Raw genomic sequence first — 56473 nt, 5'->3', positions numbered from 1 at the left:
GCGCCCCGGCCGGCATGGCCGAACCGCGGCCGGTGATGAACGTGACGCTGCGCCCCGACACGCCGCTGCATCTGAACGTGGCGCGTATCGCGAGGCCGCGGGTGATGACCGGCAAGCCCGATCGCGAAGGCCCCGGGGGGCCGGACAGGGAAACGCGCGCGGCAAACCGGTGAGGCGCGCGTGCCGGCCGCGCGGCGTGGCCGGCTGGCCTGGACGCACGACCGCGCGCGCGACGCCGCGCGCGACCCGCAAGCGACGCAGTGCGGCGCCTCGACGTGTCGCGGCCGCCCGTCGCGCCGCGCGCCGCAGCCCCCATTGAAGCGCCCGCCGCAAACCGCTAAGGTGCGTGGAACGGCCGCGTCGCGCGGCCGGTTCGCCCGAGCGGCCCAGGAGACCTTCGCCATGTACTACCAGTTGACCTACGATCTCGTCGACGACTACCTCGAACGGCGCGGCGCGTATCGCGCCGACCATCTCGCGCTCGCCCAGGCCGCGACGGCGCGCGGCGAACTGCTGCTCGCGGGCGCGCTCGCCGACCCGGCCGACCATGCGGTGCTGGTGTTCCAGGGTGACGCACCGGCCGTCGCGGAAGCCTTCGCGCGCGCCGATCCGTATGTGCTCAACGGGCTGGTGACGCACTGGCGCGTGCGCCAGTGGAACGTGGTGGTCGGCCGCTGCGCGCAGGGCTGAACCGGCGCGCGCCTACAGCCAGCCCGCCTTCCTGAAGCGCCACCACAACACGACATCGGTGACGAGCATCAGTCCGAGGCAGGCATAGAAGCCATATTCCCAGCGCAGCTCGGGCATGTTGTTGAAGTTCATCCCGTAGATCCCGGCGATCATCGTCGGGATCGCGAACAGCGCGGCGAACGAGCCGAGCCGCTTCGTCACCTCGCTCTCCGCGAGCGAGATCATGCCGAGATTCACCTGGATCGCCGTGACCACCATCTCGCGGCGTCCTTCGATCGTCTTCACGATGCGCAGCAGGTGGTCGTACACGTCGCGGAAATAGTGCTCCATGCCGTTGCAGATCTGCGGCGTGCGTCCGCCGAACAGCTTCGACAGCGGCTCGATGAGCGGCGCCGTGTGCTGGTACAGCATCACGAGGCGGCGCTTGAGCAGATAGAGATCCTCGATGGTGGCGCGCGAGGCCGCGAGGTTCGATTTCGCGAAGATGCGGTCTTCGAGTTCCTCCAGCTCGGCGCCCAGCGCCTCGAGCGTCGGGAAGTAGCGATCCACGACCTGATCCATCAACGCGTAGAACACGAACGCCGAGCCCTCCTTCAGCAGATGCGGCTCGCGCTCGCAGCGCGTGCGCACGTCCTGGAAGCCGTGCGGCGTATGGTTGCGGATCGACAGCACGTAGTTCGGGCCGACGAACACATTGAGTTCGCCGATCTGGAATTCATCCTGCTCGTCGATCTCGACCGTGTGCAGCACCGCGAACAGCGAATCGCCGTATTCCTCGATCTTCGGACGCTGGTGGCCCTTGCGGGCGTCCTCGAGCGCCAGCTCGTGCAGGCCGAACTCCTCGCCCATGCGCTCGATGTCCTCGGGCGACGGATCCTTGAGCGCGACCCACACGAAGCATTCGGGGCGCGCGACATAGTCGCTGATATGGTCGATGTCGATGTCGGCGAGCTTGCGGCCATCTTGGTATGCAACGCAGTTGATCAGCATGGTCCTGTGAAAACGAGTCGGATGCCGGCAGTTTACCGGGTCGGACGACAGGCCCCCGGGCGTCGCATGCCACGTCCGGACAAATTTCTTGCATTCCATGCTTGTCCGGGCCGCCATTCTTGGTCATGATCGGGCTGCACGCGCCGCGCCCGACGCTTTCGGGCCCGCGCGCCCGAGGCGACCCCGCCGCGCCCGCGGCGTCATCAACAAGGAGACGGCTATGTGGTATTTCTCGTGGATACTCGGCATTGGCGTGGCGCTCGGGTTCGGCATCATCAACGTCATGTGGCTCGAATCGAACGGCCGGTTCCCGAACGACGGCGAAGCGCCGGCCGACGCCGGAAGCCGCCTGCCGTGACCTCCCTGGTGTTCTTCTGCGGTCATGCCGGCACCGGCAAGACCACGCTCGCGAAGCGGCTGATCGGGCCGCTCGCGCGCACGACGGGCAAGGCCTTCTGCCTGCTCGACAAGGACACGCTGTACGGGCGCTACAGCGCGGCCGCGATGGGCGCGTTGACCCAGGATCCGAACGACCGCGACAGCCCGCTTTACCTGCGCCACCTGCGCGACCCGGAATACCAGGGGTTGCTCGACACCGCCCGCGAGAATCTCGAACTCGGCACCAGCGTCATCGTGGTGGGGCCGCTGTCGCGCGAAGTGCGCGACGGCCGGCTGTTGAACCGCCAGTGGCTCGGCATCGGCCCGGAGGTCGAGTTGCGCGTGGTATGGGTCCATGTGCCCGAGGACGTCGCGCACGCGCGCATCGCCGCGCGCGGCAATCCCAACGACGCCTACAAGCTCGCGCACTGGGAGGAATACCGGCAGCGCCGCTTCGCGCCGACGGGCGACGCGTGCAACGGCCTGCTGCAGTTCGACAACACCGCGCCCGTCGGCGCCGATTACGACGCGCTGCTGCGCGCGCTGGCGCCGCCGTCCGGCGCGATGGTGCCGCCGCTGCCGGCCTGAGGCCGGCCCCGGCGCACGGGCCGCGGCCTGCCGCGGAGTCGCCCGCTGCGGGACCGCCTATCGCGGGGTCACCCGCTGTGGGATCGCCCGCCCCTGCTCCCCGCGCTTATGCGAGCGCGTGCATGCGTTCCAGCGTCCCGCCGTCGTACAGCTTGCCGAAGCGGTTCGCGAGGAACGCCTGCAGCGGCACCTGCTCCTGACGCACGAAGCCGCTCTGCGGCAGCACGCGTTCGCGGAACAGGTCGAGCACCGCGCACATCGCGCCCGCGGTCGTGATCTGGATCGCGCTCATCGGCATCCCGCACACTTCCTTCGCGAAGATCTTGCGGGTGAACACGTCCTGCACCAGCTGGCCGTCCTTCATGCCGGTCACGGTGACGAACACGAGCACCACGTCCTGCTTCGTCGACGGCACCGAGCGGCGCATGATCGTCTTGAGCGTGTCGCGGTCGCTCGCGAGCCGCAGATCCTCGAGCAGGAACTGGATCAGATCGCGATGGCCCGGATAGCGCACCGACTTGTAGTCGAGCGACTCGACCTTGCCCGACAGCGTCTCGCACAGCGTGCCGAGGCCGCCCGAGGTGTTGAACGCCTCGTATTCGATGCCGTCGAGCGAGAAATGCTCGAGCCCTTCGAGCGGCTGCACCCACTGCTGGCGACCATCGCGGATCGCTTCGCACGGCTGGCAGTACTCGTTGATGAGCCCGTCGACGCTCCAGGTCAGGTTGTATTTGAGCGCGTTGGTCGGGTACTCGGGCAGCGCGCCGACCCGCATCTTGACGTCGCGCACTTCGGTGAAGCCCTTGACCAGCTCGTGCGCGGCGATGCCGATGAAGCCCGGCGCGAGGCCGCACTGCGGCATGAATGCATGGCCCGTGCCTTCGGCGAGGCTGCGGATCGCATGCGTCGCGCGCACGTCCTCGGTCAGGTCGAAGTAATGCACGCCGGCGGCTTTCGCCGCGGCCGCGACGTTGACCGCGAGGTAGTACGGCAGCGCGTTGACGAGTGCGTCGAAGCCCTTGAGCGCGTCGCGGATCGCGTTCGCATCCGCGGAATCGACGCGTCGCGTGTCGATGCCCTGCGCCGACAGCTTGGCGAGCGCATCGGCATCGCGGTCGAACGCGACGACCTCGTAATCGCCCGTCTCGCGCAGCAGATGGGCAATGGTGTGGCCGATGAGGCCCGCGCCGACGATCGCGACTTTCATGGTGTGCTCTCCTGACAGGTGGATTTGTTGTGTAGGTGTACAGCCCTGTCCGAGAGTGTAAGGATGAGCAAAATCAGTTCCTAGACGCAAAGTGATGCGGAATGACAGCCCATTTCGTCAAAATGACGTATAGATTTGACGGTTTGTCGTAAACGGCGGGTAAACGCGATAGCGCCCGCGCGACGTGCGGGCCGTCGATACCGTCAATCGTGTGTTGCAAGGAGAAGGACGCGCGCGGCGATCGGCGCGCGCATGGCAGCGCCCGGCCGGATCAGACAGCCGCAGGCATCATGCGACGATGGGAGAGCGAGCGGGCGAAGTGCCGCCGGCGAGACACATCAACCGCCGAACGATCCGCGATCGATCTTGCGCGACAGGATGATCGACGTGGTGGTGCGTTCGACGCCGTCGAGCGCGCCGATCTGGTCGAGCAGATCGTTCAGGCGCTCGGGTGAATCGGCGCGCAACCATGCGACGTAGTCGTACTCGCCGCTGACCGCGCACAGCAGTTGCACTTCCGGCATGCGGTCGAGCCGCTTGAGCACGTCCTTGCCGAACTTCGGCGCGAGGATGATGCCGACATACGCATAGATGCTCGCATCGAGCACGTCCTGGCCGAGCCGCACGCTGTAGCCCGCGATGACCTGGCTGCGTTCGAGCCGGGCGATCCGGGCAAGCACGGTGGTGCGCGCGACGTCGAGCTGGCGCGCGAGGTCGGCGACGCTTGCGCGCGCATCGGCCTGCAGCAGCGCAACGAGGCTGCGGTCGAGTTCGTCGAGCTGGTCGAGACGGGGTGGACGCATGACGTGGAGGGAAATGACGGTGCCGCGATGATAGCGCCGAACCGCTAGGCGCCCAACCGCCCGACCACGAACTCGACGAAGCTCGTGAGCTTGGGCGTCGCGTGGCGATCGCGCGGATACAGCAGATGCACGCGCGACGGCGCCGGCATGTAGGCGTCGAGCACGGGCACCAGCGCGCCGCTCGCCAGTTCCCTCGCGAACAGCGCTTCCGGTTGCATCGCGATGCCGAAGCCCTGCAGCGCGGCCTCGCGCAGCGCCTGCGCGCTGGTCGCGCGGAACCGGCCGCGCGGCGCGACCGGCAGCTCCGCGCCCGCGAAGCGCCAGCCGCCCTCCTTGCCCGAATGCAGCAGACCGAGGCATTCGTGCCGTTCGAGATCGGCCGGCGTGCGCGGCACGCCGGCGCGCGCGAGATAGGCCGGCGCGGCGACCGCGCGCACCCGGTACGGCGCGAGCGGCCGGCCGACCAGCCCGGAATCGGCGAGCGGCCCGATCCGGATCGCCGCATCGAAGCCCTCGTCGACGAGATCGATGATCCGGTTCGACAGGTCCAGTTCCACCGACACCTCCGGACACGCATCGAGATACGCGGTGATCGCGGGCGCGAACACCTCGACCCCATAGGTCAGCGGCGCGGTCACCTTGAGCACGCCGCGCGGCGCGGTCGTCATCGCTTCCGCAACCGCATCGGCATCCTTCACGTCGGCGAGGATCTGCCGGCACCGCTCGTAATATTCGCGGCCGATCTCGGTCAGGCTCTGGGTGCGGGTGGTGCGGGTCAGCAGCCGGGTGCCGAGCTGGATCTCGAGCGCCTTGACGTGCTTGCCGGCCATCGCGGCCGAGATGCCGGCCCGTTCGGCCGCGGCCGTCAGGCTGCCGGCCTCCACCACGCCGACGAAGATTTCCATGCTGGCGAGTTTATCCACCGTCGATTTCCATTCGTTTCGGTTGTAAGCAAGTGTCGCGACCGCGCCGTCGCGCGCGATACCGTGATACTAATAGCGTGCGGCCCCAATGCGTGCCGCGCGCGGCCATCGAGGCCGCCTTCGACGACCCAACAGGAGTTCCAATGAAACAACGCTCGCTGATCCTAGCCGCCGCGCTCGCGCTGTCGAGCGCCTTCGCCCACGCGCAGACCCCGGCCGCCGCGCCCGCCGCCGACACCGCCTCGTCCGCGCAGCGCACGGCGCGCCATGAGGCGCGCGTCGAGGAGCGCATCAGCTATCTGCACGACCAGCTGAAGATCACGTCGGCGCAGGAAGCGCAATGGAAGGCCTTCGCGGATACGATGCGCGACAACGGCGACACGATGGGCCGCCTGTATCGCGAGCGGCTCGCGAACAAGAGCGTCTCGGCGCTCGACGACATGAAGCAGTACGCGGACCTCGCCCAGGCGAACGCCGACGGCGCGAAGAAGCTCGCGGAGACGTTCGCGCCGCTGTACGACGCGTTCCCGGCCGACCAGAAGGCGCTGGCCGACACGACCTTCCGCAAGTGGCTGCAGGGCCCCGCCAACGGGCACCGCAAGCCGGCCAAGCACGGCAAGGCCGACGCCAAGGCGGCGCCCGCCGAGCAGGCCAGCGCGCCCGCCGCGCAGTAGGCGGCGCGCACACGGCGGAGCGGCCCCGCTCCGCCGTTTTTCTTCTCCTGCGTCAGGCCTTCAAGTCAAGGCGCGGACACGAGCCGCGCGATCATCGCGTGCACCGCCTGCATCTGCACGCCCGATTTCCACGCATAGTTCTGCCCCGTATACGCGAACCAGTCCCAACAGCCGTTCGGATTGTAAGGCACCGTCGTCGCCGCCACTTGCGGGTACAGCACGATGATGCCGTTCGCGTCGGCCCAGCTGTCGTAGGTGGTGTCGTCGCGCACGATGGCCGCCGTCTGCAGGCAGCCGTGGAACACCACGTGCACCTTGCATGCGGTGCCCGCGCCGCACGCCTGCGGCACATAGGCGTAGGCATCGTCCGTCATGCCGCTCGACGCCGGCGCGAACTCGCGCTGGTTGAAGGTGACGACGCGCCCGGTCGGCTGCGCGGCGGGCGGCACGAGCGTGCCGTAGATCGTCGTCAGGATCACGCCCGCCTGGTCGTAAGGCATCTGTCCGACGGTGCAATGGTTCACGTAAGGTGAGCCATTCACGTTGCACGCATTGCCCATCGACGGCGTGATGAACGCATGGCCGGCCGGCACGTCGCTCACATAGGCGAGATTGGCGGACGGCACGCCCGCGAGCCGGAAGAACGTCGCGGTCGCATCCACCGCCGGCTGCCGGACAACGGTGTCTTGCGTACCACTGAACAAATAGAGCCGCACCCGCTGCAGGTTCGAAAGCGCGTCGATCTTTCCGCTCGCCGCGAAGCCTTGCGCCGCGCCCAGCATCAGCGAAGGATTGGGCGGCACGCCGGGTACGCCCCCCATGCAGATGCTCGTATTTACCAGATTGCCCGCCGCGCAGTAGTACGGACCACCCGCGATGATGCCCGCCCCCTTGACCGACGCCGAATAGGCCACCTGATACTGCACCGCCATGTAGCCGCCCGACGACAGTCCGGATACCGATACCTGCGCCGGATCGGCGCCCAGAGCAGGCAGCGGCGACGCGCCCAGGGCGCGTTGCGCGGGCAGCGCCGCGGATCCGGCGAGCGTGATCAGCATGGCAAGCGTGCGAAATGATGTTTTCATCTATTTCTCCTTTTTTATCCGATGAGGTATGCGACGCCGGCCATGCGCCGCGCCCCATCTTCGCCCCCTGTGTGCGATGCAACAAGGTACGTGTTGCCAGGTGCGCCAGGCTCCATTTCGAGATAAAGTGCCGGGTTTTCTTCCTGCAGATCCGATCATGATCGAACTGAACAATCTCGACCTGCGCGCCGATCCGGCCGCGCGGCGTGTCGTCAAGAACGAAACGGTTCAGGTCGAGTTCGCCGCCGCCGCGGGCGAACTGATGAGCCTCGAAGGGCTCAACCGCTATGTCGCGGGCGACGCGCTCGTCACCGGCTCGACGGGCGACCGCTGGGTGGTGTCGCGCGCGCGCTTCGACGCGAAATACCTGCCCGTCGACGCGGCGCTCGCGCACGGCGCGGCGGGCGCCTATCGGAACCGCCCGGCCGTGGTGCTCGCGAAGCGCATGGACGCGCCCTTCTCGATCGCGCGCTCGGCCGACGGCGACGTGCTGCGCGGCGTCGCGGGCGACTGGGTCATGCAGTACGCGCCGGGCGACTACGGCGTGGTGCAGGCGCCGCGCTTCGCGCAGGTGTATCGCGACGCCGACTGAGCCCGCTTCCGCCCGATGCGACAAGGCCCGCCATCGTGACGATGGCGGGCCTTGTCCTTTATCGGCGCGGCAACGGCCGCTTACGCGAACGGCGCGTCGATCAGCAACGCCGATTCGCGCGGCACGGCCACGCCTTCCGCATGCATTTCCTCGAACGAGCCGAGCTGCGCCTCGATGAACGCGCGCAGCACCGCATGGCTGCGCGCGCGCTGCTGCGGCGCGAGCGCGAGATAGCGGGCCAGCGCGGCGGGCGCGATCCGCACGTCGAGCGTCATGCGGCGCGGCGTCGCGCCGAAGCGCATGCCGAGCCACTGCACCGACAGGAAACGGCCGGCCTCGTCGCTGCGTTCGGCGAAACGGGTCTGCTCGGGAAACAGATCGCAGACCACGTGCGCGAGCACGTCGAACTCGGCGCTCGCGCATTCGTAAATGTAGTCTTCCATCGCCGCCTCCTAGGCCGCCGCGGCCGCCGGGCGGCATTGGCGCACGAGCCAGAGCGCGGGCAGCGCCGCGATCAGCACGTAGCCGGCGATCATCCAGCCGAACGGCACGGCGCCGAGATTGTAGAGGATCGACGGCAGGTCGCCGAGCGGATGCACGATGATCAGGAGCGGCAGGATCCAGTGCTTGCCGGCGCGCACGCCGCGCCACATCAGCACCGACAGCAGCACCTGGAACGCGAGCGCGGCGACGCGCTCGAGCACCATCACCGCGATCGACTGGACCGACAGCGTCGCGAGCATCACCTGGATGCGCAGCGCGAGATTGGCCGGCATGGTCGCGAGCTGCTCGTTCAGTTGGCCGCGATTCGCGAGCCAGGCGAGGTACACCCACTGGCCGAGCACCAGCACGCCGACGAACCACGCCTGCGCGCCGCCGTAGCCGATGCCGTGGCCCAGGCCGCGGCTGTCGCCGGCCGAGCCGCCATAGCGCCGCGCGAGCACGCGCATGCCGAGATAACGGCCGACTTCCTCGAACAGCGCGGCCGTCGCCATGCTGAACGCGAGGAAGGCCGCCGGCTTCGCGAACCACTGCATCGCGGCCGGCTGCGACAGGACCAGCCCGTAGAAGGCCCGTTCGAGCAGGGTCGCGAACAGCGTGAACACGATCACGCCGATGATCGCATCGCGCTTGTCGAGCGCCATCGGACGGCGCAGGAAACGGTACAGCGCAAGCGGCAGCAGCGCCACGAACAACGTGGCGATGATCAGCGCCGCCAGCGTGACGGGAGCAACAGTCATGGACAACATCCTTGGTCGAAATCGCGTGCACCGGCCGGTGCACGCCCCGCATGATACTCAGCTTGCGGTCGACGCGCGCACGATCAGCTCGCCCGGCAGCAGCGTTTCGCGCACCGCGCCCGTCGCGCCGTCGATGCGCTCATGGACGAATTCCACCGCGCGATAGCCGATTTCGTAGGTGGGCTGGCGGATCGTGGTGATGCCGATCAGCTCCGCCCATTCGGGATCGTCGATCGACAGGAGCGCGACATGGCGCTGCCAATCGGCGCCGTGCCGGCCGCGCAGGTGCCGCGCGATCGCGAGCGCGACGGGCGCGTTGGCCGCGAACAGCGCGAGACGGCCGCCCGTGCGCGCGGCCGTCCCGACCAGCGCATCGAGCGCGGCGAGCGCCTGCTGCGCGGCCTCCGGATCCTTGAGGTCCAGCACGATCGGCGCCGGCGCGGACCGGCCCGCGCGTGCGAACGCCGCGCGGAAGGCCGCCTCGCGCAACCGCCGCGAACTGACCTGCGTGAACGGCTGCACGACGAAATGCACCGCCTGGTAGCCCTGCTCGGTCAGGTGCCGCAGGCCCAGCTCGATCGCCGCCGCGTTGTCGAGGCCGATCAGGTCCGCCTCGAAGCCCTCCACCGTGCGGTCGACCAGCACCGTCGGGATGCCGCCGCCGCGCAGCGGCTTGAGCACCGCCTCTTCCGCGCCGAGCGCGTTGACGATCATGCCCTCCACCCGGTAGGTCGTGAGCAGCTGCAGATAGCGGCGCTCCATCTCGACTTCGTTCGCCGCGTGGCAGATGAGCGGCATGTAGCCGAGCGCGTGGCAGGCCGCCTCGACGCCTTGCAGCACCTCGACGGTGTAAGGATTCGTCAGGTCGGCGGCCAGGAGGCCGAGCAGCCGGTTGCGGCCGCGCTTGAGCCCGCGCGCCATCTGGTTCGGCCGGTAGTTGAGCCGTTCGATCGCGACTTCGATCCGCTTGCGCAGATCGGCGGACAACACGTTGGTCTCGCCGTTCAGGTAGCGCGACACGCTGGTCTTGCCGGTGCCGGCCTCACGCGCCACGTCGCTGATGGTCGCGGGACGCTGCGCTGTACTCTGGGATTCAGTCACTATGGTGCCTCGTGACACGTGGCCCGCGCCGCCTCGTGAACGGACGGGCAATTGTTGTTGGAATGGGGCCGCGCGCGGTCTTCGCCGCCCGTCGGCCCCGGCCCGGCGCACACGTCGCCGTGCTGCGCGCCACACGGTACTGCCTCGATCAGCGGGCGATCATAACGCAGCGGGACGGCCCCGACCCTGACGAGCGCTTCTAACCCGCGGCGGCCGGGGCCGATCACAAGGCGCCCCAACCATCCGGAATCCGCACGACCGCGCCGGCCGGCGCGGTCGCTGGTGTTGCCGTTCATCGGCTGCTCCGCTTCGAAGCGGCGCGCCTGCCGCGCCGCGAGATTTTCAGCGGATTCTACCGGCCGGTTCGGGAAAAGCGAGCGAATTCCGAGTATTCGTGCTTGTCAGGCGACGATCGCCGCCAACCGGCCACATCCGCCCGAAACGATCACGCGTCGCGTTGCTCCGGTCGCAACGCCTCGCGGTTGACGATATTACTCCGCAGCGTGCCGGCGAGCGCCGCCACGAGGTTTTCCGCCGCGCAGCGCGCCATCGCATGACGGGTCTCGCGGGTCGCGGAGCCGATGTGCGGCAGCGCGACCACCTGCGGCATCGACAGCAGCGGCGAATCGACGGCGAGCGGCTCGCGCTCGAACACGTCGAGCCCGGCGCCGCGGATCGCGCCCGCGCGCAGCGCGTCGATCAGCGCGGCCTCGTCGACCACCGGGCCGCGCGATGCGTTGATCAGGATCGCGCCGGCTTTCATTCGTGCAAGCTGGGGCGTGCCGATCAGGTGGCGCGTCTCCTCCGACAGCGGCACCTGCACGCAGACGAAATCGGCCTGTTCGAGCAGCGTGTCGAGCGGCACGCGACGCGCGCCGTAGTCGGCCTCGGCCTGTGGATTCGGGCTGCGGTTCGTGTACAGCACCGGCATCCGGAAGCCGAGCGCCCCGCGCCGCGCGACCGCGGCGCCGATCCGGCCGAGCCCGATGATGCCGAGCGTCTTGCCCTGCACGTCGGTGCCGTAGTACTGCTCGTCGATGCTGTGCCGCCACTGCCCCGCCTTCACGAAGTTCGCGAGTTCCACGACCCGCCGCGCGCTCGCGAGGATCAGCGCGAACACGGTGTCGGCGGTCGATTCGGTCAGCACGTCCGGCGTGTGCGCGAGCACGATGCCGCGCCGCGTGAGGTCCGCGACGTCGAAGTTGTCGTAGCCGACCGAGATGGTCGACCACGCCTTCAGGCGCGGCGCGCGATCGAGCAGCGCCGGCGTGATCCGGAGGCTCGCGCCGAGCGCGCCGTCGGCGTCGGGCAGCGCGGCGGCGAGCGCGTCGACGTCGTCCACGCAGGTCACGTCGGCGTGTTCGCGCAGATACGCGAGGACGTCGTCGGGCAACGGCTTGTAGGCGACGATACGGGGTTTCATCGAATCATTTTCCTTGCAACGGATGGGCGAGCGGCGCGGTCGCATCCGGCTGCGGCTTGACGGCGAGCGTCAGCACGACGGCCGCGATCAGCGCGGCGCTCATGAACGCATAGGAGGCCACGGGCGAGCCGGTCGCGCCGTTCAGGTAGCCGACGAAGTACGAGCCGAAGAACGAACCGAGCGCGCCCATGCTGTTGATGAGGGCCATCGCGCCGCCCGCGACATTGCGCGGCAGCAGCTCCGGCACGATCGCGAAGAACGGGCCGTACGGCGCGTACATCGCGGCGCCCGCGACCACCAGCAGCGCATACGAGATCCAGAAATGCGTCGAGCCGAGCGCGAACGACGCCGCGAACGCGGCCGCGCCGATCAGCAGGAACGGCCACACGAAGGCCTTGCGCGAGCCGACCTTGTCGGAGGCCCAGGACGCGAACAGCATCGCGATCGTGGCGGCCAGATAGGGCAGCGCGGACAGCCAGCCGGTCTCGACCATGCCGAGCGACGAACCGTTCTTCACGATCGACGGCAGCCACAGCACGAAGCCGTACACGCCGATGCTCCAGAAGAAATATTGCGCGCACAACTTGATCACGGCGGGCGAGCGGAACGCCTCGCCATAGTTGCGCATCGGCTTGATCGCGGCCTGCTCCGCGGCGAGCGCGGCGGCGAGATCGCGCTTTTCCTGGTCGGTGAGCCAGCGCGCCTGCGCGGGCTTGTCCTGCACCAGCAGCCACCAGCACACGGCCCACAGGATCGCCGGCACGCCCTCCGCGATGAACATGTGGCGCCAGCCGAACTCATGCACGAGGTAGCCCGACACGACCGACATCCACAGCACCGTGACCGGATTGCCGAGGATCAGGAAGGTGTTCGCGCGCGAGCGCTCGCCTTTCGTGAACCAGTTGCTGATGAAGATCAGCATCGCGGGCATCACGGCGGCCTCGACGACGCCGAGCAGGAAGCGGATCGCCATCAGCGACGGGATGTCGCTGACGATGCCGGTGAGCGCGGCGCACGCGCCCCACAGGATCAGGCTCCAGAACACCAGCTTCTTCACGCTGCGCCGCTCGGCGTAGATCGCGCCGGGAATCTGGAAGAAGAAATAACCCAGGAAGAACAGCGCGCCGATCAGCGACGACAGGCCCTTGCTGATGCCGAGGTCCTGGTTGATCCCGGCCGCCGCCGCGAATCCGTAGTTGGCGCGGTCGAGGTAGGCGAGACTGTAGGTGATGAAGACGATCGGCATGATCGTCCACCAACGGCGAAGCGCAAGCGTTGCGGGCATGATGGGTTGTCTCCTGGTGCGAATGGCGCTGGATGCGCGCCGCGATTGTGCCTTTCCCGCGGCGCGCGCCTGCGTCTTATCGGGTGAGCGAATCCTCTAGCCGATGCGGCCGATTGCTGCGTTTTTCGAGGCGATCGAGTTCGATGCGGGTCGGCAGGCCTTCGGAATCGCCGATCACCTGGATCGCCAGCGCGCCGATCCCGTTGCCGCGCGCCACCGCGTCGGCCACGCCCTTCCCTTCGAGCAGCGCGCTCACGACGCCCACCGCGAAACCGTCGCCCGCGCCGACCGTGTCGACCACATTCTCGACGCGTTCCGCCGCCACGGCGCCGCTTTCGCCCGTCGCGGTCTGATAGTACGCGCCCGCCGGCCCGAGCTTGATCACGACGCCGCGCGCGCCCTGGTCGAGATAGAAGCGCGCGATCTCGGCCGGCGTGTCGCGGCCGGTCAGCTGGCGGCCTTCGGCGAGACCCGGCAACACCCAATCGGCCAGCGCCGCGAGCGCGTTGAGCGTGCGCGTCATCACGTCGGTCGAGGGCCACAGCGAGGGCCGCAGGTTCGGGTCGAACGAGATCGAGCGGCCCGCCGCGTGCATCTCGCGCGCCAGTTGGAACGCCAGTTCGCACGACGAGGCCGAGATCGCGGGCGCGACGCCCGTCAAGTGCAGGTGGCGCGCGCCGAGCACGTAGTCCGGCACGTAGTCGGCCAGCGACAGGTGGCTCGCGGCCGAGCCCGCGCGGAAATATTCGACGACCGGATCGCTGCCGTCGTCGCAGCGCGACTTCAGCTGGAAACCGGTCGGATAGCGCGCATCGAGCGTCACGCACGAGGCGTCGATGCCCTCGCGCGCGAGCGTGTCGAGCACGAAGCGGCCGAACGAGTCGCGGCCCACGCGGCTCATCCAGCCGACCTTGAAGCCGAGGCGCGCGAGACCGATCGCGACGTTCAGGTCCGCGCCGGCCGCGCGCTTCGTAAACCGGCCGACCTCGGCGAGCGGGCCGGTCTCGGCGGCGACGAACATCGCCATGGCTTCGCCGTAGGTGACGACGTCGAGTTGCTTGCTGTTCATGCTTGGGGTTCCTTCATCCTGCCGGCGCGCCTCGCGCCCGGCGTGGCGAGATGCGTCAGGCGGCCTCGAGCCACGCGACCCGGCGGCGCGCATCGGCGGCGAGGTCCGCCGCGTCGAGCGGGAATTCGATGCCGCGCGGCACATCGGCCGGCAGGCGCGCGAGCACCGGCCCGAACAGCGGATCGTCGGCGGCGGGCGCCACGGCGAAGCGGCGCGCGCCCTCGCCCGTCACGGCCTTGCAATGAATGTACTCGACGTGCGCGGCGAGCGTGTCCGCCGCCGCGAGCGGCGCTTCGCCGGGCCACTGCCAGTTGCCGATGTCGAACGTCATGCCGAGCAGGTCGGGCGCGCCCGCCGCGCGCAAGGCGGCGAACAGCGTCGCGAACTGCGCGAGCGCGCCGCCTTGCGGCAGCTGGCCGTTCTCGACCAGGATCCGCGCGCGCGCCGGCGCGGCCAGCGCCGCGATCTCGCGCGCGGACGGGTCGCTCGCGTAGCCGCCCAGCTGGAATTTCACGTAGCGCGCGCCGAGCGCGTCCGCTTCGGCGAGCGCCGTCACGAAGCCCTCGCGGTTCAGCGCGCCGGCGTCGGTGTACAGCGTGTCGGGGGTCGAGTACACCGACCACAGCCCGGCCGCGGCAATCGCCGCGCCCAGTTCGGCCAGCGCGCGCGCCAGCGTGTCCTGCCCGGACGCGAACAGTTCGCGCCGCACCTCGAAACCCGCCGCGCCTGCCCGCGCCGCCTCGGCCACGAATGCATGGTGCCCGTCCCGGCGAACGGCCTCGGGACCAAATGCACTCGCGACGATGACGATCTCTGCCTTGTTCATGTTTCTGCCTCGGTTCGAATGGAACCGGTTCCATTAATTTGAACGGAATGGTGCGCCCGTCGCCGGACCCGGGCCATAGAGGAAATCCCTAGGGTTTTCGGTGTATGGAACGCGCAGGCGAACGCCCGGAATCGCGCGCCTCCCCGGGAGACTTCCTGCGGAGCGTGGGCAAGGCGCGGGCCGCGCCGAACGCCCCGGCGGAAATCCCCTCGGGAAAGCGCCGCCATCGGCGGCGATTTCAGGCCTCCCCTCGGAATCGATTTTCGATCGGGATGCCGCGAAAACGGCCTCTAGGCTGTGGGCGAATCGGGAACGGACGCTTCGGGGGGCATCGCGATGTCGAGCGCCGTTGCATCGCCGGGCGTCGCCGCGCCGTGCAGGCACAGATCGAGGAAACGCGCCGCCGCGCGCGACGGCACGGTGTCGTGCGGCACAAGGATCGAGAAGCGGCGAACCAGCGGCTCGGGATCGAACGACAGCGCGACGAGCGCCGCGTCGTCATGCGTGAGCGACATCGCCGACACGAAGCCGATTCCCATGCCCGCGCGCACCGCTTCCTTGACCGCCTCGACGCCCGCGATCTCGAGCGCGACGCGCATCGGCGCGGCCGCGCGCGCGAATGCGCGCTCGACCAGCTGCCGCACGCCCGACCCCGCCTCGCGCAGCACCAGCGGCTGCGCGCCCAGCTCCGCAAGCGTGGCGCGGGCGCGCCCGCCCGCGCCACGCTGCGCGAGCGGATGCCGTGCCGGCGCGATCGCGACGATCTCGTCCTCGCGCCACGCATGCGTCCCGGTGCCCGGCGGCAGCGCGGCGCCCGGCGGCCCCTCGATCAGCGCGATGTCGAGCGACGCCAGCGCGCTCACCACCTCCGCCGTGTTGCCGCTCATCGTGCGGATCGCGACGCCCGGCGCAAGCGGCTGGAACGCCGCGATCAGGTAAGGCAGCACATAGCTCGCGGGCGTCGTGCTCGCGCCGATCCGCAGCGTGCCGTGCTCCAGGCCGCGCACCGCGTCGCGATAGGTGCGCGCCTGCGCGAAGGTGTCGCGCAGCTGCGACGCGTAGCAGGCAAGCTGCTCGCCGACCGGCGTGAGCCGCACGCCGCGCCCGTCGCGCTGGTACAGCGGCTCGCCGAATTCGTCCTGGAGCTGGCGCAACTGCCCCGACACCGCGGGCTGCGACAAATGCAGCGCCTGGGCGGCGCGGCTGATGTTGCGATGGTCGGCCACGGCGGCGAACGTTATCAGTTGATCGGGGGTCATGATTCGAAAATATCAGATTTCCCGATAGTTTATGTCGCAAATCACAATTTTTCATATCGATATATCTAAACTAGCATTAGCGCTATCGTTCGCCCCGACCCCAAGCCATGTCCACCGCGCCCACCCCGCACCTGAGCACCGCCTCCCCCGCCATCACGATGCGCGGTCAATTGAACGGCGTGCTGTTCGTCGCGCTGTTCGCGGCCGCCGTGACGCGCGTCGCCGAGCTGCCCGCGATCGCCGGCCTCGGGCTGAGCCCGCTGATCGTCGGCATCGTCGCGGGCGCGCTGTACGGCAACGCGCTGCGCGACGGGCTGCCCGCCAGCTGGGCGGCGGGCGTCAATTTTTCCGCGCGCAAGCTGCTGCGCATCGCGGTCGCGTTCTTCGGGCTGCGCGTGAGCCTGCAGGAAATCGCGCAGGTCGGCCTGCCGGGCCTCACGGTCTCGGTGCTGGTCGTGACCAGCACGCTCGCGCTCGGCACCTGGGCCGGCGTCAAGCTCATGAAGCTCGATCGCGACACCGCCCTCCTCACCGCCGCCGGCAGCGCGATCTGCGGCGCGGCGGCCGTGCTCGCATTCGAGTCGACGCTGCAGTCCAAGCCGCACCAGAGCGCGATGGCCGTGGGCAGCGTCGTGCTGTTCGGCACGCTGTCGATGTTCCTGTACCCGCTCGCCTACCACGCCGGCCTGCTCGGCGGGCTCGACGCGACCGGCCTCGGTCTGTTCTTCGGCGGCACGATCCACGAGGTCGCCCAGGTGGTCGGCGCGGCGAGCGACATCAGCCCGCAGGTCACGCATGTCGCGACCATCGTGAAGATGACGCGCGTGATGCTGCTGGTGCCGGTGCTGCTGATCCTCGGCGCCTGGCTCGCGCGCTCCGCGCGCCCCGGCCACGGCAAGCGCAAGGTCGCGGTGCCCTGGTTCGCGCTCGGCTTCCTCGCGCTGGTCGTCGTCAATTCGCTGAACGTGCTGCCGCAGTCGACGGTCCACACGCTGAACGCGCTCGACACCTTCGCGCTGACCATGGCCATGACCGCGCTCGGCATCGACACCCGCATGGCGCAGATCCGCGCGGCCGGCCCGCGCGCGCTCACCACCGGCCTGATCCTGTATGCCTGGCTGATCGCGGGCGGTTACGCGATCACCTGGGCGGTCCAGCGCTGGCTTGGCTGAACGTCCGTCCACCGCGCATCGCGCCGCGCCCGCCAGGTCTCTCCGGCGCGCGCGGCGCGATGCTATTCTTCCGCTCGATCTCATTCGCCTGCCCTGCTCCGCCGTGCTGTCATTCCTGCTGAAGCTGCGCACCCGCGCGCACACCCTGTTCCGCCTGTCCGACGCCCACACGATGCTGGTCTGGTCGGTGATCGTCGGGATCGGCGGCGCCTTCGCGACGATCGCGTTCCGCCAGGGCATCGAGCTGATCCAGTACGCGCTGTCCGGGTCGAGCGGCAGCTTCGTCGCGATGGCGAAGCGCCTGCCGTGGCACATCCGCTTCTGGCTGCCCGCCGCCGGCGGCTTCCTGGCCGGCTGCGTACTGCTGATCGCGAAACGCGGCGCCCAGAAGAACGGCAACACCGACTACATGGAGGCGGTCGCGCTCGGCGACGGCGTCGTGCCGGTCCGGCAGAGCCTGTGGCGCAGCCTGTCCTCGCTGCTGACGATCGGCAGCGGCGGCTCGATCGGCCGCGAAGGGCCGATGGTGCAGCTCGCCGCGCTGGCCGCATCGCTCGTCGGGCGCTTCGCCCACTTCGATCCGCCGCGCCTGCGCCTGCTCGTCGCGTGCGGCGCCGCGGCCGGCATCACCTCCGCGTACAATGCGCCGATCGCCGGCGCGTTCTTCGTCTGCGAAATCGTGCTCGGCTCGATCGCGATGCAGAGTTTCGGGCCGGTGGTGGTGGCGTCGGTGGTCGCCAACATCACGATGCGCGAGTTCTCCGGCTACAAGCCGCCGTACGAGATGCCGGTGTTCCCGGCCGTGACCGGGCCGGAAGTGCTGCTGTTCGTCGCGCTCGGCCTGCTGTGCGGCGCGGCCGCGCCGCAGTTCCTGCGCCTGCTCGACGGCTCGAAGGCCGCGTTCGCGCGGCTGCCCGTGCCGCTGCCGGTGCGGCTCGCGCTCGGCGGCCTCGTGGTCGGGGTGATCTCGATCTGGGTGCCCGCCGTATGGGGCAACGGCTACAGCGTCGTCAACGCGATCCTGCACGCGCCGTGGACCTGGCAGGCGCTCGTCGCGGTGCTGCTGTTCAAGCTGATCGCGACCGCCGCGACCGCCGGCTCCGGCGCGGTGGGCGGGATCTTCACGCCGACCCTGTTCGTCGGCGCGGTGTTCGGCTCGCTGTTCGGGATCGCGATGCACGCGCTGCTGCCCGGCCATACGTCGGCCGCCTACGCGTACGCGATGGTGGGCATGGGCGCATTCCTGGCCGGCGCGACCCAGGCGCCGCTGATGGCGATCCTGATGATCTTCGAGATGACGCTCAGCTATCAGGTGATGCTGCCGTTGATGGTGTCGTGCGTGGTCGCCCATTTCGCTGCGCGCGCGCTCGGCCGTGCGTCGATGTACGAGCTGACGCTGCGCCGCCACGACGACGAGCAGCAGCGCGCGCGCCTGAAGACCACCCAGATGCGCGAGCTGATCCAGCCGGCGGCGACCGTCGTGCCGCTCACCGCGAGCGTCGCCGACATGACGCGGATCTTCCTCGAATACCCGGTCAAGTATCTGTACGTGACCGACGAGGCCGGCCGCTTCCGCGGCGCGGTCGCGCTCAAGGACATCACCTCGGACCTGCTCGACAAGCGCGACACGACCGACAAGACCGCGGCGCACTACGCGCACACGCCGTTCCCGCTGCTCACACCCGACATGCCGCTCGGCGTCGCGCTCGAGCATTTCATGGCGTTCCAGGGCGAACGCCTGCCCGTGGTCGAGAGCGCCGCGGCGCCGACGCTCGCGGGCGTCGTCTACAAGACCTCGCTGCTCGACGCCTATCGGCGCATCAACGGCGAGCAATGACGCGCCCGCCTGCGGGCGTCGAGCACCGCGTCATCGCGCACCGCGTCGATGGAATGCGGCTGCGTCGGCGGGCTCAACGGGGCGGGCGCGCGCCCGCGCACCGGGCGACGCTCGACGCCGGGCATCCCGTCGCTGCGCGGGACGAGATGCCTTGGCAAATGTGAACTATTCGAAATCATCAACACCAATGGCGCGTTCACCGCTATGATCGCGTCACTCGTCGGAGCGGACGTCGTATCAAGCCCCGATGCACGCCGGATGGAAGGCGCCTCGGACGAGGGTTTTCCCGAGATCGCGCGGCGCAGCGGCGATGCTCGCGTGCAGTTGCGGCCCGTCCGATTCGAACGCCGGGCGGCTGGAGCATCGGCGTGCGATGTCAGTCGCCTGCTGCAGGAAAGTTCTCTGGGCGATCGTCGAGCGCGTTGTCGTCGCGAAGCAGGACGTTCAGGCGACGCCCTGCGCCGCGCGAGCGCCGGAGCGAGCTCCCGCAAACGCGCGCCCCGATCGGGCGGCGCCCTTTCACGGGCAGCCGCTCGACGTGTCCGACGGACGACGCCGCACGGGCCCGGCAGGTTTCACCGAAGTCGTTGTTCCCGTCATACGTAATACGAAATAGCAGGCGGCCAGGCATGGGGGCTTGGGCGACGACTTCGACTACCGTGCGGCAATCCCATTCTGCGGGCCCTTCGCTTTCCCGAAACGAAACAGGAACACCGAGGGAACGCGTGAAGCGGGACGGCCCACGCTCCCCGGACGGACGGCGGATCGCAAACGACCCGCCTGCACAGCCCACCCAACCCGATTTTCCCGTACTCCATCACTCGACTCGAGCGGCGCCGGGCAGTCACCAGACGGAAGTCCATCACATGAACGCTCTCGGGTATTGGCTGCTGCTCTGCCTGCTGCGATTCCTGTCCATCCTTCCCTACGCGCTGGTCGCGAGAGCCGGCAGCCGCATCGGCGCGGCGCTCTACCGCATACCGAGCCGCCGCAGGCACGTGGTCCACGTCAACCTGCGGCTCTGCTTTCCGTTGAAGACCGACGCGGAGCGCGAGGTGCTCGCGCGCGCCCATTTCGAACACGTCGTGCGCAGCTACCTGGAGCGCGGCTTCCAGTGGTTCGGCAGCGCGCAGTCGATCAATCGCCTCGTCGAGATGGACAGCCGCATCGACCTGCACGACCCGGATGCGCCGCCGACGATCTTCATGGGCTTCCACTTCGTCGGCATCGAAGTGGGCTGCATGCTCTATTCGTCGTCGCTGCCCGTCGCGGCGCTCTATACGCGCATGTCGAACAGCCGCCTGTGCGATCTTGCCAAACGTCAGCGCGGACGCTTCGGCGCCAGGATGATCGAACGCAGCGCGAGCGCGAAACATCTCGTCAAGCTGCTGCGCTCGGGCACCCCGGTGATGCTCGCCGCGGACATGGACCACGGCACGACGGGTTCGGTATTCGCCCCGCTGTTCGGCGTGCAGGCCTGCACCTTGACGTCGGTGTCGCGGCTGGCAAAGCTGAGCGGCGCGCGGGTCGTGCCGTTCGTGACCGAAGTGCTGCCGGAATTCCGCGGCTACCGGCTGACGATCTTCGAGCCGCTCGACCACTATCCGACCCACTGCGAATCGCTCGACGCGCGCAGGATGAATGCCTTCCTCGAAGAGCAGATCCTTCGATTTCCCGAGCAGTACTACTGGGTGCACCGGCGCTTCAAGCACCGTCCGGCAGGCGAGCCGAGCGTCTATTGACGGCCGGCGCGACGCGGCGACGGCCCGCTCAGCCCGGCGCGCGGCCGAGCACGACGCGCGCGAAGAAGCCCGCCAGCACGTTTTCCGCCAGCTCGTTCGTCATCAGCTTGGGATCGGCCGTGTAGTAGAACTGCACGCCGTCGCACAGGCTCATCAGCCCGAACGCCAGCACCTCGGCCGACAAGGGCAGCGGCGCGCCCGAGCGCTGCGCGAAGCGCGTGATGTAGTCGGCCATGCGCCGGCACTTGTCCTGCATGAACGCATTGAAGCGCAGGCGGAATTTCGCGTCGCGCGCGGCGAGCAGCTTCGCCTCCGTCCACAGCAGGAAGTCCTCGTCGTTGAGAAAGCGCTGGCTGTAGTAGCGCAGCACGGTCTCTTCCATCTGCTCGCGCGCGCCGCCGCCGTCGAAGATCTCCTGCAGCTCGACCTGCACCGCGTCGTGGTCGCGCGTCAGCAACTCCAGCAGCAGTTCCGCCTTGCCGCCGAAATTCGAATAGAACGCGCCCCGCGTGTACCCTGCCGTGGCGGCGATGTCCTCGACACTCGCCGCCATGTAGCCCTTCTTCATGAACATCACGCGCGCAGCCTTCAGCAGACGCTCGCGCGTCTGGTCCTTGCTCTGCTCCCGTGTCAAACGCTTTGGTCTCATGGCGCGCAGTCTAGCATCTTTTACATTTCAGATTCATCTATACACTCAGATACAACACTGTATTAGAATGCAGGCGAGTTTTCGAAAACAACGGGTGCTGGTGTGCCGCCGGCGTCCGCGTTCCGTCTGGGCAAGCGCGACCTGCTTGCCGGTGTGTCCGCTTCTCTCCTCGTGGAGTCATCGTGAATCGTCCCGGTTCTCGCGCCGCGCTGGTCCTTGCTGTCGGCGCTGTATTCGTCCTTGCCGCCTGTCATCCGAAAGAAACACCGCCTCCGGCGCCCCGCCCCGTCGTCGCGCAACCCGTGCAGGCCGACGGCGCGGCCGTCGCCGCGTCGCTGCCCGGCGAAATCCAGCCGCGCTACGCCACGCCGCTGTCGTTCCGGATCGCCGGCAAGATCGTCGAGCGCAAGGTGCGCCTCGGCGACACCGTGAAAAAAGGCCAGGTCATCGCCCTGCTCGACACCTCCGACGTCGCGAAGAACGCCGCGAGCGCGCAGGCGCAGCTCGACGCCGCCTCGCACAGCCTGACCTTCGCGAAACAGCAGCTCGACCGCGACCGCGCGCAGGCCCATGAAAACCTGATCGCCGCCGCGCAGCTCGAACAGACCGAGAACGCCTACGCCTCGGCGCTCGCGCAGCGCGACCAGGCCGCGCAGCAGCTCGCGCTCGCGAAGAACCAGCTGCAATACGCGACGCTCGTCGCCGACCATGCCGGCTACATCACCGCCGAGCAGGCCGACACGGGCCAGAACGTGTCGGCCGGGCAGCCGGTCTACCAGCTCGCCTGGTCGGGCGACGTCGACGTCGTCAGCGACGTGCCGGAAAGCACGCTCGCGCGCCTGCGCGCCGGCCATCCGGCGCGCGTCACGCTGCCGGCGCTGCCGGGCCGCCAGTTCGCCGCGCAGGTGCGCGAGATCGCGCCCGCGGCCGATCCGCAGAGCCGCACCTACCGGGTCCGGCTCACGCTCGCGCAACCCGACGACGCGGTGCGGCTCGGCATGACGGCCGACGTCGCGTTCGACGGCGCCGCCGCCAGCGTCGACGCGGACGGCGCGGCCTACACACTGCCCGCGACCGCGCTGTTCCACGACGGCCAGGCGCCCGCGGTATGGGTCGTGCGCACCCCGGACGACACGCTGGAGCTGCGCCGCGTCGCGGTCAGCCGCTACAACGAGCGCACCATCACCGTGTCGCAAGGCTTGCATGCGGGCGAGCGCGTCGTGCTGCAGGGCGTGCATACCGTCAGCAAGGGCGAGAAGGTCCGTCCGGTCGCGCCGCTCCATCAGGAGGACGCAGCGTCATGAGCGCCGGCCACGAAGAAGCACGCTTCAACCTGTCCGCGTGGGCGCTGCGACACCAGGCGCTCGTGGTGTACCTGATCGTGCTCGCGACGCTCGCCGGGATCCTCGCCTACACCCGGCTCGCGCAATCCGAGGATCCGCCGTTCACGTTCCGCGTGATGGTGATCCGCACCTTCTGGCCCGGCGCGACCGCGCGCCAGGTGCAGGAACAGGTGACCGACCGCATCGGCCGCAAGCTGCAGGAAACGCCGGGGATCGACTACCTGCGCAGCTACTCGCGCCCCGGCGAGTCGCTGCTGTTCTTCACGATGAAGGATTCCGCGCCCGTCAAGAATGTCCCCGAGACCTGGTACCAGATCCGCAAGAAGGTCGGCGACATCGGCTACACCCTGCCGCCCGGCATCCAGGGGCCGTTCTTCAACGACGAATTCGGCGACGTCTACACCAACATCTACACGCTCGAAGGCGACGGCTTCTCGCCCGCGCAGCTGCACGACTACGCCGACCAGCTGCGCACGGTGCTGCTGCGGGTGCCGGGCGTATCCAAGGTCGACTATTTCGGCGACCCCGACCAGCGCATCTTCATCGAGGCCGACAACACCCGGCTCGCCCAGCTCGGCATCTCGCCGCAACAGCTCGGCCAGGCGATCAACGCGCAGAACGACGTGGCCTCGCCCGGCGTGCTCACGACCGCGGACGACCGCGTGTTCATCCGCCCGAGCGGCCAGTTCCGCAGCGTCGAGGCGCTCGCCGACCTGCTGATCCGCATCAACGGCCGCACCGTCCGCCTCGGCGATCTCGCGACCGTGACGCGCGGCTACGACGACCCGCCCGTCACGCAGATGCGCGCGATCGGCGCGGACGGCCGCGGCCGCGCGGTGCTCGGCATCGGCATCACGATGCAGCCGGGCGGCGACGTGATCCGCCTCGGCAAGGCGCTCGACGCCGAGGTGAAGGCCTTGCAGGCGCAACTGCCCGCCGGCCTCAAGCTGAACGAGGTGTCGAGCATGCCCGATGCGGTGGCGCACTCGGTCGACGACTTCCTCGAAGCGGTGGCCGAGGCCGTGGCGATCGTGCTCGTCGTGAGCCTGATCTCGCTCGGCCTGCGCACCGGGATGGTGGTCGTGATCTCGATCCCGGTGGTGCTCGCCGTCACCGCGCTGTTCATGTACCTGTTCGACATCGGCCTGCACAAGGTGTCGCTCGGCACGCTGGTGCTCGCGCTCGGCCTCCTGGTCGACGACGCCATCATCGCGGTCGAGATGATGGCGGTGAAGCTCGAACAGGGCTACAGCCGCGCGCGCGCCGCCGCCTTCGCCTATACCAGCACCGCGTTTCCGATGCTGACGGGCACGCTCGTCACGGTGTCGGGCTTCCTGCCGATCGCGCTCGCGAAATCGAGCACCGGCGAATACACGCGCTCGATCTTCGAGGTGTCGGCGATCGCGCTGATCGCATCGTGGTTCGCGGCGGTCGTGCTGATCCCGCTGCTCGGCTATCACATGCTGCCCGAGCGCAAGCGCGCGCACGGCGACGCGCACGCCGCCGGCCCGGAGCACGAGCACGACATCTACGACACCCGCTTCTACGGCCGGCTGCGCACCTGGGTCAGCGGGTGCATCGAGCGCCGTTTCATCGTGCTCGGCATCACGGGCGTGCTGTTCGTGATCGCGCTCGCGGGCTTCACGCTCGTGCCGCAGCAGTTTTTCCCCAGCTCCGACCGGCCCGAGCTGCTGGTCGACCTGCGGCTGCCCGAGGGCGCGTCGTTCCACGCGACGCTGCGCGAGACGCAGCGGCTCGAAAAGACGCTCGACAAGCGCCCGGAGATCGATCACCTCGTGAACTTCGTCGGCACCGGCGCGCCGCGCTTCTACCTGCCGCTCGACCAGCAATTGCCGCAGCCCAACTTCGCGCAGTTCGTGATCACCGCGAAATCCGTCGAGGCCCGCGAACAGCTCGCGCGCTGGCTCGAAACGACGCTGCGCAACCAGTTCCCGGCCGTGCGCTGGCGGCTGTCGCGGCTCGAGAACGGGCCGCCCGTCGGCTATCCGGTGCAGTTCCGCGTGAGCGGCGACAGCATCGCGACGGTCCGTTCGATCGCGGAACAGGTCGCGGCGACGATGCGCGGCGATGCGCGTACCGTCAACGTGCAGTTCGACTGGGACGAGCCGGCCGAACGGTCGGTGCGCTTCGATCTCGATCAGCAGAAGGCGCGCGAGCTGGACGTGACCTCGCAGGATGTCGCGAATTTCCTCGCGATGACGCTGTCGGGCACGACCGTCACCCAGTACCGCGAGCGCGACAAGCTGATCGCGGTCGACCTGCGCGCGAAGCAGGCGGACCGCGTCGACCCGGCGCGCGTCGCGACGCTCGCGATGCCGACCCCGCACGGTGCCGTGCCGCTCGGCTCGCTGGGCCGCTTCCACACTGATCTCGAATACGGCGTGATCTGGGAGCGCGACCGCCAGCCGACCATCACCGTGCAGTCCGACGTGCGCGCCGGCGCGCAGGGCATCGACGTGACCCACGCGATCGACGCCTCCCTCGCCACGCTGCGCAAGCAGCTGCCGGTCGGCTACCGGGTCGAGATCGGCGGCTCGGTGGAAGAAAGCGCGAAGGCGCAGAAGTCGATCAACGCGCAGATGCCGCTGATGGCGATCGCCGTGTTCACGCTGCTGATGATCCAGCTGCAGAGCTTCTCGCGCGTGCTGATGGTCGTGCTGACCGCGCCGCTCGGCCTGATCGGCGTGGTCGGCACGCTGCTGCTGTTCGGCCAGCCGTTCGGCTTCGTCGCGATGCTCGGCGTGATCGCGATGTTCGGGATCATCATGCGCAACTCGGTGATCCTCGTCGACCAGATCGAGCAGGACATCGCGGCCGGCCACGGCCGCTTCGACGCGATCATCGGCGCGACCGTGCGGCGCTTCCGGCCGATCACGCTGACGGCCGCCGCCGCCGTGCTCGCGTTGATCCCGCTGTTGCGCTCGAACTTCTTCGGGCCGATGGCGACCGCGCTGATGGGCGGCATCACGAGCGCCACGGTGCTGACCCTCTTCTATCTGCCGGCGCTGTACGCCGCGTGGTTCCGGGTGAAACCGGGCGAACGCGATCCTGAGACGCCGCACGCCGCCACGGGAGCCTGACCATGCGCGACACGACTTTCCCGTTTCCGCACGCGATGCGCACGGCCTGCGCGGCCGGCGCGCTCGCGCTCCTCGCCGGCTGCTCGCTGTTCGGCCCGAGCGGCGAGGCGCCCGCGTCGCCATCGCCCGCGCACTACGGCGCGCAGCCCCTGCCGCCTGAAACCGTGGCCGCGCATGGCGTCGCGCAACGCTTCGAGGTGGGCGCGCAACCGGTGCCCGACTGGTGGACGCTGTATCGCAGCCCGGCGCTCGACGCGCTCGTCGACGAAGGGCTGCGCCACAGCCCGACGCTGGCCGCCGCCGAGCGGAGCCTGACCGCCGCGCGCGAGCAGCTGCGCGGCCAGATCGGCAGCTCGCTGTTGCCGACCATCGACGCGGGCGGCCAGGCGACCCGCCAGCGCGCGCTCGGGGTGCCGGCGTTCGGTCCGCAAACCGTGCTGTACAAGGTGTTCGCGGGGCAATTGCAGGCGAACTACACGCTCGACCTGTTCGGCGCGGCGCGCTTCGCGAACCGCGCGCTCGCGCAGCGGGTCGACGTCAGCGCATTCCAGCTCGATGCCGCGCGGCGCGCGCTCGCGGCCAACATCGTGACGGCGGCGATCACCGCATCGGCGCTGCATGCGCAGCTCGACACGACCGAGCAGCTCGTCGCGCTGGCCGGCCGGCAGGCCGACGACGCGACGAGCCGCCACCGCCTGGGCGCGGTGGCGCGCACCGATCAGCTCGGCGCGCAGCAGAGCGCCGCGGCGCTCGCCGCGAGCCTGCCCGCGCTGCGCCAGCAGTGGCAGAGCGCGCGCCACGCGCTTGCCGTGCTGCTCGGCCGCACGCCGGACCAGGCGCCCGACGACCTCGCGCTCGACGCGCTCGCCTTGCCCGAGCAGGTGCCGGTCGTGGTGCCGTCCGAGCTGCTGAAGACCCGCCCGGACATCCAGGCCGCCGATGCCGCGTTGAAAGCGGCAGCGGCCGAGGTCGGCGTCGCGACCGCGCAGATGTTCCCGCAGCTGTCGCTGACCGCGTCGATGGGCCAGGCCGGCTTCAGCTGGCCGTCGATGCTGTCGGGCGCGGGCGCGATCTGGAGCGTCGGCGCGTCGCTGACGCAGCCGCTGTTCCACGGCGGCGCGCTGCTCGCGCAGCGACGCGCGGCGCAGGCGAGCTACGACGCGGCGGTCGAGCAGTACAAGCAGACCGTGCTCGGCGCGTTCCAGAACGTCGCGGACTCGCTTGCCGCGCTCGACAACGACGCGCAATCGCTCGATGCATCGAGCCGCGCGGCGCTCGCCGCGCGCGGCGCATTCGACGACACGGCGGCGCGCATGCGGCTCGGCGCGCTGCCGCCCTCCGCCGCGCGCGCGAGCGAAGAACAGTACCGCAACGCGCGGCTCGACGAGATCCGCGCGACAGGTGCGCGGCTCGCGGATACGGCGCGGTTGTTTCAGGCGATGGGCACGCCGCCCGCCCCGGGCACCGTGGCCGACGCGCCGCGCGCCGCGCAGCCCTAAGCGGATCGGGCGTCCGGCGGGCATCGATAAGTCGGATGCCGAAATGCCGGGTGCGGATGCATCGGTCGCAAATACGCCGGTCGCAAATACGCCGCGCGCCGGAGCGGTTGCCCGACTCCGGCGCGCGGCCGTGTTTCCCGCCCTGCCGCGCCCCCGGTCGCGGCAGCCCCCGTCAACGACGATCGAGCGAGTACTTCCCCGGCCCCGTCAGCGCGAGCAGCAGCAGGCCGCCCGCGATCGCGACGTTCTTGTAGAAGTGGATCATGTTGTCGTACTGCGCGAGGCCCGTCATGCTCCAATAACGATGGCCGATCGCCGCCGTGCCGAGCGTGTAGAGCGCGAGCAGCAATGCAAGCGGCCGCGTATAGAAGCCGGCCGCGAGCAGCAGCCCGACCACCAGTTCCATCACCACCGAGATCACCGCCGCGAGCGCGGGCAGCGGCGCGCCGGTCGACGCCATGTAGGCCACCGCGTCGTGAAAGCCGACGAGCTTTTGCCAGCCGAACAGCACGAACAACACCATCATCATCACCCGGGCAACCAGCAGGCCCCCGTCCCGATACCGATCCAGCGCAAGATATTGCATGGTCTTCACTCCTTCGTTTCGTTCGGGTTCAGGCGCGGCTTGCGCCGTCGAGCGGGCGCAGGTCGAACACCAGCACTTCGGCCTCCCGGCCGTTCGCGAGCGTGAGCGCCGCTGCGTCGCGAAGCCGCGCGCCATCGCCCTCGCCCAACCTTACGCCGTTCACCTCCAGGCTGCCACGCGCGACGTGCACGTACACGTGACGCCGGCCCGTCAGCGCGAGGCGCGCGCTTTCATCGCCATCGAACCGGCCCGCGTAGATCCGCGCATCCTGGCGGATCGCCAGCGCGCCGTCCGCGCCTTCCGGCGACACGATCAGCCGCAGCGCGCCGCGCGTATCCGCGTCGGGCACCTTCGCCTGCTGATAGCGCGGCGGCAGCCCGGCCACCGACGGCCGGATCCAGATCTGCAGGAAGTGCACCGGCTCGCCGCGCGAATGGTTGAACTCGCTGTGCGCGACACCCGTGCCGGCGCTCATCAGCTGCACGTCGCCGGGCACGATCACCGAGCCCGTGCCCATCGAATCCTTGTGTTCGAGCGCGCCGTCGAGCACGTACGACAGGATTTCCATGTCGCGGTGCGGATGCGTGCCGAAACCGCGCGCCGGGGCGACGCGGTCGTCGTTGATCACGAGCAGGTCCGAGAAGCCCACTTGGGCCGGATCGTAGTAGTCGGCGAACGAGAAGGTATGACGCGAGTTGAGCCAGCCGTGGTCGGCGTGGCCGCGTTGATCGGCGTGTCGGATGTCCATCATGAGTTTCTCCGGTTGATCGGCGGGCCCCCGGACGGTGGCGTTGCGCCGATCGATGACGTAAGCTTACGTCAACTCGAATGAGCGAAAAACCTCATAAAACCGATACACTGTCACATCAAAGTGGACACTCATGCAACTCGATGACCTCCGGATTTTCGTCGCGACCGTCGATTCCGGCAGCCTCACCGCGGCGGCCGACCGGCTCCAGCTGTCGAAGCAGTTCGTCAGCCGGCGCATGATGGCGCTCGAGGCGTCGCTCGGCGTGCGGCTGCTGTTGCGCAACACCCGCAAGCTCGCGGTCACCGATCTCGGGCACGCGCTCTACGCGCATGCGCAGCGCATCCTCGCCGACGTCGCCGCCGCCGAGCAGGCGATGGCCGAGCAGCATGCCGCGCTGCACGGTTCGCTGAAGGTCAGCGCGCCGATGTCGTACGGCACCCGCCACCTGTCGCCGCTGCTCGCCGCGTTCCTCGCCGCGCACCCGGCGCTGCGCATGCAGGTCGAGCTGAGCGACCGCCTGGTCGACCTGATCGGCGAGGGTTTCGACCTCGCGCTGCGGATCGGCGCGCTGCCCGATTCGACGCTCGTCGCCCGCCCGCTCGGCACGCTGCGCATGATCGCGTGCTGCAGTCCCGCCTATCTGCGCGCGCACGGCGAACCGGCGAGCCCGGCCGAGCTGCACCGTCACGCCTGCCTGCTGTACGGCCAGGAGGGCCGCACCGGCTGGGAATTCAGCGTCGACGGCGCGCCGCGCACCTTCGACGTGCACGGGCCGCTCGTCGCCAACAACGGCGACGTGGTCCGCGACGCCGCCGGCGCGAACCTCGGCGTCGCGCTGCTGCCCGACTTCATCGTCGCGCCGGCGCTCGCGTCGGGTGCGCTGGTGCCGATCCTCGCGGCCTACGCGCCGCCGCCGCTGCCCTTGCACGTGGTCTACCCGCAGCACCGCCAGGGGTCGTCGTCGATCCGCGCGCTGGTCGCGTTCCTCGAGGAACGGCTCGCGCGCGCCGACGCTTGACCCTCACGTTGCGTGAGGCCGCAGTCTTCATCCCGCACGGAGAACGGAGGAAACCGATGTTGCTGAAAGTGGGCGAATTGGCGAAACGCAGCGGCCTGACGGTCCGCACGCTGCACCACTACGACGCGATCGGCCTGCTCCGGCCCTCCGCGCGTTCCGAGGCCGGCTACCGGCTGTACGACCGGCGCGACGTCGCGCGGCTGCACCAGATTCAGGCGCTGCGCCGCTTCGGTCTTGCGCTGGCCGACATCGGAACCTGTCTCGCCGGCCCCGGCGCTCCGCTCGCGCCGCTCGTCGAGCGGCAGATCCACGCGCTCGACGCGCAGATCGGACAGGCCGCGCAGCTGCGCGACCGGCTCGTCCGGCTGCACGCGTCGCTGCGCGACGGCGCGGAGCCCGAGCTTGGCGATTGGCTCACCACACTGGAGATGATGACCGTGTACGACCGTTATTTTTCAAGCGAAGAACTGACCCGCCTGCCGCTCAGCCAGCTCGACAAGGCGCGGGAAACCGAATGGGCGGCGCTCGTCGCCGACGTGGACGCGCTGCGTACGGCCGGCGTGCCCGCGGAGCATCCGGACGCGCAGGCGTTCGCGTTGCGCTGGATGACGATGCTGAAGGCGGATACGAACGGCGATCCGCGTCTGCTCGCGAAGCTGAACCTGATGCACGATCGCGAGCCCGCGGTGCGGCAGCAGACCGGTATCACGCCCGAGGTGCTCGCCTACGTGCTGCGCGCCTTCTCCGAGAGCCGGCTCGCGATCTACGCGAAATATCTGACGGCCGACGAGATGCGCTTCACGCGCGCGCATTTCGGCCGGCATGCGTACGAATGGCCGCAGTTGATCGGCGAGGTGCGCGATGCGCTCGATCAGGGCGTCGCGCCGGATGCACCCGCCGGACGCGCGCTCGCGGCGCGCTGGCACGCGCTGTTCCGCGCCTTCGCCGGCGACGATCCGGACACGCAGGGCAAGTTCCGCCAGGCGCATCTGAACGAGCCGGAACTGATGACCGGCTCGTGGGCCGACGACGCGGTGATCGCATTCATCCGCGCCGCGAGCGCGCCGGCGAACTGAGGCGGCGGCGCGCCGGCCGGACGCCGGATGCCGCCGGCGCGCGCGCAACCCGCGCCTCGCCGCCGTCATCGCCGGAAACCAGGCGATCGCGGTTCGAAACGTCAGGGCGTGCGTTCTGCGGGAACGGGCACAACGCGAAGGTGGGCCAAGGCAACCGCGCAGGCGGTCGCCTTGGCTGTCCAGGGCGTCATTTCCAGGGCGTCAGATCCAGGGCATCAGGCATGGCGCGAGACTCAGTCCGTCGAGCCGGCCGGTCAGGACCGGATTGGCAGCGACAGGGCTGGAATCGCTTGCGAGACCAGTGGCGCCGACAGGGCCACTGGCGCCGCGTGGGCACTCAGCTGTCGTGCGATTGGCACGGCAGCCGGTGGCGCCGTTGCAGGTGGCACACCCAGCATTGGCACCGCGCTGCCCGCGAGGATCGCCGAGGCTTCGCTCAAGCGTTCCACGACTGGCGCCAACGATGTGTGGATCTGCGACAACTTCTCATCGTCTATCTTTCCCATAGCTTCATCACCTCCTTTATTTGTCAACGGACAAATAGTGGCGCACCCGACGGGACTCGAACCCGCATTCCCCAGCCCCCAAAACTGGTACTTTTGAAACCTGGGCTCCACGGCCCTCGGCCCGGCCCTCCGCGCCACATTGACGCCCTGGAGAGCTGCGGATCGGTATTGCCGGGCGTGCTTCCGCTTCGCCGTCGATTCCATTGTCCGATTAAGCTACAGGTGCAATGCTTGAATCCCCTATTCCTCACAGCCGGAGCAACTGCTTCAGGCTGTTGATCAACCGGTCGACATCCTCCGGGCCGTTGTAGCCCTGTACCGAGATCCGCACGCGCGGCCGGCCCTCGAAGCGATCCACCGACACGTCGATCTGGTGTTCGTGGCGCAACGCGTTCATCAGCCACACGTCGTCGGTCTCGGGCGGCAGCGGCACGCAGACCATCTGGCCGTGCCACTCGGGCGCGCCCGGCGGATGATAGAGCGGCTGCCGCGTCAGGGCCGCGACCTCCTTCTGCGCATCGCTCGCGAGCGCGATGCAGCGCTTGCGCACGCTGTCCCAGTCGTGTTCCGCCTGGAAGGCAAGCGCGCTCGGCACGCTGAGGAACGGCGAGATGTCGCGGCTGCCCTGCCATTCGTGATACTCGACGAACTTCGACGGCCCCGGGTTCTTCGGCTCCCATCCCCAGCTGACGACGAGCGGATCGATCAGCAACTGGACGTCGGGGCGCGCATACAGGAACGCGCTGCCCTTCGGCGCGCACACCCATTTGTGCAGGATGCCGACGAAGAAGTCCGGATCCATCGCGCGCAGCGACAGCGGCAGCTGCCCCGGCACATGCGAGCCGTCGACGACGGTGAGAATGCCCCGCGCGCGCGCCCGCGCGCAAATCTCGGCGACCGGAAACACCAGCGCGGTCGGCGACGTCAGCTGGCTGATCAGGATCACGCGCGTTCGCGGCGTCACGGCCGCCCAGAAATCGTCGACGAACTGCGCATGCGTGCTCACCGGCAGCGGCACCTGGTGCCGCACGATGTCGAAGCCGCGCTTCTGCGCCATGCAGCGCCACAGCCGGTCGATCCCGCCGTGTTCGTGATTGGTCGTGAGCAGTTCGTCGCCGGGGCCGAGCGGGATGCTGCGCGCGATGATGTTGACGCCCGTGGTGCCGTTGCTGACATATACTAGGTTGTCGCGTTCGGTGTCCACGTAGTCGGCCAGCACGGCGCGCGCATGCGCCATTCGCTCGGTGAAGCGGCGCGACAGGAAGTCGACCGGCTCGCGTTCGAGTTCGTACTGCCACTGCACATGTCGCTCGAATACCGGCCGCGGCGTCGCGCCATACGCCCCGTGATTGAGATAGGTCACGTCCGGGTCGAGCAGGAAATACGCCTTCAATCGCTGTGTCATGGTCCGATCCCGCATTCAATGAACATCGCGAAAACATGGCTGCGTCCGCAAACCGGCTGTTGAACGCATGGCGCCGGGGCGGCCCCGGGCTCGCGCTGCGGGTCGTGTTCGACCGGCTGGTCGACGCCGCGCTCGAACGGCGCTTGCGCATCCGCACCCGCGGCCTCGTGCCGATCGAATCGCTCGTCGACGAATGGCACGGCTGTCACGATTACTACCCGTCGTCGATCCGCGCGTTCAATCGCGTGCTGCGCGACCTCGCGGTCACGCGGCAGGACGTGTTCGTCGACTACGGGTCCGGCATGGGCCGCGCGATCGTGCTCGCGTCGCGCTTCCCGTTCCGCGAACTGATCGGCGTCGAGGCGTCGGACCGGCTCCATCACACCGCGCTCGCCAACGTCGGCCGCGCGCTGCCCGACGCCGAGCGGCAGCGCATCCGCCTGCAGCACGGCGACGCACGCGCGTTCCGCTTGCCCGAGACGGCCACGGTGCTGTATTTCTACAACCCGTTTCATGGCGACATCCTCCGCACTGTGTTTGCCGACATCGAGCGATCCCTCCATCAACATCCCCGGCGACTGACCATCGTCTTCAACAATCCCGCCCACTTCCGGCACATCGAAGGCGACTACGGCTGGCTGCGCGCGCGTCGCGAGTATCGGTTCGAATATCCGATCGCGGTCTACGAGGCCATGACGGCCTCGGCCGCTCCGGGCGCGTAAAACGGCCGCTCCCCGACGATCGTGGTCCGGTACATCGTGCGCAGATGACGCGCCATGTCGTAGTCGGTCGCGCGATGCGCGAGGCAGCGGTTGTCCCAGATCAGCAGATCACCCGCGCGCCAGCGGTGCCGATAACCGAAGCGCGGCTCGTCGAACGCGATCGCATGCAGTTGCGACATCAGCGCATCGCTGCGGCTCGCCTCCATGCCGACGATCCGCCACGGCACGACGCCGCCGATATACAGCGCATTGACGCCCGTCTCCGGATGCGTCCTCACCAGCGGCTGCAGGACGTCCGGCCACAGCGCCTTCTGCCCGGCCGGCGGGACGGGCCGCTGCGGATAATGGAAAGGCAGCGTCTGCACGCGGTCCATCACGAACCTGCGGCCGTCGATTTCCGCGCGCAGCCGCGCGGGCAGCGCGCGATAGACGGCCGTCATGCTGATGAAACAGGTGTCGCCGCCCGCGTCCGGCACCGCCTTGCCGTACAGCAGCGTGCCCGCGGGCGGGCATGTGAGGAAATGGCCGTCGGTATGCCAGTAGCGGCCGCTGATCGCCGCGCCGAGCGGCTTGCCGCCGACGATCTCGTTCGACAGCAGCAGCACTTCCGGCTGCGCCACGCACGCATTCTCGCTGCGCGTATAGACGACGGGCTCGCCGAAGCAGCGCGTAAACGCGACCAGCTGCGCCGGATCGAGCGTCTGCTCGCGAAACACCAGCACGCCGAAGCGCAACCACGCGGCGCGGATCTCCCGCATCGTCGCCGGTCGCGGGGCGATGCGCGCGTCCAGGCCTTCGACCTCGGCGCCGAGCGTCGCGGCCAGCGGGCCGATGCGGAGCGGCGAGCGGTCAGTCATGGATCGACTCGAGATGCCCGGGCACCGCCTGCGGGACGAGCCGCCGCATGCGCATCAGGCTGTCGGCCGCCTGCGCGCCGTCGAGATTGATCGCGAGCGCATCGTGGCCGTTGCGGCGCGCGAGGTTGGGTAGGATCAGCAGACCCCGCCGCCGCTCGCCGCCGACGAGCAGGCCCGCCTCCGACCACGCGTCGAGGCACGGACCGAGGTGGTCGATGACGAACTCCCCCCGGTAGCCGAAACTGCTGATGCTGCGCACGGCGACGCCGGACGCGCGCAGCCACGCGCGCACGGCCAGCGGCACGTAGGCGGCGGTCAGGCGCGGATTGCAGTCGCCGACGAACCAGTAGCGTCCATCCTGTCCGAGACACGCATCGAAATTCACCGGCCCGCGATACCCCCGGGCGGCCAGCGCGCCCGCGAGGGTGCCGCACTGTTCACTGAGCGCGCGCACGCGACGATCGTCCGACCAGGCATCGTCGAGGTGCAGCCCCAGAAACTGGCGGCGCTGCGCATCGCGATACCACTGCGCGCCGGCGTCGACGACGCGATGGCCGCCCGCCTCGTCGACGAACAGGGTCACGCCGACGCTCGCCGGGCTGCCCGCCTCGACGGGCGGCCGCACGACGAGCTGCACGATCAGCGGCAAGCGCGCGCGGCGTGCGGCCTGCGCCTGCCGCAGCGCGCGCAGCGTCGCATCGTCGGGCGTCGCGCCTTCCCACGCCGGCGGCAGCGCGCATTCCGCGCGCAACTCGCGCACGAACGCCGGCTCGCCGAAGCCCTCGGCGAGCAGCCAGCGCCGGACTTCGGCGGCGAACGCCGGCGCGCGGTCGGCGAACGTCGCCGCGGACAGGATCGCCGACACATTGCCGCTGGAGTCCTGCGACGATTTCAGGAACAGCGCGTCGGGCGGCGCCGCGAGCCCGCAGGCGTCGGCGAAGCGCTGCGCGAGCGTCGTCCAGTCGCGCAGCGCGACGAACGCGTCCGGCGCCATCACCATGCCCGGCACCTGCGGCGGCCCGCCGTCGATTGCCGCCTCGCGCTGGAACGCCATGAAGCGCGCCTTGTTGTGCCACGTCTGCGCGAGCGAGGCCACGCGTTCGCAGTCCGCGTCGTCGAATACGACGCGGACGTTCCGTTCGCGCAGCAGGTCCGTCAGTTCGCGCAGCATCCGCGCGGCGGTCGGCGACACCTGGTTCATGACGAAGCCGATGCTGGCGCCGTCCGCGGCCAGCGCGCGCGCCGCGCGGTCGAACGATTCGGTGGCGGACAGCGCGAGCGTCGACAGGTCGCATCGCACATAGAGCGGCGCCGGAATGCGCGGCGCGGGCAGCCCTTGCGCCTCGGCGAGGTGCCGCAGCCGCGCGTCCAGCGCCGTCAGCAGGCGGTCGTATCGGCGGCCATGCGCGTCGTCGAACACGAGGATCACGCTCGGCAGGCCGAGCAGGCTGGTATAGACGAGAAAGCGGTCCTGGCAACGGAACACGAACGTGTTTTCCGCTTCGCCGCTGTCGAGGATCAGGCCGCCGCCGATGAACGCGAGCCGCCGATCGCCGCGACCGAACGCGAAGAAAGGCAATGCGTCGACGTCGACAGGATTCATGCGTCCTCCGCGTCGGCGGCGTGCGCGACTTCGGCCGCCTCCAGCGCGCCGGCCCGGCGCAGCGCATGCAGCGTTTGCCGGGTCGATTGCGCACGACGGTCGCGGATCGCGTCGGGGCTCGCGCACGCCGACATCACGCGCTCGATCTCGCGCGCGGCCACGCCGGCATCCGCCAGGACGTCGCGCACGATGCCCGCGTCGGCGAACAGGAACGCGTCGATCAGCCCCGGCCACAGAGGCCGCAGCGCCGCGTGCACGTCGGCCGGCCACTGCGGCCACACGATTTTCAGCAAGCGCGAGAAATACGCGCTGTGCCGGGCCTCGTCCAGGTAATGCTGGTGCAGGAACGTCTGCACGTCGAGCCGCAGCGCATCGTCGCGCCAGTCGTCGCGCAGCGTGTGGGTGATCAGCGTCTCGGCGACCACCGCCGCGCAGAACCGCACCAGCGACGCATTCACGCCGGGCAGCGCCGCGACCTGCCGTTCGACGTGCAGCAGGAAGCCGTGGCCGCGCCGGGGGCGCGCCGCTTCCGTCGCCGCCGTCACCTGCGTCATCAGCTCCTGCGCGAGCAGCGCGTGAAACGCCTCGTCGCACTGCACGCGCAGCGCGTCGGCCACCACGCGGTCGTCGTAGCGGGCATCGAGCGCGCGCGCCGCGATGTCGCGCGCCACCGTCGCGATCAGCGTGTTCTCGAGCGCGACGGTGAAGCTCAGATGCGCGATCAGCAGGCCGGCGGCGATCCGCTCGCGCGGCGCGTCGCGCAGCGCGGGATGAGACAGGATGCCGCCCTGCCGCTCCGCCATCCACATGCCGGACGCGTCGGTCAGCCAGAAGTCGGCGGGCAGCGTGCGCACCGAGGCGGCCCGATGCCAGTCCTGGAACGGCGAACAATAGGCGTGCGTCATCACGCGCGCTCCGGCGTTGCCGCGCGGACCCCGACGCCCACGCCCTCGGTGGTCGGGCATTCGACGAAGCAGTCGTATTCGTCGGCGACGAGATCGAGGAACGGGCCCAGTTCTTCGCGGTTGCGGGCGATCATGTCGTCGAAGAACGGACAGCCCGAGTGATCGCGAAACAGGATGTTGTGGCACACGAGCAGCGAGCGCGCGGCCAGCCGCGGCAGCGCCGCGCGCAGCAGGTGCGCGTAGAGCCCCTTGCCGCGCCGGGTCGGGTCCGGATGGTCGCGCGGCAGCTCGGCATCCAGCACGACGAGATCGAACGGCTCGCCGCCGCGCGACAGGTAGTGTTCGCCGGTGTCGCAGACCACGTCGACGCGCGCCTCCGGATAGAGCCGCGCGAGGCTCGCGCGGGCGACCTCGGCCACCCGCGGATCGGGGTCGACGAGCACGGCCTCGCCGCCGCACGCGACGATTGCAGGCAGCGCCCAGGCCGCCCAGTAGCCGTAGTAGCTGCCGAGGAACACCGTCCTGCGCGGCCGGAACGCGAGCGCGATCGCCAGCAGCAGCCGGCCTTCCTCGGGGTAGATGTAGGTGCCGAGCCCCTGGTGATCGAAACCGCCGCGAAGATAGGCGGCCACCCGCGCGCCGGTCTGGCGGAAATCCGCCGGCAGCACGAGCCTCATCGACGCCAGCTCGGCGAACGCCGTGTCGACCGCCGCATCGATCGACGCGGGAAAGCGCTTCGCGAAATGCACGTCGTTCGCCGGTACGCCCTGCTCGATCAGGTCCGGACGGATCCGTTCGAGGAACGCGGAAAACTCCGCGCGGCTGCGTTCGCCCGCCCGGAATCCGCGATATTCCGGCGAATCCCGCAAGGCCGCGTCGAGCAGTTCGAAGATCGGACCGGTGAAATTCATGCGATCGCCTCCCGTTCAGCCCCCGCCGCCTCGACGGCGCGCTCTCCCGGCCACGCGGCGCCGGCCGCCAGCCCCGCGCCGCCGAGCGCCTGCCATAGCGCCTCGGTGATATGCGGCGCCAGCGGCGCGAGATACAGCGCCAGCCGCCGCGTCGCGTCCGCGAGGATCGCGAGATCGTCCGGGCGCGGCGGCTCGGTCTTGTACAGCGCCGCCTCGAAGGTCTGCACGCGCTCGAACAGGAACGCGAAGTTCTTCAGGGCGAGGTGGTAATCGTGACGCCGGAAGTCCGCGGCCATCCGGTACTCGCCGGTCGCCAGCCAGCCCAGCATCCGCTGGCCGAGCGGGCTCGGCTTGACGGCGGAGCCGGGCGACGTCGGTGCGCCGTCCCGGCAAGCGGGCGTGTCGGCGACCCGGTGCACGAAATCCCAGAGCCGGACCAGAAAAGCGTGCTGGCGGCGCACGAGCGCGTCGGACCAGTTGACATCGCGCTCGGGCGCCGCCGCGCCGATGATCGCGAGGCGCAGCGCGTCGGCGCCGTAGCGCTCGATGATCGACTGCAGATCCACGGCATTGCCCGCGCTCTTGCTCATCTTGCTGCCGTCCTGCCTGACCATGCCGAGCGCAAGCAGCGTGCTCACCGGTTCCTCCACGTCGGCGATCCCCATGCGCCGCAGCGCGCGGGCGATCATCCGCACATGGAAGAAACAGGTGCGCACCTGATCGGCCCCGCCGATCATCAGATCCACCGGCAGCCACGTGCGCGCGTCGTCGCGGTCGAACGGATCGTCGCCGCCGAGCCGCATGCACAGCCAGTGATACCACCACGGGCTCGAATAGGCTTCGAGGGTTTCCGTGTCGCGCCGCGCCGGTTCGCCGCAGCGCGGGCAGCGGACCTCGCGGAAGCCGGCATGGCGTTCGAGCGGATTGCCCGGCTGCCGCAGGTCGACGTCGTCGGGCAACACCACCGGCAGCGCGTCGTCGGGCACCGCGACGGGGCCGCATGCCGCGCAGTGCACGATCGGAACCGGCGGCCCCCAGTAGCGGTTGCGGGCCACGTTCCAGTCCTGCAGCCGGTAGCAGACCACGGCTTCCGCCTGCCCGGCGGCGAGCATCGCGGCGCGGTCGCACCCGCCGGTCGCGTGCGGGTCGAGCCCGTATTGCGCGGCCAGCAGGCGGTCCGCGTCGAGCGCGTCCGGACGGCCGGGCCGCGCGCCGTCATGCGCGACGTCCTCGACGACGATGGGCAGCGCGACCGCACCGGCTGCGCCGGCCGCCTGAGCAAACCAAGGGGCGTGCGGCTGCGCGCCGGCCTGCCGGTCATCGGGGAGATCCCCGCTCGCGCCCGCCGCGATCGCGAGCGGATGCAAGCGCCCCACCACGATGAAATGCAACCGCGCGAGCCAGGCTTCGTCGTCCAGCTGGAGTTCGATCGCGCCGGGCCGGCCCGACACCGGCAAGCGCAGCCGCAGGCCGTGACGCCGCCCGATCCAGTCGCGATGCATCTTCTTCACGTCCTGCGGCCAACCGGGAAGGCGTTCCAGCCCGTCCAGCATCTCGTCGGCGAACGCCGACTCGCGCACGAACCACTGCGGCCGCACGCGCGTCTCGACGCGCTGCTTGCAGCGCCAGCAGCGGCCGTCGTCGACGAGGCTCGCCGCGAGCGTGACCTCGCACTGCGGGCACCAGTCGGCCGGCGCGTCGCGCCGGAAGCAGTAGCCCGCCTCGAACAAGCGCACGAACACCCACTGGATCCAGCGGTAGTACGCCGGCACGTGATACTGGGTGATGCGCCGGCGGTCGTGGCCGAGCCCGAGGCGCACGAACTGCGCGGCCATCGCCTCGCTGCACCGGCGCGCCAGCGCCTCGGGCGTGCAACCCGCGTCGCGCGCCGCCAGCTCGGTCGGCAGGCCGAACGTGTCGAAGCCGGTGGTGTACATCACGTCGTACCCCTGCATCCGGCGGAACCGGGCGTCGGCGTCGGCCAGCACGTAGTTCCGCGCGTGGCCGATATGCAGTTGTCCCGTCGCGAACGGCGGCAGTTCGATGATGAACCATTTGGGCCGGCCGGGTCGCGCTTCGGTGTCGAACACCCGCGCGTCCTGCCATGCCTGTTGAAAGTGAGGTTCGAGGGTGGCCGGACGATACGGCCGCGGAGCGTGGGCGGCGTGCGTGCGCTCGGCGGTCATGCCCAGCACTCCACGGCCCGCACGCGATCGAGATAGGCGCCCGGCAGCACGTCGGCCGCCGCCAGCAGGTGATCGAGGTAGTCGCGCGTGGGCTTGAGGTTCGGGCGCACCATCGCGGGGTTGGCCACGTAGGTGAAGGCGGCCGTCAGGCGGCCGCTGACGGCGTCGCGCACCAGCACCGCGACGCGCCGGTAGTGATGCGGGACCAGCTCGATCGCGTCGAGTGCGTCGAGCGCGCCCGGATGCATCAGGTTGAGCGTTCCCTCGACTTCGCCGCCGCTTGCCGGCTCGATGTTCGCGAAGCCGATATGGTCGTGCTGCGACGACACCTTGTTGAAGGTCAGCCGGTAGCAGTGGATGATGCCGGGCCGCCGGTCGACCAGCACCTCCCCGAAGCGGGCGAGGCGCTCGCGCAGGCGCGCCTCGCTCATGTTGGAGCCGTACGCGAAATAGCAAATCTGGCTCATCGTGTCTCTCCGCACTGATCCAGTCGTCCCGCCGCGCGCCGCCATCGATTGCCGTTCGACCCGCGGGCGTCTCCTGGCGGGGCTCCGGGCCGCCCGACTTCGAGATCCACGCGGATGGGACAACGCGCGCGCGCCGGATCGAGGTCCGGTGAGTCGCGCCGATGATCGGCTCTCGCTGCGGTGATTTTTTCCGATCCTTGATCAAAAACTAGATCGGAATCAAGGGCATATCCAGCTACCAATTCTGGTAGGCAGCGGCGAAGCGTGACGAAAGGCTCGCGAAGGGAAATCCGCGGATGCCGGGCCGGCGCCGCGCCTCATGAACCCTCGCCGGGACGGGCAGCAACGACGCCGGCAAACAAAACGCCCGGCGCGGAGGACTCCGGCGCCGGGCGTGGCGGACGACGGGCGGCGCGCCGTTACAGCACGGCCGCCATCCGCTTGCGCTCGTTGCGCAGCATCACGTAGTTCGCGCCGACGACGCCGATCGTCACCGCGGCGATGAACAGCGTGGCGAGCGCGTTCATCTCGGGGTTCAGGCCGAGCCGCACGCGCGAGAACACGACGAGCGGCAGCGTGGTCGAGCCGGGGCCGGACAGGAACGCGGACAGCACGAGGTCGTCGATCGACAACGTAAACGACAGCAGCCAGCCCGACACCAGCGCCTGCGAGATCAGCGGCAGCGTGATCGTGAAGAACACCTTGAGCGGCGTCGCGCCGAGATCGAGCGCGGCCTCCTCGAGCGAGGGATTCAGCTCGCGCACGCGCGACTGCACGATGATCGCGACGTACGACATGCACAGCATCACGTGGCCGAGCCAGATCGTGAACATGCCGCGCTCGGCCGGCCAGCCGAACCACTTGCCCAGCTCGATGAACAGCAGCAGCAGCGAGATGCCCTGGATCACCTCGGGAATCACGAGCGGCGCGTTGATCATCCCGCTGTACAGCGCGAAGCCGCGAAACCGTCCCATCCGGGCCAGCACGAAGCCGGCCCAGGTGCCGATGAAGACCGAGGCGAACGCGGTCAGCACGCCGATCTTCAGCGACAGCCAGGCGGCCGCGATCAGCTCCGAGTCCTCGATCAGCGCCGCGTACCAGCGGGTCGAGAAACCCGACCAGACGGTGACGAGCGCCGACTCGTTGAACGAGTAGACGATCAGGCTCAGGATCGGGATGTACAGGAAGCCCAGCCCGATGGCCAGCGCGGCGAACTGCAGATAACGATTCGGCTTCATCGACGGCGTCCCTCCAGTTCCTTCGCCTGGTAATACTGGAACACCGCCATTGGCACCAGCAGCAGCAACACCATCGCGACCGTCACGGCGGACGCCATCGGCCAGTCGGCATTGTTGAAGAACTCATTCCACATCACGCGGCCGATCATCAGCGTATTCGCGCCGCCGAGCAGCTCGGGGATCACGTACTCGCCGACGGCCGGGATGAACACCAGCAGGCAGCCCGCGATGATGCCGTTCTTCGACAGCGGCAGCGTGATCTGCACGAACGCCTTCCACGGCTTCGCGCCAAGGTCGTAGGCCGCTTCGAGCAGGCGCAGGTCCATCTTCACGAGATGCGCGTAGAGCGGCATCACGAGGAACGGCAGATACGAGTAGACCATCCCGATGTAGACCGCGATGTTGGTGCGGTACAGCTCGATCGGCGTGCTGATGAGGCCCGTCGACAACAGGAAGTTGTTCAGGAGCCCGTTGTTCTTCAGGATGCCGATCCACGCGTACACGCGGATCAGGAACGACGTCCAGAACGGCAGCATGACCGCCATCATCAGCAGGTTGCGGCTGGCCGGGTTCGAGCGCGCGATGTAGTACGCCATGGGGTAACCGAGCAGCAGGCACAGCAGCGTCGTGATGCCCGCGACCACCACCGAGTTCACGTAGGTCGCGAAATACAGCGTATCGGTGAACAGGAACGCGTAGTGGCGCAGGTTCAGCGCGATATGCAGCACGCCGTCGGTGAAGCTCGTCAGCTCGGTATACGGCGGAATGCCCAGTTCCAGCTCCGCGAAACTGATCTTGACGACCAGGAGGAATGGCACCAGGAAAAACAGCAGCAGCCAGATGAACGGCCCGGCGACCACGGCCGAGCGGCCGCTGAGCCCGAGCTTGCGCACCGGCCAGGTGTACAGGGACGAGAGCGCGCTCATGAGGTCAGCACCACGCCCGCGGCCGCGCTCCAGCGCACGTAGATCTCGTCGCCCCAGCCGGGCGATTCCATGTCGGCGATCGCGAGGCTCGACACGTTCGCGATCACGGTCTTGCCGGAATCGAGCTTCACGTGATACAGCGAGTAGCCGCCGACATAGGCGACGTTCGAGATCACGCCGTGCGCCCAGTTGTAGGCGCCCTCGGGCGGCTTGCGCGTGAGCGCGATCCGCTCGGGACGCACCGACACCGTCACCGGCATGCCGAGCGGCCCGGTGATCCCGTGGTTCACGTACAGCCGCGACGGCAGGTCCGGCGTTTCGATGAACACGTGGTCCGGCTCGTCCTCGACGACGTTGCCGTCGAACAGGTTGGTCGAGCCGATGAATTCGGCCGAGAACCGGCTGTTCGGATACTCGTAGACCTCGTGCGGCGAGCCGATCTGCACGATCTCGCCGTCGCTCATCACCGCGAGGCGGCCGGCCATCGTCATCGCCTCCTCCTGGTCGTGGGTGACCATGATGCAGGTGACGCCGACCTTGTCGAGGATGTTGACCAGCTCGATCTGGGTGCGCTGGCGGATCTGCTTGTCGAGCGCGGACATCGGCTCGTCGAGCAGCAGCAGCTTCGGCCGCTTGACGAGCGAGCGCGCGAGCGCGACCCGCTGTTGCTGGCCGCCCGACAGCTGGTGCGGCTTGCGGCCCGCGTAGCGGCTCATCTGCACGAGTTCGAGCGCGTCGCGCACGCGCTCCCTCAGTTCGGCCTTCGGCACGCCTTCCTGCTTGAGACCGAATGCGACATTCGATTCGACCGACATGTGCGGGAACAGCGCATACGACTGGAACATCATGTTCACGGGCCGCTTGTACGGCGGCATCTGCGCGAGATCCTCGCCGTCGATCAGGATCTTGCCCGAGGTGACCGACTCGAGGCCGGCCAGCATGCGCAGCAGCGTGGACTTGCCGCAGCCGGAACTGCCGAGCAGCGCGAACAGCTCGCCCTTCCGGACGGAAAGATTGACCTGGCGCACCGCCACGGTCTCGCCGAACTGCTTCACGACGTCGACGATCTGAACGAAATTCTCGGCGCGCGCATCGGCGCCGGACTGAGGCGGGTTGGACGGCGCGCCCGCGACCGGCGCGCTCGACTGGCTATTCATAATCGGGTGCTTCTCTCCTGCGTTTGACGAACAAAGCCCCCGGGGTTGCCAGGGGCTTCATGATCCGATGCTTGGCGGGCCTTGCGCGCCGCTTCAGCGTCCTGACTTCAGCTCCGTCCAGAGACGCGTCTGCAGACGCTGGATCTCGGGCGGCAGGGGCTTGAGCAGGAACAGCGTCTTCACGACCTCGGGCGGCGGATAGACGGCCGGGTCGTTGGCGACGTCCGGACGCACGTACTTGCGCGCCTCGAGATTCGCGCTCGGGTAGTACACCGCGTTGGTGATCGCCGCGTGGACTTTCGGGTCCTCGATGTAGTTGATCCACTCGAGGGCCGCTTCCTTGTTCTTCGCGTCCTTCGGGATCGCCATCACGTCGAACCAGACGCCCGCGCCGCCCTTCGGGATGTAGTACTCGACCTTGTAGGGCTTCTTCGCCTCGAGGGTGCGGTGCTTGGCGATCACGACGTCGCCGGACCAGCCGAACGCGAAGCAGATGTCGCCGCCGACCAGGTCGTTGATGTAGCCCGACGAGTTGAACTGGGTGATGTACGGGCGGATCTTCTTGAGCACCTGCATCGCGGCCTGGTAGTCGGCCGGGTTGGTGCTCATCGGATCCTTGCCGATGTAGTGCAGCGTAGCCGCGAACATCTGGTCGGGCGCGTCGAGCACCGACACGCCGCAGGTCTTGAGCTTCGAGAGGTTCTCGGGCTTGAACAGGATGTCCCAGTTGTCGAGCGGCACCTTGCCCAGGATCTGCTGGGCCTTGTTGACGTTGTAGGCGAGGCCCGTCGTGCCGTAGGCCCAGGGCACCACGTACTTGTTGCCCGGATCCGCGCCGGCGACGAGCGCCATCAGCTGCGGATCGAGATACTTGAGGTTCGGCAGCTTCGACTTGTCGAGCGGCGCGAAGATGCCGGCCGCGATCTGCTTGCCCGCGTAGTTGCTGGTCGGCACGACGATGTCGTAGCCGGAATTGCCGGTCAGCAGCTTCGCCTGCAGCGTGTCGTCGCTGTCGTAGTTGTCGTAGCGAACCTTGATGCCGTTCTGCTTCTCGAAGTTCGGGATCGTGTCCTTCGCAATGTAGTCCGACCAGTTGTAAACATTGAGCTGCGTATCCTTCGCCGCCGCGGCCGATGCAGCCGCGCACAGCGCCAGCGCCGCGAACCGGCCCGCCACCTTTGCTTTCATCCCGTTCTCCCGTCCGACCGGCTTGGATCCGGCCTTCATCTGCCTCGCCATGACGGCGCGCCGTGCGCGCCGCCCCTCGAAAACCCCGAAAACTACCATTAATCCCCCGCCGTAACAAAAAAAACACCCGGCTGTCGCGCAAACGGAACAGATTCGCGCGGCGGCTCGCCCGCCTTCCGGCGCGAGGAAATGGCCGCAATTTTATCGGGTTATCGCCCCGTGTCCATCCCCGAAAAATTCGCGCGCCGCCCGAGCCGATCACCTACCCTAAATTTGTGCGCCGCTCGTTCGTCATTCCATTGAGAGCGGGCGCATTCCGCACCCGTCCCAACCGACCGCAGGTGCGCCCGACCATGAACAGCCACCCGTTCGCCACCCGCCCGGACGCGGGCCGCCCTGATGCGGGCCACCCCGACGGCGATCGCCCGTCCGCCCCCGGCGATCCCGGCGGCCCGCGCCGCTGGCTGTCGTTCGCCGGCGCGGGGATGCTCGTCGCGGTCGGCTACATGGATCCCGGCAACTGGGCGACCGCGCTCGCGGGCGGCGCGGCCTACGGCTATCGGCTGCTCGGCGTGGTGATCGCGTCGAGCCTGATGGCGATGCTGCTGCAATGGCTGGCCGCGCGGCTCGGCGTGGTCTGCGGGCGCGATCTGGCTCAATTGTGTCGGGAACACTATGGCCGCCGCACCACCGTGCTGCTATGGATCGCGGCGGAGATCGCGATCATCGCGTGCGACGTCGCCGAGGTGGTCGGCGCGGCCGTCGCGCTGCAATTGCTGCTCGGCGTCTCGCTGACGGCCGGCGTGCTGCTGTCGGCCGTCGGCACGCTCGCGATGCTGGCGCTGCAACGCCCCGGCACGCGCCTGCTCGAAACCGTGATCACGACGCTGATCGGCTTCGTCGGCCTGTGCTTCGTGGTCGAGGTGGCGCTCGCGCAGCCCGACTGGCGCGCCGCGCTGGCGGGCACGGTGCCGCCGCCCGCGCTGCTGCGCGACGCGGGCATGCTGTGGATCGCGGCCGGCATGCTCGGCGCGACCGTGATGCCGCACAACCTGTACCTGCACGGCTCGCTCGTCCGCCATCTGGCGGCCCCGCGCGACGACGCCGCGATCCGTCGCGCGCTGTTCGGCGTGAACCTCGATACGTTCGTGTCGCTGTCGATCGCGTTCGTCATCAACGCGGCGCTGTTGATCGTCGCGGCCGCCGTGTTCCACGCGCACGGCCACCATGACGTGACCGACCTCGCCGACGCGCACCGCCTGATCGCGCCGATCGTCGGCAACCAGTGGGCCGGCATCCTGTTCGCCGCCGCGCTGCTCGCCTGCGGGCTGTCGGCGACCGTGACCGGCACGCTCGCCGGCCAGGCCGTGATGGAAGGGTTTCTCGCGCTGAGGCTGCCGCGCTGGCAGCGCGCGCTGCTGACCCGCTCGCTCGCGATCGGCCCCGCGCTCGTCGCGGTCGGCCTGTACGGCCAGCACGGCTCGAACTCCCTGCTGGTCGCCAGCCAGGTCGTGCTGAGCCTGCAACTGCCGCTCGCCGTGATCCCGCTCGTGCGCTTCACCTCGGACCGCGCGCTGATGGGGGCGTGGCGCGTGCACGGCGCGGCGCTCGCGGCCGCCTGGGCCTGCACGGCGATCATCCTGCTGCTGAACGGCGCGCTCATCTGGCAAGCGGCGACGGGCGCCTGAATTACAATGGGGCGACTGCGCGCGCGCCGCCACGGTGCGCTTCCGCTCACCGCTCCAACAGGATTCGTCGCCCGCCCATGCCCGCACGTCCCGTTGCCCCGTCCACCGTCCGCCGTCCCGTTTCCTTCCACTCCCTGGCGCGCGCCCTGTGCGCGGCCGCCGTATTCGCGAACGCGCCGGCGCACGCCGCCGTCGCGCTGCTGCAGCCCGCGAAGGAAGCCGCCGCGAGCGCGCCGCTGACGCTCACGCTGCTTTATTCCGCCGACGACTCGCCGCTCGACGTCGCCCCGCCCGCCGCGCTCGACGTCACGCTGACGGCCGACGACAAGCCGCCCGTGCCGCTCTCGCTGGCGCGCGACGCCGACGTGCCGGATCGCTTCACGCTGCGACCCGGTGCGTACCGCAAGGTCCGCTACGCGGCCGCATGGCCCGCGACCCTGCGCGGCGGCGTCACGATCACGCCGCTCGGCCTCGACGCCTCGCCCGCGCTCGTCGTGCTCAACCGCGGCCCGCGCCAGGCCGAGCTGGCGCGCGCGGAACAGGCGGCCGCGCAGGCGACGACGCCCGCCGCGCGCGACGCGGCCAATACGCGCCTCGCCACGCTCGACACCGCGCCGCTGCCGCCCGGCGACGCGCTGACGACCGCCGCGCCGGGCTGGCTGTCGTCGCACCTCAGCTACTACGAGCCGATCTACTTCGGCGTGGGCGCCAACGGCGGCACGAGCGCGCGTTTCCAGCTCAGCTTCAAGTACCGTCTGCACCTGCCCGACGACCCCGCCTCCCGGCGCTTCATCGACAACCTGTACTTCGCGTACACGCAGACCTCGATCTGGGATTTGTCGAGCGCGTCGAAACCGTTTCGCGACACGAGCTACAAGCCGCGCCTGTTCTATTACATCGCCGACACCGGCTGGCGCAGCGCCTGGTTCACGCGCATGGGCGCGGCGGCCGGGATCGGCCACGAATCGAACGGCCGGGCGGGCGGCGCATCGCGCAGCCTGAACATCGCCTTCGTGCAGCCAACCTGGGAGTTCGGCAAGCTCGACGACTACCACCTGCAGGTATCGCCGATGTTCTACTACTACCTGGAGAAGAGCGAGAACGAGGATATCGCGGACTATCGCGGCTACCTGGACCTGCTCGTGAAATACGGCAGCCCCGGCGGCTGGCAGCTCGCGACCACGTTGCGCAAGGGCGCCCGCCACGGGTACGGCAGCGTCGACGCGCAACTCAGCTATCCGCTGTCGAGGCTGATCGGGCAGGCCTGGGGCGGCTACGTGTGGATCGGCTACTTCAACGGCTACGGCGAGGACCTGCTCGACTACAACCGCCGCCAGCACTGGATCGCGCGGATCGGGTTCAGCATCGCGCGCTGAGCCCGCCGGCGACGCCTGCCCGCATCGGTTAACATAGCGCCTCGCGCCGGCGCCCGGCGCACCGCTTCAACCCAACCGAACCGTAGATCCGATGACCTCCAACCTTCATGACAAACCCGACAGCCCGTGCATCGGCGTCTGTTCGACCCTTTTTGACGATGTCTGCAAGGGCTGCGGTCGCACCGCCCTCGAGGTCGCGAACTGGGTGTTCATGAGCGATGCGGAGAAACAGGCCGTGTGGGAACGCATCACGCGCGAAGGCACGGCCATGCGCTTCCAGTACGACAAGCTCTGATCCGGCCCGCCGCGCAGGCCAACGCATCACGCGGTCGCACAAAAAAGAGTTCATCGCCGGCCTGCGGCGGGATTGTGTAGCCAGTCGAGCAGTGAACCGCACGTCGATATTGCCGGACTCCGGCCAGGCTCGACGGGCCGTGGCCGGAATGGGTAGCGATGAGCGCTATGCCGGCGTCACTCGTTGTAAAACGGCCGCCACGGCTCGATGAGCATCCTGGCATCAGCGGGGCTGCAGAACCCTTCACGACTGAGCACCTCGTCGCGCGGCTTGCCATCGAAACGTTCGACGATGCCGTTTTGCCATGCGCGACCGGGCGCGATGAAGGCCGGGCCGACAGACGCGTCGCGCAGCCAGCGCACGACGCGGGCAGCAGCAAAATCCGCCATAGGCCTCAAGCGCGCATTGATCCACGCGCTGCCGTCGCCCCCTGTCCCATCAGTTGCCCTTGGGCATGACCTGTGGGCCCGCACCGCCGGCGAATTTCTCCATCTCGATGACCTTGCACCGCATTTCAACCTGCGGAAGCATGACGGCCGCTGGCAAGCCCAGGACGAAATCGATCGTCGCCACGACATCCTCGACCTGGATCTTCGCCTCATTCGCGATGCGGCCGTCATTGGTCATGTCGGTATTGACCACACTGGGGCACAGGCAGGTCACGCGCACATCGAAGGGCAGCAACTCCTTGTGCAGAGCCTGCGCGTAGCTGATCAACGCGGCCTTGGTCGCCGCATAGACCCCGAGCTTTGGCAGGCTCTCTGTCCCGGCCATCGAGGAGATCAGGAGGATCTGTCCGCCCCCCTCAAGCCGCATGCGGTTCGCCACGAGATTGGTGACAACCAGGGCGCTGGTGAGGTTGACGTCCACCATGGAAATGACATCCTCGGTCGCAAGAGCCGAACCACCCATCTTCAAGACCCCGGCCGAATTCACCAGCATGGTGATCCGCATCGTGCCGGACAGGGCTTTCGCGACTGCTTCGTGTACCTGATTCGGAAAACGCATGTCCACGCTGAGCAGCTCAATCCTGCAATCCGGGTGCAGGGCCAGGATCTGGGCCCTGGCCCGAGCGAGCCCCGCAGGATCTTGTGCCAACAGGAGCAAGTTCATACCCCTGCCAGCCAGGTACTTTGCAACTGCCAGGCCGATCCCTCGGCTGCCGCCTGTGACAAGCGCATAGGCCGGGCGCTGATCATCTGCAGTACCCAACATGGATTGATTCACCATCCTTATCTCCAAAACGAACTTCATGTTGTTCATCGTGCCGGCCACGCGGCCGAAGACGACTGAGAGAAACGGAAATCCCGCGGGTGGAAGCCGTGCCGCCCGACGAGGACACTTCCGCGAGCGCTTCCCCATGCTCACGTCGCGGTGGTAATGCGCCATGCGCCGCAGAACCCGCAAGAGGAACAGCATATCCGGCCTGACGAGAATTGGGGTGATGTCGAATCGACGCCATCAGCCCTCACTGCCATTGCTTCTACGCTGCACCCTCTTGATCTTGAACGCCGTTACCCGGATGCGGGGCCGCGCGCGGCGACGGCGCGCCTTGCCGTGCGGTGATACCCGTAGCCGCTCGGCTGTGAACTTGCCTGGCACGCGTTATCGAACGATTCTCGATGGCGGCCAGACCACGCGTCTTTGCAGGAGTTGATATTGTCGATTGCACGCGACCTTCCAGATTCGACTGATGCGGCCCATCCTGCATCGCTGCGGCGACATATAGAACCATCGCGGATCTTGGAAAGATTCGACGAGAATTCTTCATGGCGGCCGCCCCGCTCAAATTTCAATGATGCTTGCAAATCCACTTTGTGAAGCGTGATACCTCGGAATGCCTTTCACTCTCATCAGGCCAGATTATGAAATACGGAATTGGCGCATTGACCTCGATAGCATGTATCTGCTGGAGATCTCCACGCTCAAGATAAGGCCGTGCAAATTTCTTGCGTACAAGAATAATGCCAAGGCCAGCGATCGCCGCCTGAATTAATGCACTGTTATTATCCAACAGGTGACCAAATGAAGGCTCGATAATCGGAAGCCCAGCCGCCTCCAACCAATCATGCCCATCTCGACATGAAACCCGAAGAAAAGGCAAAATCGAAAGCGATGAAGCGCCAATCGGCGGAAGCTCATTGGATAGCGATTTATTTGCACAAGTAATCAAAGTATCGCGACTCAACTCCCGGGAGCAGCGTTCACTTTTCCAATGACCGCCACCCCAAATGCAAGCATCGAAATTCATACCTTCAACTGGCCGATCGCAAGCTCACGTATCGATCGATGATTTAATATCAGGATGAATGGCGTTGAATAGATGAATGTTAGGTATGAGCCAATGCAAAGCAAAATCTACGCAAACATTTACGTGCAACTCCGATGCATTTGGAGCGGCAGGTGAGGTTGCCACCGAGATTGCCTTCTGTAGATCGATCAATCCATGCCTGACTTTGCGAGCTAGTTCAATTGCAGTCTCGGCTGGAATCATTCGACCCCAGCCTGCTCCGAAGCACCGACGAAGTCGTCACGGATAAGCTGCGCAGTTGCGCGCGACCTGCGGCGGCATCCTGTGACCAATCACGCGGCGTATCTCGCGTCGATATTGTCGGAATCCAGGCAGGCTCGACGGATCGTGGCTGCGACCAGCGCCATGGGGCCCGCGCGTGTTATAGAACTGCCGCTGGCGTTCGATGAGCACCTTGCCTCGGCGCGGCTGTGGAACCATTCGCGGCTCGGCAGTTCGCCATGCCGCTTGCCGTTGAAGCTATCGACGAACTCGTTTTGCCACGGACAGAGGTGGCCTCGCTCGTTCGGACAGCGTCGCGCAGCAGGCCTCATCCGGAGTCTGATCCGCCGGACTCGAATGGAGCCATTTCCTGTTGCCCAACGCGATGCATTCGCCGATGAAGCGTGACCGACTCATACGCTTTCGGGCGGGCCTCTTCATACTTGATGCTGCGCCGCACCCGCCCGACGAACACGTCACACGCTGTTTGCGCACCGAGCTCATCGTGTACGTACCCACGAGCCCCCTGACGTCTTAAGCTCGTTTGCTGCGCCAGTCCGTCACCGCACTTGCCGGGCTTGGGACGTGGCCAGCCCCGCTGCCGGAGATTCCCGCATACCGGGCCGCGTCACGCACTGCCCTGGATCCCAAACCCGGCGGCGGTCCAATCCTCGACGAACAAAAAAAAGCGGCATGCAGAACGCCATGCCGCCAACCCCAACACATGTTGCGGACGGGCGCCTGCCCGTCCGGAATTCAGAACTTCATCCCGACGCCCACGCCGAGAATCAGCGGATCGATATGCAAGCGGCCGAGCGATTGGCCGGCGAGCGTCGCGTCGGTATGCATCCAGATCTTCTTCAGATCGACGTTGACGAACAGCTTCTTGGTGACCTGCACGTCGACGCCGAACTGCAGCGCCGGGCCGAAGCTGTGATTGCTGACCGAGATGCCCGTGCCGCCCGCGTTCAGCCCGTTGTTATAGAACAGCGTGTAGTTGATCCCCGCGCCGAAATACGGCCGCACCTTGCCCGCATGATTGAAGTGGTACTGCAGCAGCAGCGTCGGCGGCAGCACGTTCACGCCGCCGAGGTGACCGAGGCTGCCCGAGTTGATCTGGTGCCGCGACGTCCCGAGGATCAGTTCGACCCCGAGGTAGTCGCGGATCATGTACGTGAAGTCCAGCTCCGGCACGATGGCATTGTTCACGCCGACGTTCAGCGCGGACAAGGTGCCGCTGGTGCGATCCTGCGGCATGATGCTGATGGCGCGCACCCGCGCAATGATGTCGCCCTGTGAGATACCGTCGCCGGGCGACGCCGCCTGCGACAGCGTAGGCGTCAGTGCGACGCACGCTGCGATGGCGGACAAGGCGACGAGACGAGGACGAATTGTTTTCTGCATGATTAGAACCCCCTGGAAACTGATGCGATTTTCCAGGGACCGTTCCCATTGCATATTGACGGCCGTCAAGCGAGCGAGAACGTGGGACGGTTTGCCGCAGGCTCAGGCGCGACGCCCGTCAGCAGCAGGTCGAGCAGGTCGCGCACGCTGCGGATCGCGGCGCCGAACGGCAGCGGCTCGCGGCCCCGGAAGAACAGGCCGTTCGCGATGTCGCCGCGCAGCGCGGCGGCAAGCCGCGTGTCGATGCAGAAATGCCCGAACTTCTCGATGCCGTCGCGCAGGCCGCACACGCCGAGACATTCGAGCGAGGTCGGGCAGCGCTGCTTGAACGCGCCGAGCTTCGCGCGGATCCGCGCCTCGTGCCGCAGGTAGCGTTCGAGCCACGGCGTCTTCACCGCGCGCGCCGGCAGCCCGGTCACGCTGATGAATTCCACGATGTCGTCCTGTTGCGCATCGGCGAGGACCCGCTTGAAGTTCGGATGCGCATCGCCCTCCTCCGTCACCGCGAACGGCGTGCCCACCTGCACGCCGTTCGCACCCGCCGCGAGCGCGGCGCGCAGCGCGGCATGGCTGTTGATGCCGCCCGCGACGATCAGCGGGATGCGTTCACGCTCGATGCCGAGTTCGGCGAAGGTGCGCGCGGTTTCTTCGAGCACGCGCGCGAACTCGAAGCGCGGATCGCGCATGTCGTCGAGATTCGTGACGCCAAGGTGGCCGCCCGCATGCGCGGGATGCTCGATCACGATCGCATCCGGCAGACGGCCCTTCTTCATCCATTTCTTCACGACCAGCGCGATGCCGCGGCTGTCCGACAGGATCGGGATCAACGCGATATCATGGCCGCGCGTCATCTCGGGCAGGTCGAGCGGCAGGCCCGCGCCCATCACGATCGCGTCGGCGCCGAATTCGCAGGCCACCTGCACGTAGTCCGCCTGCGCGCTGACCGCCTTCATGACATTGACCGCGATCATGCCGCGCCCCTGGCTCCAGGTGCGCGCGAGCTGGATCTCGCGCGCGAGCGCTTCGAGATTCGCGCCTTCGAGCGTGGCGCGGTCGGATTGCGGGCGGCAGCGTTCGAGCAGGTCGGCGTGGTGATGACGCAGATCGATGCTCGCGATCGTGCCCATCGCGCCTTCGCGCGCGACGCTGCCCGCAAGACGATGGGCCGAGATCCCGACGCCCATGCCGCCCTGGACGACGGGCAACAATGAACGGGCGCGGATCTGGAGCGGCGGAAAGGAAGGGAGTGCGGTCATCGGAACCTCTTCAGTGCAACGAGGAAAAAGCCCGATGATCGGCGTTTGCCCGCCGCGCGCGTTGACGGCCGTCAACAAACGCGCGGCGCGCGACGACGCGCTACGCCGCAGGCGGCGTATTCAGCTGCATCGATTTGTACTCGAGATATTCCTCCAGCCCGTACACGCCGTTCTCGCGACCGCGGCCCGATTGCTTGAATCCGCCGAACGGCGCGGCCGGATTCCATGCGCCGCCATTGATATCGACCTGGCCCGTGCGGATGCGTCGCGCGACCTGCAGCGCGCGCGCGTCGCTGCCCGCCCACACCGCGCCGCCGAGCCCATACGGCGAATCGTTGGCGATGCGCACCGCATCGTCCTCGTCGCGGTACGTGATGATCGACAGCACCGGGCCGAAGATCTCCTCCTGCGCGATCGTCGCGTCCGGCGCGACTCGGCCGAACACCGTCGGCTTCACGAAGAACCCGCGCGACAGCCCGTCCGGCAATTCGACGCCGCCCGTCACCAGCTCCGCGCCTTCGTCGATGCCGCGCTGGATATAGTCCCGCACGCGCTGCTGCTGAGCCGCCGACGCGAGCGCGCCGTGGCGGGTCGCGTCGCTGCGCGGATCGCCTGCGACATAGCGCTCGGCCGCGGCCTTCGCGAGTTCGCGCGCTTCTTCGTAGCGCGCCTCCGGCACCAGCATCCGCGTGTGCGCGGAACAGGTCTGGCCGGCATTGAGATAGCACGCGCCGACCGTGCCCTTCACCGCCGTCGGGAAATCGGCGTCGTCGAGCAGGATCGAGGCGGACTTGCCGCCCAGCTCCAGCGCGACGCGCTTCACCGACGCCGCCGCGAGTTCCGACACGCGCTTGCCGACGCGCGTCGAGCCGGTGAACGACACCATGTCGATCTCGGGCGCGCTCGCGAGCGCTTCGCCGACCACCGGCCCGTAGCCGCAGACGAGATTGAACACGCCGGCCGGCAGGCCCGCCGCGTGAATCGCCTCGGCCAGCACGAACGCATTGAGCGGCGCGACCTCGGACGGCTTCAGCACCACCGTGCAGCCGGCCGCGAGCGCGGCGGCGACCTTCAGCGTGATCTGGCTCAGCGGATAGTTCCACGGCGTGATCGCCGCGACCACGCCCACCGGCTCGCGCACGACGAGCGAATTGCCAACCCGCTGCTCGAATGCGAAGGTCTCGGCGAGCTTCGCATACGTGCCCCAGGCGTGGATCGGGCCGCCGACCTGGATCGCGCGCGACAGCTTGATCGGCATGCCGACTTCGCCCGTGATCAGTTGCGCCAGCTCGTCGGCGCGCGCCTTCAGGTTCGCGGTGATCGTGCGCAGATACGCGGCGCGCTCGGCGGGCGGCGTCGCGGCCCAGCCGTCGAACGCGGCGCGCGCGGCGGCGACGGCCGCGTGCGCGTCGGCCGCGTCGCCGGCCGGAATGCGGCCGATGACGGCCTCGGTGCCGGAGTCGATCACGTCGATCGCGCCGCTGCCGGACGGGGTGCGCCACGCGCCGTCGATATAGAACTGTTCGTAGGTTTGCATCGTGCGGTTCCTGTCTCCAAGGGAGCGGACATTCTACCGAGCCGCTCGCGCGAGCGCGATCCCGCATGGCCGCTCGATGAAGCCGCGATGACACGATTCTCATTTGGCGCTCATCCGGGCGGAGCGGCGCATTCCTAGCATCGGGGCTGAATCGCGATGATCGGGCGCCGCCGGGCCGCCCCGGCAGCGCGATCCGGCCGGCGCCCTGGACGGGCAGCCTGCGCCCCTCCGTCCTATATCCGTGTGGAGCATCCGATGAAATCATGCAGCGCCCTTCCGCTCGCCAGCCTCGCCCTGTTCGGGGCGACCGGCCTGGCCCAGGCCCAATCGAGCATCACCCTCTACGGCCTCATCGACACCTCGCTGACCTACGTGAACCGCGTCAACGCGAACGGCGACAGCCAGATCGGTCTCGGCAACGGCAACCTGCTCGGCAGCCGCTGGGGCTTGAAAGGCTCGGAGGATCTCGGCGGCGACCTCAAGGCGATCTTCACGATCGAGAACGGCTTCGATCCGAACAGCGGCGCACTCGGCCAGGGCGGCCGGATGTTCGGCCGCCAGTCGTTCGTCGGGCTGGAAAGCGCGCGCTACGGGACGCTCACGATCGGCCGCCAGTACGACGCGCTCGCGGACGTCGCGTGGCCCGTCACCGGCGACTACTACTTCGGCAGCGTGTACGCGACGCCGGGCGATGTCGACAACTACGACACGTCGTCGCGCACCAGCAATGCGATCAAGTACACCTCGCCGACGCTCGCGGGCTTCCAGTTCGTCGGCATGTACGCGCTGGGCGGCGTCGCGGGCAAGACCGGGTCCGGGCAGACCTGGTCGGTGGGCGTGGCTTATGGCAACGGACCGCTCAGCGTGGCGGGCGGCTATTACTATGCGGCCAATGCGGCGCCCTCGGCGGGCGCGCTGCGCAATGCGTGGGGCGGCACGTCGGACGGCACCTTCGACGGCTCGCTCGTCAACGGCGGATACATCTCGGCGAAATCGATGGGCATCGCGCGCGCGGCCGTGCAGTACGTGGCGGGCCCGTTCACGCTCGGGCTCGATTACAGCAATGCGCAGTACAAGCCCGATGCGTTCTCGACCTTCCGCGAGACCGAGAAGTACAACACCGGGCGCGGTTTCGTGAATTACCAGGCGAACGCGGCGGTGCTGGTCGGGGTGGGCTACAGCTACACGAAGGCGAGCGGCGATACGAGCGCGACCTACCATCAGGTGTCGGCGGGCGCGGATTATACGTTGTCGAAGCGGACCGACTTCTATCTGGTCGGCGCGTGGCAGCGCGCGAACGGCACGCAACGCACGATGGACGGCGGCACGCAGCCTGCGCAGGCGTCGATCGGGTCGTATGGGTATGGCGGGACGCGCACGCAGAGCATCGTGGCGCTGGGGATGCGGCATCGGTTTTGAGCGCGGC

At 68.6% G+C, this 56473-nt stretch carries 50 protein-coding genes and 3 pseudogenes (1 of these 53 running past the window's edge); 19 read left to right on the top strand and 34 right to left on the bottom strand.

Annotated elements, in window-relative coordinates; genetic code table 11:
- A protein-coding gene (locus AC1RQF_RS07790) for a cytochrome P450 (protein ID WP_492871691.1) crosses the window boundary here: on the top strand, window positions 1–173 show its 3' portion. It extends 1321 nt beyond the left edge of the window; 173 of the gene's 1494 nt are visible here — the last part of the coding sequence; its start codon lies beyond the left edge, outside the window; the stop codon is at window positions 171–173.
- A 229-nt stretch (window positions 174–402) separates the two neighbouring features.
- Window positions 403–690 carry a YciI-like protein gene (locus AC1RQF_RS07785; protein WP_274003069.1) on the top strand — a complete coding sequence of 96 codons (288 nt, stop codon included), beginning with the start codon at window positions 403–405 and terminating at the stop codon, window positions 688–690.
- A gap of 12 nt (window positions 691–702) precedes the next feature.
- Here the strand turns inward: AC1RQF_RS07785 and corA are convergent, their stop codons facing one another.
- Window positions 703–1680: a magnesium/cobalt transporter CorA gene (gene corA, locus AC1RQF_RS07780; protein ID WP_274003067.1), complete on the bottom strand. Its 978-nt coding sequence runs from the start codon at window positions 1678–1680 to the stop codon at window positions 703–705.
- A gap of 220 nt (window positions 1681–1900) precedes the next feature.
- Between corA and cydX the strand changes: the two genes are divergently transcribed.
- Complete coding sequence (gene cydX / locus AC1RQF_RS07775) at window positions 1901–2038, top strand: cytochrome bd-I oxidase subunit CydX (RefSeq protein ID WP_274003066.1); 138 nt, start codon at window positions 1901–1903, stop codon at window positions 2036–2038.
- On the top strand, window positions 2035–2646 hold the full coding sequence (locus AC1RQF_RS07770; RefSeq protein WP_492871690.1) for a P-loop nucleotide/nucleoside kinase family protein: 612 nt from the start codon (window positions 2035–2037) through the stop codon (window positions 2644–2646). The genes cydX and AC1RQF_RS07770 overlap by 4 nt, the downstream gene beginning before the upstream one ends.
- 106 nt (window positions 2647–2752) lie before the next feature.
- Here the strand turns inward: AC1RQF_RS07770 and AC1RQF_RS07765 are convergent, their stop codons facing one another.
- The 3 genes from AC1RQF_RS07765 to AC1RQF_RS07755 form a co-directional block, all read right to left on the bottom strand.
- Window positions 2753–3853, bottom strand: a complete 1101-nt coding sequence (locus tag AC1RQF_RS07765; RefSeq protein WP_274003062.1) for a saccharopine dehydrogenase family protein — start codon at window positions 3851–3853, stop codon at window positions 2753–2755.
- 338 nt (window positions 3854–4191) lie between these two features.
- Entirely contained in the window at window positions 4192–4656 is a 465-nt protein-coding gene (locus AC1RQF_RS07760) for an Lrp/AsnC family transcriptional regulator (protein ID WP_274003060.1), read from the bottom strand.
- A gap of 44 nt (window positions 4657–4700) precedes the next feature.
- The gene (locus tag AC1RQF_RS07755; RefSeq protein WP_492871689.1) at window positions 4701–5579 is read right to left on the bottom strand and encodes a LysR family transcriptional regulator; all 879 of its coding nucleotides are present in this window, start codon (window positions 5577–5579) and stop codon (window positions 4701–4703) included.
- 143 nt (window positions 5580–5722) lie between these two features.
- On the opposite strand from AC1RQF_RS07755, the gene AC1RQF_RS07750 reads away from it, so the two are divergent.
- On the top strand, window positions 5723–6253 hold the full coding sequence (locus AC1RQF_RS07750; RefSeq protein WP_252987377.1) for a Spy/CpxP family protein refolding chaperone: 531 nt from the start codon (window positions 5723–5725) through the stop codon (window positions 6251–6253).
- Window positions 6254–6318: 65 nt separating this feature from the next.
- On the opposite strand, the gene AC1RQF_RS07745 is transcribed toward AC1RQF_RS07750, so the two are convergent.
- Window positions 6319–7338: an extracellular catalytic domain type 2 short-chain-length polyhydroxyalkanoate depolymerase gene (locus AC1RQF_RS07745; protein ID WP_443111574.1), complete on the bottom strand. Its 1020-nt coding sequence runs from the start codon at window positions 7336–7338 to the stop codon at window positions 6319–6321.
- A 157-nt stretch (window positions 7339–7495) separates the two neighbouring features.
- Between AC1RQF_RS07745 and AC1RQF_RS07740 the strand changes: the two genes are divergently transcribed.
- Window positions 7496–7930 carry a PGDYG domain-containing protein gene (locus AC1RQF_RS07740; RefSeq protein ID WP_492871688.1) on the top strand — a complete coding sequence of 145 codons (435 nt, stop codon included), beginning with the start codon at window positions 7496–7498 and terminating at the stop codon, window positions 7928–7930.
- Window positions 7931–8010: 80 nt separating this feature from the next.
- Here the strand turns inward: AC1RQF_RS07740 and AC1RQF_RS07735 are convergent, their stop codons facing one another.
- The 8 genes and pseudogenes from AC1RQF_RS07735 to AC1RQF_RS07700 form a co-directional block, all read right to left on the bottom strand.
- Window positions 8011–8373, bottom strand: a complete 363-nt coding sequence (locus AC1RQF_RS07735) for a DUF3022 domain-containing protein (protein WP_274003053.1) — start codon at window positions 8371–8373, stop codon at window positions 8011–8013.
- A gap of 9 nt (window positions 8374–8382) precedes the next feature.
- On the bottom strand, window positions 8383–9171 hold the full coding sequence (locus tag AC1RQF_RS07730; protein ID WP_492871686.1) for a YhfC family glutamic-type intramembrane protease: 789 nt from the start codon (window positions 9169–9171) through the stop codon (window positions 8383–8385).
- Between the two features lie 57 nt (window positions 9172–9228).
- The gene (locus AC1RQF_RS07725; RefSeq protein ID WP_274003049.1) at window positions 9229–10272 is read right to left on the bottom strand and encodes a LacI family DNA-binding transcriptional regulator; all 1044 of its coding nucleotides are present in this window, start codon (window positions 10270–10272) and stop codon (window positions 9229–9231) included.
- Between the two features lie 445 nt (window positions 10273–10717).
- On the bottom strand, window positions 10718–11695 hold the full coding sequence (locus AC1RQF_RS07720; protein ID WP_492871684.1) for a 2-hydroxyacid dehydrogenase: 978 nt from the start codon (window positions 11693–11695) through the stop codon (window positions 10718–10720).
- Between the two features lie 4 nt (window positions 11696–11699).
- Entirely contained in the window at window positions 11700–12980 is a 1281-nt protein-coding gene (locus AC1RQF_RS07715; protein WP_274003046.1) for an MFS transporter, read from the bottom strand.
- Between the two features lie 76 nt (window positions 12981–13056).
- Window positions 13057–14049, bottom strand: coding sequence for a sugar kinase (locus tag AC1RQF_RS07710; protein ID WP_274003045.1), 993 nt, complete (start codon window positions 14047–14049; stop codon window positions 13057–13059).
- 55 nt (window positions 14050–14104) lie between these two features.
- Window positions 14105–14875 carry a TIM barrel protein gene (locus tag AC1RQF_RS07705; RefSeq protein WP_274003043.1) on the bottom strand — a complete coding sequence of 257 codons (771 nt, stop codon included), beginning with the start codon at window positions 14873–14875 and terminating at the stop codon, window positions 14105–14107.
- Between the two features lie 377 nt (window positions 14876–15252).
- Window positions 15253–16134 (bottom strand): annotated as a pseudogene (locus tag AC1RQF_RS07700) (LysR family transcriptional regulator); the annotation flags it as partial.
- A gap of 107 nt (window positions 16135–16241) precedes the next feature.
- Here AC1RQF_RS07700 and AC1RQF_RS07695 point away from each other — a divergent pair.
- The 3 genes from AC1RQF_RS07695 (at window position 16242) to AC1RQF_RS07685 (ending at window position 20885) form a co-directional block, all read left to right on the top strand.
- Window positions 16242–17306 (top strand): YeiH family protein, encoded by a 1065-nt coding sequence (locus tag AC1RQF_RS07695; RefSeq protein ID WP_492871683.1) that lies wholly within the window; start codon window positions 16242–16244, stop codon window positions 17304–17306.
- 103 nt (window positions 17307–17409) lie between these two features.
- Window positions 17410–19143, top strand: a complete 1734-nt coding sequence (locus AC1RQF_RS07690) for a ClcB-like voltage-gated chloride channel protein (protein ID WP_492871682.1) — start codon at window positions 17410–17412, stop codon at window positions 19141–19143.
- Between the two features lie 629 nt (window positions 19144–19772).
- The gene (locus AC1RQF_RS07685) at window positions 19773–20885 is read left to right on the top strand and encodes a lipid A biosynthesis lauroyl acyltransferase (protein WP_492871717.1); all 1113 of its coding nucleotides are present in this window, start codon (window positions 19773–19775) and stop codon (window positions 20883–20885) included.
- 28 nt (window positions 20886–20913) lie between these two features.
- Here AC1RQF_RS07685 and AC1RQF_RS07680 read toward each other — a convergent pair whose 3' ends face one another.
- A complete protein-coding gene (locus tag AC1RQF_RS07680) occupies window positions 20914–21534 on the bottom strand; it encodes a TetR/AcrR family transcriptional regulator (protein WP_274003035.1) in 621 nt (206 codons plus the stop codon).
- A 182-nt stretch (window positions 21535–21716) separates the two neighbouring features.
- Here AC1RQF_RS07680 and AC1RQF_RS07675 point away from each other — a divergent pair, with 182 nt between their 5' ends.
- From AC1RQF_RS07675 to AC1RQF_RS07665, 3 genes are read left to right on the top strand one after another with little or no spacing between them, the layout of a single operon-like run.
- On the top strand, window positions 21717–22838 hold the full coding sequence (locus AC1RQF_RS07675) for an efflux RND transporter periplasmic adaptor subunit (protein WP_274003033.1): 1122 nt from the start codon (window positions 21717–21719) through the stop codon (window positions 22836–22838).
- A complete protein-coding gene (locus AC1RQF_RS07670) occupies window positions 22835–25978 on the top strand; it encodes an efflux RND transporter permease subunit (RefSeq protein ID WP_492871681.1) in 3144 nt (1047 codons plus the stop codon). Before AC1RQF_RS07675 ends, AC1RQF_RS07670 begins: the two co-directional genes overlap by 4 nt.
- A gap of 2 nt (window positions 25979–25980) precedes the next feature.
- Entirely contained in the window at window positions 25981–27477 is a 1497-nt protein-coding gene (locus AC1RQF_RS07665) for an efflux transporter outer membrane subunit (RefSeq protein WP_443111573.1), read from the top strand.
- Between the two features lie 172 nt (window positions 27478–27649).
- Here AC1RQF_RS07665 and AC1RQF_RS07660 read toward each other — a convergent pair whose 3' ends face one another.
- Together AC1RQF_RS07660 and AC1RQF_RS07655 are read right to left on the bottom strand one after the other, a co-directional pair.
- Window positions 27650–28063, bottom strand: a complete 414-nt coding sequence (locus AC1RQF_RS07660) for a DoxX family protein (protein WP_492871680.1) — start codon at window positions 28061–28063, stop codon at window positions 27650–27652.
- A 28-nt stretch (window positions 28064–28091) separates the two neighbouring features.
- Complete coding sequence (locus AC1RQF_RS07655) at window positions 28092–28814, bottom strand: pirin family protein (RefSeq protein WP_492871679.1); 723 nt, start codon at window positions 28812–28814, stop codon at window positions 28092–28094.
- Window positions 28815–28944: 130 nt separating this feature from the next.
- Between AC1RQF_RS07655 and AC1RQF_RS07650 the strand changes: the two genes are divergently transcribed.
- Together AC1RQF_RS07650 and AC1RQF_RS07645 are read left to right on the top strand one after the other, a co-directional pair.
- Entirely contained in the window at window positions 28945–29832 is an 888-nt protein-coding gene (locus AC1RQF_RS07650; protein ID WP_492871678.1) for a LysR family transcriptional regulator, read from the top strand.
- Between the two features lie 56 nt (window positions 29833–29888).
- Window positions 29889–30908, top strand: coding sequence for a MerR family transcriptional regulator (locus AC1RQF_RS07645; protein WP_492871677.1), 1020 nt, complete (start codon window positions 29889–29891; stop codon window positions 30906–30908).
- 753 nt (window positions 30909–31661) lie between these two features.
- Here the strand turns inward: AC1RQF_RS07645 and AC1RQF_RS07640 are convergent.
- On the bottom strand, window positions 31662–32819 hold the full coding sequence (locus tag AC1RQF_RS07640; RefSeq protein WP_274003021.1) for an aminotransferase class V-fold PLP-dependent enzyme: 1158 nt from the start codon (window positions 32817–32819) through the stop codon (window positions 31662–31664).
- A gap of 35 nt (window positions 32820–32854) precedes the next feature.
- Between AC1RQF_RS07640 and AC1RQF_RS07635 the strand changes: the two genes are divergently transcribed.
- On the top strand, window positions 32855–33541 hold the full coding sequence (locus AC1RQF_RS07635; RefSeq protein WP_492871676.1) for a class I SAM-dependent methyltransferase: 687 nt from the start codon (window positions 32855–32857) through the stop codon (window positions 33539–33541).
- Here AC1RQF_RS07635 and AC1RQF_RS07630 read toward each other — a convergent pair.
- The 10 genes from AC1RQF_RS07630 to AC1RQF_RS07585 form a co-directional block, all read right to left on the bottom strand.
- On the bottom strand, window positions 33502–34398 hold the full coding sequence (locus tag AC1RQF_RS07630) for a TauD/TfdA dioxygenase family protein (RefSeq protein WP_492871675.1): 897 nt from the start codon (window positions 34396–34398) through the stop codon (window positions 33502–33504). The genes AC1RQF_RS07635 and AC1RQF_RS07630 overlap by 40 nt on opposite strands.
- A complete protein-coding gene (locus AC1RQF_RS07625; RefSeq protein WP_492871674.1) occupies window positions 34391–36001 on the bottom strand; it encodes a glutathione synthetase in 1611 nt (536 codons plus the stop codon). The genes AC1RQF_RS07630 and AC1RQF_RS07625 overlap by 8 nt, the downstream gene beginning before the upstream one ends.
- A complete protein-coding gene (locus AC1RQF_RS07620) occupies window positions 35998–36906 on the bottom strand; it encodes a diiron oxygenase (protein ID WP_492871673.1) in 909 nt (302 codons plus the stop codon). The genes AC1RQF_RS07625 and AC1RQF_RS07620 overlap by 4 nt, the downstream gene beginning before the upstream one ends.
- Window positions 36906–37817 carry an O-methyltransferase gene (locus AC1RQF_RS07615; protein ID WP_492871672.1) on the bottom strand — a complete coding sequence of 304 codons (912 nt, stop codon included), beginning with the start codon at window positions 37815–37817 and terminating at the stop codon, window positions 36906–36908. The genes AC1RQF_RS07620 and AC1RQF_RS07615 overlap by 1 nt, the downstream gene beginning before the upstream one ends.
- Window positions 37814–40003 (bottom strand): class I tRNA ligase family protein, encoded by a 2190-nt coding sequence (locus tag AC1RQF_RS07610; protein WP_492871671.1) that lies wholly within the window; start codon window positions 40001–40003, stop codon window positions 37814–37816. Before AC1RQF_RS07610 ends, AC1RQF_RS07615 begins: the two co-directional genes overlap by 4 nt.
- Window positions 40000–40470 (bottom strand): gamma-glutamylcyclotransferase family protein, encoded by a 471-nt coding sequence (locus AC1RQF_RS07605; protein WP_274003008.1) that lies wholly within the window; start codon window positions 40468–40470, stop codon window positions 40000–40002. The genes AC1RQF_RS07610 and AC1RQF_RS07605 overlap by 4 nt, the downstream gene beginning before the upstream one ends.
- 419 nt (window positions 40471–40889) lie before the next feature.
- Window positions 40890–41708: an ABC transporter permease subunit gene (locus tag AC1RQF_RS07600; protein WP_492871669.1), complete on the bottom strand. Its 819-nt coding sequence runs from the start codon at window positions 41706–41708 to the stop codon at window positions 40890–40892.
- A complete protein-coding gene (locus tag AC1RQF_RS07595; RefSeq protein ID WP_274003005.1) occupies window positions 41705–42634 on the bottom strand; it encodes an ABC transporter permease subunit in 930 nt (309 codons plus the stop codon). Before AC1RQF_RS07595 ends, AC1RQF_RS07600 begins: the two co-directional genes overlap by 4 nt.
- Entirely contained in the window at window positions 42631–43791 is a 1161-nt protein-coding gene (locus AC1RQF_RS07590) for an ABC transporter ATP-binding protein (protein WP_274003003.1), read from the bottom strand. Before AC1RQF_RS07590 ends, AC1RQF_RS07595 begins: the two co-directional genes overlap by 4 nt.
- A gap of 93 nt (window positions 43792–43884) precedes the next feature.
- Complete coding sequence (locus tag AC1RQF_RS07585) at window positions 43885–44979, bottom strand: polyamine ABC transporter substrate-binding protein (RefSeq protein WP_274003000.1); 1095 nt, start codon at window positions 44977–44979, stop codon at window positions 43885–43887.
- Window positions 44980–45332: 353 nt separating this feature from the next.
- Between AC1RQF_RS07585 and AC1RQF_RS07580 the strand changes: the two genes are divergently transcribed.
- The 3 genes from AC1RQF_RS07580 to AC1RQF_RS07570 all read left to right on the top strand — a co-directional run bounded on the left by AC1RQF_RS07580 (window position 45333) and on the right by AC1RQF_RS07570 (window position 48338).
- Window positions 45333–46667, top strand: a complete 1335-nt coding sequence (locus AC1RQF_RS07580) for an Nramp family divalent metal transporter (protein WP_492871668.1) — start codon at window positions 45333–45335, stop codon at window positions 46665–46667.
- Window positions 46668–46744: 77 nt separating this feature from the next.
- Window positions 46745–48043, top strand: a complete 1299-nt coding sequence (locus AC1RQF_RS07575) for a phospholipase A (RefSeq protein ID WP_492871667.1) — start codon at window positions 46745–46747, stop codon at window positions 48041–48043.
- A 91-nt stretch (window positions 48044–48134) separates the two neighbouring features.
- A complete protein-coding gene (locus AC1RQF_RS07570) occupies window positions 48135–48338 on the top strand; it encodes a DUF1289 domain-containing protein (protein ID WP_274002996.1) in 204 nt (67 codons plus the stop codon).
- Window positions 48339–48425: 87 nt separating this feature from the next.
- On the opposite strand, the pseudogene AC1RQF_RS07565 reads toward AC1RQF_RS07570, so the two are convergent.
- The 7 genes and pseudogenes from AC1RQF_RS07565 to AC1RQF_RS07535 form a co-directional block, all read right to left on the bottom strand.
- A pseudogene (locus AC1RQF_RS07565) lies at window positions 48426–48724 on the bottom strand (integrase core domain-containing protein); the annotation flags it as partial.
- A gap of 52 nt (window positions 48725–48776) precedes the next feature.
- Complete coding sequence (locus AC1RQF_RS07560) at window positions 48777–49757, bottom strand: SDR family NAD(P)-dependent oxidoreductase (protein ID WP_492871666.1); 981 nt, start codon at window positions 49755–49757, stop codon at window positions 48777–48779.
- A gap of 373 nt (window positions 49758–50130) precedes the next feature.
- Window positions 50131–50589, bottom strand: a complete 459-nt coding sequence (locus AC1RQF_RS07555; protein ID WP_492871664.1) for a LysR substrate-binding domain-containing protein — start codon at window positions 50587–50589, stop codon at window positions 50131–50133.
- Window positions 50590–50921: 332 nt separating this feature from the next.
- Window positions 50922–51134 (bottom strand): annotated as a pseudogene (locus AC1RQF_RS07550) (integrase core domain-containing protein); the annotation flags it as partial.
- Between the two features lie 472 nt (window positions 51135–51606).
- On the bottom strand, window positions 51607–52254 hold the full coding sequence (locus AC1RQF_RS07545) for an OmpW/AlkL family protein (protein ID WP_274002991.1): 648 nt from the start codon (window positions 52252–52254) through the stop codon (window positions 51607–51609).
- Window positions 52255–52319: 65 nt separating this feature from the next.
- Window positions 52320–53510 carry an NAD(P)H-dependent flavin oxidoreductase gene (locus AC1RQF_RS07540; RefSeq protein ID WP_492871663.1) on the bottom strand — a complete coding sequence of 397 codons (1191 nt, stop codon included), beginning with the start codon at window positions 53508–53510 and terminating at the stop codon, window positions 52320–52322.
- A 100-nt stretch (window positions 53511–53610) separates the two neighbouring features.
- Entirely contained in the window at window positions 53611–55047 is a 1437-nt protein-coding gene (locus tag AC1RQF_RS07535) for an aldehyde dehydrogenase family protein (RefSeq protein WP_274002989.1), read from the bottom strand.
- A 255-nt stretch (window positions 55048–55302) separates the two neighbouring features.
- Between AC1RQF_RS07535 and AC1RQF_RS07530 the strand changes: the two genes are divergently transcribed.
- On the top strand, window positions 55303–56466 hold the full coding sequence (locus AC1RQF_RS07530; RefSeq protein ID WP_492871662.1) for a porin: 1164 nt from the start codon (window positions 55303–55305) through the stop codon (window positions 56464–56466).
- Window positions 56467–56473 lie beyond the last annotated feature (7 nt).

Source organism: Burkholderia sp. GW821-FHT14F03, from assembly GCF_058803765.1.
This window is presented reverse-complemented; position numbering and strand designations above follow the sequence as displayed.

Coding starts and splice junctions, on each gene's coding strand:
- AC1RQF_RS07705 (WP_274003043.1), bottom strand. CDS start 14,875: ATGAACAAGGCAGAGATCGTCATCGTCGCGAGTGCATTTGGTCCCGAG.
- AC1RQF_RS07645 (WP_492871677.1), top strand. CDS start 29,889: ATGTTGCTGAAAGTGGGCGAATTGGCGAAACGCAGCGGCCTGACGGTC.
- AC1RQF_RS07580 (WP_492871668.1), top strand. CDS start 45,333: ATGAACAGCCACCCGTTCGCCACCCGCCCGGACGCGGGCCGCCCTGAT.
- AC1RQF_RS07590 (WP_274003003.1), bottom strand. CDS start 43,791: ATGAATAGCCAGTCGAGCGCGCCGGTCGCGGGCGCGCCGTCCAACCCG.
- AC1RQF_RS07695 (WP_492871683.1), top strand. CDS start 16,242: ATGTCCACCGCGCCCACCCCGCACCTGAGCACCGCCTCCCCCGCCATC.
- AC1RQF_RS07575 (WP_492871667.1), top strand. CDS start 46,745: ATGCCCGCACGTCCCGTTGCCCCGTCCACCGTCCGCCGTCCCGTTTCC.
- AC1RQF_RS07620 (WP_492871673.1), bottom strand. CDS start 36,906: ATGACGCACGCCTATTGTTCGCCGTTCCAGGACTGGCATCGGGCCGCC.
- AC1RQF_RS07685 (WP_492871717.1), top strand. CDS start 19,773: ATGGGGGCTTGGGCGACGACTTCGACTACCGTGCGGCAATCCCATTCT.
- AC1RQF_RS07630 (WP_492871675.1), bottom strand. CDS start 34,398: ATGACTGACCGCTCGCCGCTCCGCATCGGCCCGCTGGCCGCGACGCTC.
- AC1RQF_RS07740 (WP_492871688.1), top strand. CDS start 7,496: ATGATCGAACTGAACAATCTCGACCTGCGCGCCGATCCGGCCGCGCGG.
- AC1RQF_RS07710 (WP_274003045.1), bottom strand. CDS start 14,049: ATGAACAGCAAGCAACTCGACGTCGTCACCTACGGCGAAGCCATGGCG.
- AC1RQF_RS07530 (WP_492871662.1), top strand. CDS start 55,303: ATGAAATCATGCAGCGCCCTTCCGCTCGCCAGCCTCGCCCTGTTCGGG.
- AC1RQF_RS07545 (WP_274002991.1), bottom strand. CDS start 52,254: ATGCAGAAAACAATTCGTCCTCGTCTCGTCGCCTTGTCCGCCATCGCA.
- AC1RQF_RS07715 (WP_274003046.1), bottom strand. CDS start 12,980: ATGCCCGCAACGCTTGCGCTTCGCCGTTGGTGGACGATCATGCCGATC.
- AC1RQF_RS07720 (WP_492871684.1), bottom strand. CDS start 11,695: ATGAAACCCCGTATCGTCGCCTACAAGCCGTTGCCCGACGACGTCCTC.
- AC1RQF_RS07605 (WP_274003008.1), bottom strand. CDS start 40,470: ATGAGCCAGATTTGCTATTTCGCGTACGGCTCCAACATGAGCGAGGCG.
- AC1RQF_RS07635 (WP_492871676.1), top strand. CDS start 32,855: ATGGCTGCGTCCGCAAACCGGCTGTTGAACGCATGGCGCCGGGGCGGC.
- AC1RQF_RS07540 (WP_492871663.1), bottom strand. CDS start 53,510: ATGACCGCACTCCCTTCCTTTCCGCCGCTCCAGATCCGCGCCCGTTCA.
- AC1RQF_RS07570 (WP_274002996.1), top strand. CDS start 48,135: ATGACCTCCAACCTTCATGACAAACCCGACAGCCCGTGCATCGGCGTC.
- AC1RQF_RS07730 (WP_492871686.1), bottom strand. CDS start 9,171: ATGACTGTTGCTCCCGTCACGCTGGCGGCGCTGATCATCGCCACGTTG.
- AC1RQF_RS07765 (WP_274003062.1), bottom strand. CDS start 3,853: ATGAAAGTCGCGATCGTCGGCGCGGGCCTCATCGGCCACACCATTGCC.
- AC1RQF_RS07665 (WP_443111573.1), top strand. CDS start 25,981: ATGCGCGACACGACTTTCCCGTTTCCGCACGCGATGCGCACGGCCTGC.
- AC1RQF_RS07555 (WP_492871664.1), bottom strand. CDS start 50,589: ATGAATTTCGATGCTTGCATTTGGGGTGGCGGTCATTGGAAAAGTGAA.
- AC1RQF_RS07760 (WP_274003060.1), bottom strand. CDS start 4,656: ATGCGTCCACCCCGTCTCGACCAGCTCGACGAACTCGACCGCAGCCTC.
- AC1RQF_RS07745 (WP_443111574.1), bottom strand. CDS start 7,338: ATGAAAACATCATTTCGCACGCTTGCCATGCTGATCACGCTCGCCGGA.
- AC1RQF_RS07735 (WP_274003053.1), bottom strand. CDS start 8,373: ATGGAAGACTACATTTACGAATGCGCGAGCGCCGAGTTCGACGTGCTC.
- corA (WP_274003067.1), bottom strand. CDS start 1,680: ATGCTGATCAACTGCGTTGCATACCAAGATGGCCGCAAGCTCGCCGAC.
- AC1RQF_RS07615 (WP_492871672.1), bottom strand. CDS start 37,817: ATGAATTTCACCGGTCCGATCTTCGAACTGCTCGACGCGGCCTTGCGG.
- AC1RQF_RS07600 (WP_492871669.1), bottom strand. CDS start 41,708: ATGAAGCCGAATCGTTATCTGCAGTTCGCCGCGCTGGCCATCGGGCTG.
- AC1RQF_RS07680 (WP_274003035.1), bottom strand. CDS start 21,534: ATGAGACCAAAGCGTTTGACACGGGAGCAGAGCAAGGACCAGACGCGC.
- AC1RQF_RS07785 (WP_274003069.1), top strand. CDS start 403: ATGTACTACCAGTTGACCTACGATCTCGTCGACGACTACCTCGAACGG.
- AC1RQF_RS07560 (WP_492871666.1), bottom strand. CDS start 49,757: ATGCTGTTCCTCTTGCGGGTTCTGCGGCGCATGGCGCATTACCACCGC.
- cydX (WP_274003066.1), top strand. CDS start 1,901: ATGTGGTATTTCTCGTGGATACTCGGCATTGGCGTGGCGCTCGGGTTC.
- AC1RQF_RS07610 (WP_492871671.1), bottom strand. CDS start 40,003: ATGACCGCCGAGCGCACGCACGCCGCCCACGCTCCGCGGCCGTATCGT.
- AC1RQF_RS07670 (WP_492871681.1), top strand. CDS start 22,835: ATGAGCGCCGGCCACGAAGAAGCACGCTTCAACCTGTCCGCGTGGGCG.
- AC1RQF_RS07625 (WP_492871674.1), bottom strand. CDS start 36,001: ATGAATCCTGTCGACGTCGACGCATTGCCTTTCTTCGCGTTCGGTCGC.
- AC1RQF_RS07585 (WP_274003000.1), bottom strand. CDS start 44,979: ATGAAAGCAAAGGTGGCGGGCCGGTTCGCGGCGCTGGCGCTGTGCGCG.
- AC1RQF_RS07535 (WP_274002989.1), bottom strand. CDS start 55,047: ATGCAAACCTACGAACAGTTCTATATCGACGGCGCGTGGCGCACCCCG.
- AC1RQF_RS07650 (WP_492871678.1), top strand. CDS start 28,945: ATGCAACTCGATGACCTCCGGATTTTCGTCGCGACCGTCGATTCCGGC.
- AC1RQF_RS07655 (WP_492871679.1), bottom strand. CDS start 28,814: ATGATGGACATCCGACACGCCGATCAACGCGGCCACGCCGACCACGGC.
- AC1RQF_RS07750 (WP_252987377.1), top strand. CDS start 5,723: ATGAAACAACGCTCGCTGATCCTAGCCGCCGCGCTCGCGCTGTCGAGC.
- AC1RQF_RS07660 (WP_492871680.1), bottom strand. CDS start 28,063: ATGCAATATCTTGCGCTGGATCGGTATCGGGACGGGGGCCTGCTGGTT.
- AC1RQF_RS07595 (WP_274003005.1), bottom strand. CDS start 42,634: ATGAGCGCGCTCTCGTCCCTGTACACCTGGCCGGTGCGCAAGCTCGGG.
- AC1RQF_RS07640 (WP_274003021.1), bottom strand. CDS start 32,819: ATGACACAGCGATTGAAGGCGTATTTCCTGCTCGACCCGGACGTGACC.